This is a genomic window from Microbacterium sp. TWP3-1-2b2 (assembly GCF_049896145.1).
Taxonomy (GTDB): Bacteria; Actinomycetota; Actinomycetes; order Actinomycetales; family Microbacteriaceae; genus Microbacterium.
The window spans coordinates 1,562,741-1,619,531 of record NZ_JAFCTS010000001.1; the positions used below are offsets into that span (position 1 = coordinate 1,562,741).

51 protein-coding genes, 1 pseudogene and 1 riboswitch (2 of these 53 cut by a window edge) are annotated in these 56,791 nt (G+C 66.9%); of the genes and pseudogenes, 32 read left to right on the forward strand and 20 right to left on the reverse strand.

Annotated features, from left to right (window positions below; translation table 11 throughout):
- The 8 genes in view from phnH to phnN are tightly spaced (at most 5 nt apart) and all read left to right on the forward strand, a layout consistent with a single transcriptional unit that may run on beyond the window.
- A protein-coding gene (phnH, locus tag ACP7AR_RS07820) for a phosphonate C-P lyase system protein PhnH (RefSeq protein ID WP_426184435.1) crosses the window boundary here: on the forward strand, positions 1–87 show its 3' portion. The gene continues 552 nt to the left of window position 1, outside the view; the window shows 87 of its 639 coding nt (coding positions 553–639); its start codon lies off the left edge, out of view; its stop codon occupies positions 85–87.
- On the forward strand, positions 87–1,205 hold the full coding sequence (locus ACP7AR_RS07825) for a carbon-phosphorus lyase complex subunit PhnI (RefSeq protein ID WP_426184437.1): 1,119 nt from the start codon (positions 87–89) through the stop codon (positions 1,203–1,205). Before phnH ends, ACP7AR_RS07825 begins: the two co-directional genes overlap by 1 nt.
- On the forward strand, positions 1,202–2,098 hold the full coding sequence (locus ACP7AR_RS07830; protein ID WP_426184439.1) for an alpha-D-ribose 1-methylphosphonate 5-phosphate C-P-lyase PhnJ: 897 nt from the start codon (positions 1,202–1,204) through the stop codon (positions 2,096–2,098). The genes ACP7AR_RS07825 and ACP7AR_RS07830 overlap by 4 nt, the downstream gene beginning before the upstream one ends.
- Positions 2,095–2,907: a phosphonate C-P lyase system protein PhnK gene (phnK, locus tag ACP7AR_RS07835; RefSeq protein WP_426184441.1), complete on the forward strand. Its 813-nt coding sequence runs from the start codon at positions 2,095–2,097 to the stop codon at positions 2,905–2,907. Before ACP7AR_RS07830 ends, phnK begins: the two co-directional genes overlap by 4 nt.
- Before the next feature lie 5 nt (positions 2,908–2,912).
- Positions 2,913–3,656, forward strand: a complete 744-nt coding sequence (gene phnL / locus ACP7AR_RS07840; RefSeq protein ID WP_426184443.1) for a phosphonate C-P lyase system protein PhnL — start codon at positions 2,913–2,915, stop codon at positions 3,654–3,656.
- Positions 3,653–4,333 (forward strand): DUF1045 domain-containing protein, encoded by a 681-nt coding sequence (locus ACP7AR_RS07845; RefSeq protein WP_426184444.1) that lies wholly within the window; start codon positions 3,653–3,655, stop codon positions 4,331–4,333. Before phnL ends, ACP7AR_RS07845 begins: the two co-directional genes overlap by 4 nt.
- Positions 4,333–5,511 (forward strand): alpha-D-ribose 1-methylphosphonate 5-triphosphate diphosphatase, encoded by a 1,179-nt coding sequence (locus ACP7AR_RS07850; protein ID WP_426184446.1) that lies wholly within the window; start codon positions 4,333–4,335, stop codon positions 5,509–5,511. Before ACP7AR_RS07845 ends, ACP7AR_RS07850 begins: the two co-directional genes overlap by 1 nt.
- Positions 5,508–6,065: a phosphonate metabolism protein/1,5-bisphosphokinase (PRPP-forming) PhnN gene (phnN, locus tag ACP7AR_RS07855; RefSeq protein WP_426184448.1), complete on the forward strand. Its 558-nt coding sequence runs from the start codon at positions 5,508–5,510 to the stop codon at positions 6,063–6,065. The genes ACP7AR_RS07850 and phnN overlap by 4 nt, the downstream gene beginning before the upstream one ends.
- Before the next feature lie 10 nt (positions 6,066–6,075).
- Here phnN and ACP7AR_RS07860 read toward each other — a convergent pair whose 3' ends face one another.
- The 7 genes from ACP7AR_RS07860 to ACP7AR_RS07890 form a co-directional block, all read right to left on the reverse strand.
- Complete coding sequence (locus ACP7AR_RS07860; RefSeq protein ID WP_426184450.1) at positions 6,076–6,447, reverse strand: VOC family protein; 372 nt, start codon at positions 6,445–6,447, stop codon at positions 6,076–6,078.
- A gap of 83 nt (positions 6,448–6,530) precedes the next feature.
- Positions 6,531–7,151 (reverse strand): response regulator, encoded by a 621-nt coding sequence (locus ACP7AR_RS07865; protein WP_426184452.1) that lies wholly within the window; start codon positions 7,149–7,151, stop codon positions 6,531–6,533.
- A complete protein-coding gene (locus tag ACP7AR_RS07870; RefSeq protein WP_426184454.1) occupies positions 7,148–8,320 on the reverse strand; it encodes a sensor histidine kinase in 1,173 nt (390 codons plus the stop codon). The genes ACP7AR_RS07865 and ACP7AR_RS07870 overlap by 4 nt, the downstream gene beginning before the upstream one ends.
- Positions 8,321–8,330: 10 nt before the next feature.
- A complete protein-coding gene (locus ACP7AR_RS07875; RefSeq protein WP_426184456.1) occupies positions 8,331–9,092 on the reverse strand; it encodes an ABC transporter permease in 762 nt (253 codons plus the stop codon).
- A gap of 2 nt (positions 9,093–9,094) precedes the next feature.
- Positions 9,095–10,051 (reverse strand): ABC transporter ATP-binding protein, encoded by a 957-nt coding sequence (locus ACP7AR_RS07880; protein WP_426184458.1) that lies wholly within the window; start codon positions 10,049–10,051, stop codon positions 9,095–9,097.
- Between the two features lie 190 nt (positions 10,052–10,241).
- Positions 10,242–12,107, reverse strand: a complete 1,866-nt coding sequence (locus ACP7AR_RS07885; RefSeq protein ID WP_426184460.1) for an FAD-dependent monooxygenase — start codon at positions 12,105–12,107, stop codon at positions 10,242–10,244.
- A gap of 72 nt (positions 12,108–12,179) precedes the next feature.
- Positions 12,180–13,553 (reverse strand): MFS transporter, encoded by a 1,374-nt coding sequence (locus ACP7AR_RS07890; RefSeq protein WP_426184462.1) that lies wholly within the window; start codon positions 13,551–13,553, stop codon positions 12,180–12,182.
- 138 nt (positions 13,554–13,691) lie between these two features.
- On the opposite strand from ACP7AR_RS07890, the gene ACP7AR_RS07895 reads away from it, so the two are divergent.
- The 6 genes from ACP7AR_RS07895 to ACP7AR_RS07920 are packed head-to-tail and all read left to right on the forward strand — an operon-like array spanning position 13,692 to position 20,155.
- A complete protein-coding gene (locus tag ACP7AR_RS07895; RefSeq protein ID WP_426184464.1) occupies positions 13,692–15,209 on the forward strand; it encodes a fumarylacetoacetate hydrolase family protein in 1,518 nt (505 codons plus the stop codon).
- Positions 15,206–15,883: a GntR family transcriptional regulator gene (locus ACP7AR_RS07900; protein ID WP_426184466.1), complete on the forward strand. Its 678-nt coding sequence runs from the start codon at positions 15,206–15,208 to the stop codon at positions 15,881–15,883. Before ACP7AR_RS07895 ends, ACP7AR_RS07900 begins: the two co-directional genes overlap by 4 nt.
- Before the next feature lie 13 nt (positions 15,884–15,896).
- Entirely contained in the window at positions 15,897–17,393 is a 1,497-nt protein-coding gene (hpaE, locus tag ACP7AR_RS07905) for a 5-carboxymethyl-2-hydroxymuconate semialdehyde dehydrogenase (protein ID WP_426184468.1), read from the forward strand.
- A 10-nt stretch (positions 17,394–17,403) separates the two neighbouring features.
- Positions 17,404–18,567 (forward strand): 3,4-dihydroxyphenylacetate 2,3-dioxygenase, encoded by a 1,164-nt coding sequence (hpaD, locus tag ACP7AR_RS07910; protein ID WP_426184470.1) that lies wholly within the window; start codon positions 17,404–17,406, stop codon positions 18,565–18,567.
- 8 nt (positions 18,568–18,575) lie between these two features.
- Positions 18,576–19,361, forward strand: coding sequence for a 2-keto-4-pentenoate hydratase (locus ACP7AR_RS07915; protein WP_426184472.1), 786 nt, complete (start codon positions 18,576–18,578; stop codon positions 19,359–19,361).
- The gene (locus ACP7AR_RS07920) at positions 19,346–20,155 is read left to right on the forward strand and encodes an HpcH/HpaI aldolase family protein (RefSeq protein ID WP_426184474.1); all 810 of its coding nucleotides are present in this window, start codon (positions 19,346–19,348) and stop codon (positions 20,153–20,155) included. Before ACP7AR_RS07915 ends, ACP7AR_RS07920 begins: the two co-directional genes overlap by 16 nt.
- A gap of 19 nt (positions 20,156–20,174) precedes the next feature.
- Here the strand turns inward: ACP7AR_RS07920 and ACP7AR_RS07925 are convergent, their stop codons facing one another.
- The 6 genes from ACP7AR_RS07925 to ACP7AR_RS07950 all read right to left on the reverse strand — a co-directional run bounded on the left by ACP7AR_RS07925 (position 20,175) and on the right by ACP7AR_RS07950 (position 28,502).
- Entirely contained in the window at positions 20,175–21,500 is a 1,326-nt protein-coding gene (locus ACP7AR_RS07925) for a short-chain fatty acid transporter (protein WP_426187690.1), read from the reverse strand.
- 138 nt (positions 21,501–21,638) lie between these two features.
- The gene (locus tag ACP7AR_RS07930; RefSeq protein ID WP_426184476.1) at positions 21,639–22,823 is read right to left on the reverse strand and encodes an ROK family transcriptional regulator; all 1,185 of its coding nucleotides are present in this window, start codon (positions 22,821–22,823) and stop codon (positions 21,639–21,641) included.
- A gap of 63 nt (positions 22,824–22,886) precedes the next feature.
- Complete coding sequence (locus ACP7AR_RS07935; protein ID WP_426184478.1) at positions 22,887–25,265, reverse strand: beta-glucosidase; 2,379 nt, start codon at positions 25,263–25,265, stop codon at positions 22,887–22,889.
- A gap of 26 nt (positions 25,266–25,291) precedes the next feature.
- Positions 25,292–26,182: a carbohydrate ABC transporter permease gene (locus ACP7AR_RS07940; RefSeq protein ID WP_426184480.1), complete on the reverse strand. Its 891-nt coding sequence runs from the start codon at positions 26,180–26,182 to the stop codon at positions 25,292–25,294.
- Complete coding sequence (locus ACP7AR_RS07945) at positions 26,179–27,195, reverse strand: carbohydrate ABC transporter permease (protein WP_426184482.1); 1,017 nt, start codon at positions 27,193–27,195, stop codon at positions 26,179–26,181. The genes ACP7AR_RS07940 and ACP7AR_RS07945 overlap by 4 nt, the downstream gene beginning before the upstream one ends.
- Before the next feature lie 8 nt (positions 27,196–27,203).
- Positions 27,204–28,502: an extracellular solute-binding protein gene (locus ACP7AR_RS07950; protein ID WP_426184484.1), complete on the reverse strand. Its 1,299-nt coding sequence runs from the start codon at positions 28,500–28,502 to the stop codon at positions 27,204–27,206.
- Between the two features lie 152 nt (positions 28,503–28,654).
- Here ACP7AR_RS07950 and ACP7AR_RS07955 point away from each other — a divergent pair, with 152 nt between their 5' ends.
- The 7 genes from ACP7AR_RS07955 (at position 28,655) to ACP7AR_RS07985 (ending at position 34,718) form a co-directional block, all read left to right on the forward strand.
- A complete protein-coding gene (locus tag ACP7AR_RS07955) occupies positions 28,655–29,653 on the forward strand; it encodes a LacI family DNA-binding transcriptional regulator (RefSeq protein ID WP_426184486.1) in 999 nt (332 codons plus the stop codon).
- Positions 29,654–29,742: 89 nt separating this feature from the next.
- Complete coding sequence (gene xylA / locus ACP7AR_RS07960; RefSeq protein WP_426184488.1) at positions 29,743–30,933, forward strand: xylose isomerase; 1,191 nt, start codon at positions 29,743–29,745, stop codon at positions 30,931–30,933.
- 3 nt (positions 30,934–30,936) lie between these two features.
- Positions 30,937–32,370: a xylulokinase gene (gene xylB, locus ACP7AR_RS07965; RefSeq protein WP_426184490.1), complete on the forward strand. Its 1,434-nt coding sequence runs from the start codon at positions 30,937–30,939 to the stop codon at positions 32,368–32,370.
- 112 nt (positions 32,371–32,482) lie between these two features.
- Complete coding sequence (locus ACP7AR_RS07970; RefSeq protein WP_426184492.1) at positions 32,483–32,803, forward strand: hypothetical protein; 321 nt, start codon at positions 32,483–32,485, stop codon at positions 32,801–32,803.
- Complete coding sequence (locus ACP7AR_RS07975; RefSeq protein ID WP_426184494.1) at positions 32,758–33,360, forward strand: hypothetical protein; 603 nt, start codon at positions 32,758–32,760, stop codon at positions 33,358–33,360. Before ACP7AR_RS07970 ends, ACP7AR_RS07975 begins: the two co-directional genes overlap by 46 nt.
- A 22-nt stretch (positions 33,361–33,382) precedes the next feature.
- The gene (locus ACP7AR_RS07980; protein WP_426184496.1) at positions 33,383–34,105 is read left to right on the forward strand and encodes a DUF6882 domain-containing protein; all 723 of its coding nucleotides are present in this window, start codon (positions 33,383–33,385) and stop codon (positions 34,103–34,105) included.
- 46 nt (positions 34,106–34,151) lie between these two features.
- On the forward strand, positions 34,152–34,718 hold the full coding sequence (locus ACP7AR_RS07985; RefSeq protein ID WP_426184498.1) for a hypothetical protein: 567 nt from the start codon (positions 34,152–34,154) through the stop codon (positions 34,716–34,718).
- Between the two features lie 33 nt (positions 34,719–34,751).
- Here ACP7AR_RS07985 and ACP7AR_RS07990 read toward each other — a convergent pair whose 3' ends face one another.
- On the reverse strand, positions 34,752–35,639 hold the full coding sequence (locus tag ACP7AR_RS07990; RefSeq protein WP_426184500.1) for a bifunctional methylenetetrahydrofolate dehydrogenase/methenyltetrahydrofolate cyclohydrolase: 888 nt from the start codon (positions 35,637–35,639) through the stop codon (positions 34,752–34,754).
- Positions 35,636–36,910: a serine hydroxymethyltransferase gene (gene glyA, locus ACP7AR_RS07995; protein WP_426184502.1), complete on the reverse strand. Its 1,275-nt coding sequence runs from the start codon at positions 36,908–36,910 to the stop codon at positions 35,636–35,638. Before glyA ends, ACP7AR_RS07990 begins: the two co-directional genes overlap by 4 nt.
- 44 nt (positions 36,911–36,954) lie before the next feature.
- Positions 36,955–37,038: riboswitch (ZMP/ZTP riboswitch) on the reverse strand.
- Positions 37,039–37,113: 75 nt separating this feature from the next.
- Here glyA and ACP7AR_RS08000 point away from each other — a divergent pair.
- The 6 genes and pseudogenes from ACP7AR_RS08000 (at position 37,114) to ACP7AR_RS08025 (ending at position 43,744) form a co-directional block, all read left to right on the forward strand.
- Positions 37,114–38,613 (forward strand): family 20 glycosylhydrolase, encoded by a 1,500-nt coding sequence (locus ACP7AR_RS08000; RefSeq protein ID WP_426184504.1) that lies wholly within the window; start codon positions 37,114–37,116, stop codon positions 38,611–38,613.
- Complete coding sequence (nagA, locus tag ACP7AR_RS08005) at positions 38,610–39,758, forward strand: N-acetylglucosamine-6-phosphate deacetylase (RefSeq protein WP_426184506.1); 1,149 nt, start codon at positions 38,610–38,612, stop codon at positions 39,756–39,758. Before ACP7AR_RS08000 ends, nagA begins: the two co-directional genes overlap by 4 nt.
- Positions 39,759–40,124: 366 nt before the next feature.
- Entirely contained in the window at positions 40,125–42,305 is a 2,181-nt protein-coding gene (locus ACP7AR_RS08010) for a sigma-70 family RNA polymerase sigma factor (protein WP_426184508.1), read from the forward strand.
- Positions 42,306–42,314: 9 nt separating this feature from the next.
- A complete protein-coding gene (locus ACP7AR_RS08015) occupies positions 42,315–42,686 on the forward strand; it encodes a YrdB family protein (RefSeq protein WP_426184510.1) in 372 nt (123 codons plus the stop codon).
- Positions 42,687–42,906: 220 nt separating this feature from the next.
- Positions 42,907–43,332: pseudogene (locus tag ACP7AR_RS08020) on the forward strand (FAD-linked oxidase C-terminal domain-containing protein); the annotation flags it as partial.
- Positions 43,325–43,744, forward strand: a complete 420-nt coding sequence (locus ACP7AR_RS08025) for an NUDIX hydrolase (protein WP_426184512.1) — start codon at positions 43,325–43,327, stop codon at positions 43,742–43,744. The pseudogene ACP7AR_RS08020 and the gene ACP7AR_RS08025, both read left to right, overlap by 8 nt.
- A 3-nt stretch (positions 43,745–43,747) precedes the next feature.
- On the opposite strand, the gene nagB is transcribed toward ACP7AR_RS08025, so the two are convergent.
- The 4 genes from nagB to ACP7AR_RS08045 form a co-directional block, all read right to left on the reverse strand.
- Positions 43,748–44,527, reverse strand: coding sequence for a glucosamine-6-phosphate deaminase (gene nagB / locus ACP7AR_RS08030; RefSeq protein ID WP_426184514.1), 780 nt, complete (start codon positions 44,525–44,527; stop codon positions 43,748–43,750).
- Complete coding sequence (locus tag ACP7AR_RS08035) at positions 44,520–45,473, reverse strand: ROK family protein (protein ID WP_426184516.1); 954 nt, start codon at positions 45,471–45,473, stop codon at positions 44,520–44,522. Before ACP7AR_RS08035 ends, nagB begins: the two co-directional genes overlap by 8 nt.
- 11 nt (positions 45,474–45,484) lie before the next feature.
- On the reverse strand, positions 45,485–46,672 hold the full coding sequence (locus tag ACP7AR_RS08040; RefSeq protein WP_426184518.1) for an ROK family transcriptional regulator: 1,188 nt from the start codon (positions 46,670–46,672) through the stop codon (positions 45,485–45,487).
- A 101-nt stretch (positions 46,673–46,773) separates the two neighbouring features.
- Entirely contained in the window at positions 46,774–50,103 is a 3,330-nt protein-coding gene (locus tag ACP7AR_RS08045) for a family 20 glycosylhydrolase (RefSeq protein WP_426184520.1), read from the reverse strand.
- 25 nt (positions 50,104–50,128) lie between these two features.
- Here ACP7AR_RS08045 and ACP7AR_RS08050 point away from each other — a divergent pair, with 25 nt between their 5' ends.
- From ACP7AR_RS08050 to ACP7AR_RS08060, 3 genes are all read left to right on the forward strand, one after another.
- The gene (locus ACP7AR_RS08050; RefSeq protein WP_426184522.1) at positions 50,129–50,536 is read left to right on the forward strand and encodes a RidA family protein; all 408 of its coding nucleotides are present in this window, start codon (positions 50,129–50,131) and stop codon (positions 50,534–50,536) included.
- A 125-nt stretch (positions 50,537–50,661) separates the two neighbouring features.
- Positions 50,662–51,135 carry a hypothetical protein gene (locus tag ACP7AR_RS08055; protein ID WP_426184524.1) on the forward strand — a complete coding sequence of 158 codons (474 nt, stop codon included), beginning with the start codon at positions 50,662–50,664 and terminating at the stop codon, positions 51,133–51,135.
- Positions 51,136–51,279: 144 nt separating this feature from the next.
- Positions 51,280–52,713: a L,D-transpeptidase family protein gene (locus tag ACP7AR_RS08060; protein ID WP_426184526.1), complete on the forward strand. Its 1,434-nt coding sequence runs from the start codon at positions 51,280–51,282 to the stop codon at positions 52,711–52,713.
- A 72-nt stretch (positions 52,714–52,785) separates the two neighbouring features.
- Here the strand turns inward: ACP7AR_RS08060 and ACP7AR_RS08065 are convergent, their stop codons facing one another.
- Positions 52,786–55,005: an NADP-dependent isocitrate dehydrogenase gene (locus ACP7AR_RS08065; RefSeq protein ID WP_426184528.1), complete on the reverse strand. Its 2,220-nt coding sequence runs from the start codon at positions 55,003–55,005 to the stop codon at positions 52,786–52,788.
- 119 nt (positions 55,006–55,124) lie between these two features.
- On the opposite strand from ACP7AR_RS08065, the gene ACP7AR_RS08070 reads away from it, so the two are divergent.
- Positions 55,125–55,583: a GNAT family N-acetyltransferase gene (locus ACP7AR_RS08070; protein ID WP_426184530.1), complete on the forward strand. Its 459-nt coding sequence runs from the start codon at positions 55,125–55,127 to the stop codon at positions 55,581–55,583.
- Between the two features lie 223 nt (positions 55,584–55,806).
- Positions 55,807–56,791 carry the 5' portion of a LacI family DNA-binding transcriptional regulator gene (locus tag ACP7AR_RS08075; RefSeq protein WP_426184532.1) on the forward strand. Its footprint extends 29 nt past the window's final position, so the window shows 985 of its 1,014 coding nt (coding positions 1–985); the start codon lies at positions 55,807–55,809; the stop codon falls past the right edge of the window.

Genomic DNA, 56,791 nt, shown 5'->3' on the forward strand with positions numbered 1-56,791 from the left:
GCCGAGCAGTCAACGGTGCGCGGCCTGCCGAGAACGACCGTCCTCACCGGCGGATCCCACCACGACCTCGATCGAAGGAGCGCCTGATGTACGTTGCCGTCAAGGGAGGCGAGAAGGCGATCGCCAATGCGCACGCACTTCTCGCCAAGCGCGGTCGCGGCGCGTCGGATGCAGCACGCATCGATCACACGCAGATGCGCGATCAGATGGGGGTCCTCGTCGCCCGGGTCATGACCGAAGGCTCGCTCTACGACCCCGATCTGGCCGCGAAAGCGCTGCTTCAAGCGCAGGGCGATGTTCTCGAGGCCGTCACGCTGCTGCGTTCCTACCGCACCACGCTGCCCCGTTTCGGCCACACGCTCGCGATCGACACCGCAGGGCTGCCCTCAGAGCGACGGGTGTCGGCGACGTTCAAGGACCTGCCCGGCGGCCAGCAGCTCGGCGCGACGTTCGACTACACGCACCGGCTGCTCGCCGACGAGCTCGAGACGCCAGACATCCCCACCGCGGAATCTGTCGCCGAGGAGCCGATGCCGCGCGTCACCGATCTGCTCGGCATCGACGCACTGATCGAACCGGATCGCCCTGCCGAGGGCTGGACCGATCCCGACCCGGGGGATCTGACCAGAGAGCCGACCGTCTTCCCGATGAGCCGGGCACTGCGGCTGCAGGCCCTCAGCCGGGGCGACGAGGGGTTCCTGCTGTCACTCGGATACTCGACCCAGCGCGGCTTCGGCAACAACCACCCCTTCGTCGGCGAGGTGCGCGTCGGCGAGGTCGAGATAGAGCTCGACGTGCCCGAGATCGGTCATGCCGTGCCGATCGGACGGATCGAGGTGACCGAATGCCAGATGGTCAACCAGTTCGTCGGCAGCGCCGAGCAGGCGCCGCAGTTCACCCGAGGCTACGGCCTCGCGTTCGGTCGCGCTGAGCGCAAGGCCATGTCCATGTCGCTCGTGGACCGCGCGTTGCGTCGCGAGGAGTTCGATGAGCGCGTCGTATCGCCCGCACAGGACGAGGAGTTCGTGATCTCGCACGCCGACAACGTGCAGGCCACCGGATTCGTCGAACATCTCAAACTCCCGCACTACGTCGACTTCCAGGCGGAGCTCGGGCTCATCCGGCGCCTCCGCGCCGAGTTCGAGGAACGTCACGCCGAGTCGTCTGATGTCACGTCCGACGCCGATCAGGGAGCCCGAGCATGAACGCCGGCACAGCCCCGCGCATCGTCTACAACGAGGGATACCTCGACGAGCAGACCAAGCGGGTCGTCCGCAGGGCGTTGCTCAAAGGGATCGCCATCCCCGGCTTCCAGGTGCCGTTCGCGTCACGTGAGGTGCCCATGCCGCGCGGCTGGGGAACCGGGGGCGTGCAGGTCACCGCCTCGGTGATCGGATCCGCAGACACACTGAAGGTGATCGACCAGGGCGCCGACGACACCACCAACGCCGTGTCGATCCGACAGTTCTTCGAACGTGTCGCCGGCGCTGCCAGCACGACACGCACGGATGAGGCGACCATCATTCAGACACGGCACCGCATTCCCGAGACGCCCCTGGCCGAACGGCAGATCCTCGTGTACCAGGTGCCGATCCCTGAGCCGCTGCGCTTCCTGGAGCCGCGCGAGACGGAGACGCGCCGGATGCATGCGCTCGAGGAGTACGGCCTCATGTACGTCAAGCTCTACGAGGACATCGCCCGGTACGGGCACATCGCCAAGACCTACGACTATCCGGTGCTGGTGCACGGGCGCTATGTGATGGCCCCGTCACCCATTCCGAGCTTCGACAACCCGAAGATGCACCAGAGCCCCGCCATGCAGCTGTTCGGTGCGGGCCGTGAGAAGCGCATCTACGCGATCCCGCCGTACACCGATGTGGTGAGCCTCGGATTCGAGGACTTTCCCTTCGAACCGCAGCGCTTCGAACAGCCGTGTGAGATCTGCGGCTCCCGAGGGGTGTACCTGGACGAGGTCATCATGGACGACAGCGGCGGAGCGATGTACGTGTGCTCAGACACGGATCATTGCGAGCGCACAGCTGCCGCGAACACGCACATCGAGAACGCCGAGCGCAACGACACGGAGATGAACGCATGACCGACGAGACTCCGCTGCTGAGCGTCGACTCCGCCGGCCATCGCTATGGCGACCGGTTCGGATGCCGTGACGTCAGCTTCGATCTGTGGCCGGGCGAGGTGCTCGCGGTCGTCGGAGAATCAGGATCCGGCAAGTCGACGCTGCTGGGGATGCTGTCGCAGCGGCTCAGGGCGGATGAGGGCCGGATCAGCTATCTGACCGCACCGGAAGGCGTCGCTGCGCGCCCGGACGGCGCCGAACACGAACTGCTCGATCTCGCGACGCTGAGTGAGCGCGAGGTGCGCCGGTTGTGGCGCACCGAGTGGGGGTTCGTGCACCAGAACGCCGCCGACGGGCTTCGGATGCATGTCAGCGCAGGCGGCAACGTCGGCGAACCGTTGATGGCGAACGGCTGGCGGAACTACGGGAGCATCCGGGCCGAGGCGGAGACGTGGCTCGGACGCGTGGAGATCCCGGCCGAGCGCATCGACGACTCTCCGTCGAGGTTCTCGGGCGGGATGCGGCAACGGGTGCAGATCGCGCGAAACCTCGTCTTCGGACCGCGGCTCGTGTTCATGGACGAGCCGACCAGCGGACTGGACGTCTCCGTCCAGGCTCGCCTGCTCGACCTGATCCGCTCGCTCGTCACCGAACTCGGTCTCGCCGTCGTGATCGTCACGCACGACCTCGCCGTCGCGCGCCTCATCTCCCATCGCACACTGGTCATGAAGGACGGCGCCGTCGTCGAGTCCGGCCTGACAGACCGCGTGCTCGACGATCCGCAGGCCGCGTACACCCAACTGCTCGTCTCCTCGATCCTCCAGGGATGAAACACATGACACAGAACGAACCGCACGAACTGCCCGGGCGCACGGTGCTCTCCGTGATCGACGTCGCGAAGACGTTCACCCTTCACCTGCAGGATTCGCTGCGACTCCCGGTTCTGAACGGCCTGACCTTCGATGTGCCGCAGGGGGCGTGTGTGGTGCTCGGGGGTGAATCCGGCGCAGGCAAGAGCACCGTGATGAAGATGATCTACGGCAGCTACAGCGCAGACTCGGGGCGCATACTGCTCGGCCACGACGGTGACGTGCTGGATCTCGTCACGGCGCAGCCCCGGCAGGTGCTCGCTGCACGTCGCAAGACGCTCGGATACGTCAGTCAGTTCCTGCGCGCGGTACCCCGTGTACCCGCACTCGACGTCGTCGCCGAACCGCTCCTCGAGCGCGGCGTCGATCGCGAGGCGGCGCGCGATCGTGCCGGCGCGCTCCTGACGCGGCTGAGCATCCCCGAACGACTGTGGAAACTGCCGCCGGCGACGTTCTCCGGTGGCGAGCAGCAGCGCGTCAACATCGCGCGTGGGTTCATCATCGATCGACCGCTGCTCCTCCTCGATGAGCCGACCGCATCGCTCGACGCCCGCAACCGCGCGGTCGTGATCGAGCTGATCCGCGAGAGTCTCGACAGAGGGTCAGGGATGCTCGCGATCTTCCACGACGCCGATGTGCGCGACGCCGTCGCGGACTCCATGGTCGACGTGCAGGCGTTCACGCCGACGCGCGAGGGTGTGGCGGCGTGACGAGGTACGCCGTTTATGCGGTGCCGGGGGCTCAGGACTGCGACGCCGCGGAGGCCGTCCGGTTGCGCGCCACCGCCGAAGCGTGGTTCGCCCGACGGGAAGTGCAGGATCTCACGACGGATGCCCGCCGGTACGGGTTCCACGCCACGCTCAAGGCGCCGATGCATCTGGCGGACGGCCGCACAGAGGCAGAGCTGTCCGCGGCGGCCGATGCGTTCGCCGCGGCGCGCAGGTCGCTCGTCATACCGGCACCCCATGCCACCACGATCGGCGCGTTCCGTGCGCTCGTGCCGAGCCCTGGACGCGAGGCGGAGCTCACGATGCTCGCCGCCGAAACTGTCCAGGCTTTCGACGATTTCCGCGCGCCGCTGAGCGGCGCCGACATCGCCCGGCGCCGACCCGAGCAGCTCACGCCGCGACAGCATGAGCTGTTCGAGCGCTGGGGCTATCCCTACGTGCTCGATGAGTTCCGCTTCCACCTGACGCTCACGGATGCCGTGCCCGACGACCGCGTTGCAGAGATCGACGCCGCGCTCGAGGCGCATTTCACGCAGGTCAGCGGTGTCGACGTGCCGCTCACCGCGATCGCGATCTGCGTCGAGCCGGCGCCTGGGGCGTCGTTCGAACTGCTCTCCGTCCACCCCTTCGCCCTCCGATCCCCACGGGAGAATGTCTGATGTCACACACTCTGGCCAATGCGCGCATGGTTCTCGAGCGGGAGATCGTGCACGGATCCGTGCGTTTCGAGAACGGCAGGATCGTCGAGATCTCGACGGATCCACACCCACCTCTCGGCAGCGCATCCGGTGAGGACCTCGGTGAGGACTACCTGCTGCCCGGGCTCGTCGAACTGCACACGGACCAGATCGAAGGGCACTACCAGCCGCGACCCAAGCGGTTCTGGGATCCGATCCCGGCCGTGATCTCGCACGATGCGCAGATGGCGGCCTCGGGCATGACGACCGTGCTCGACGCACTGAGGATCGGCAGCGGTCCCGGCGAGAACCGGCTGTCGGGCAAGGCGCGCACCCTCATGGACGCCGTCGTGCATGCCGCCGAGGCGGGTCTGCTGCGCGCCGATCACTACGTGCACCTGCGTTGCGAGGTCGCGACTCCTGACGTCGTCGAGGTCTTCGACGACATCGGCGGCCACGAGCGCGTGCGCTTGATCTCGCTCATGGACCACACCCCTGGTCAACGCCAGTACGCCGACGTCGAGGCGTTCCGCACGTACATGGTCGGAAAGCACAGCCTGTCGAACGAGCAGTTCGACGAGCACGTCGCGGCGCTGCACGGCTACTCGGCACAGTTCTCCGACGGCAACCGGCGCCTGATGGTCGAGCGTGCCACCGGCCGCGGCATCACGATCGCCGCGCACGACGACGCCACCCAAGCCCACATCGATGAGTCGGCTGCTGCCGGCGTGCGCATCTCGGAGTTCCCCACGACGATCGAGGCTGCGCGCGCCGCCCGCGCCGCCGGTCAGCTCGTCGTCATGGGCGCTCCGAACATCATCCGCGGCGGCTCGCACTCGGGCAACGTCGCAGCCACCGATCTGCTCAGGCTCGGACTGCTCGACATCCTCTCCAGCGATTATGTGCCCTCGAGCCTGCTGCACGCGGTCTTCCATCTGTTCGACGGTGGCGACGTGAGCCTGCCGCAGGGCGTCGCGCTCGTGAGCGCCAACCCCGCGCGCGCGGCCGGATTCGACGATCGCGGCAGCATCGCCACCGGCATGCGCGCTGATCTCGTCCGCGTGCACGCATACGCCGGGGCATCCACGGAGCAGCATCCACTCGGCTCGGCCTTGCCGATCGTGCGCGGCGTGTGGCGTGAAGGGACGCGAGTCGCGTGAGCGGCGTATTCGTCGCCATCGTCGGCCCGAGCGGGGCGGGCAAGGACACCATCATCGAGCGCGCCAAGGCCGCATTGGCCGATCGTGACGACATCGTCTTCCCCCGCCGCCTCATCACCCGGCCGACGGGTGAGGGCGAAGAGTGCATCTCCGTCACCGACGACGACTTCGCGGATGCCGAGGCTCACGGTGCCCTGTCGCTGTCGTGGCGTGCGCATGGGCTCTCTTACGGCATCCCGGCGTCAGCAGGTGAGACCGTCGCTGCAGGAGGCGTGGTGGTGGCCAACGTCTCACGCGGGGTGATCGCGCAACTGCCCGCTCTGTTCGGCGACTCGCGTGTCGTGCGCATCACGGTGTCGGACGAGATCCGCCTGGCCCGCATCATCGCGCGCGGCCGTGAGAACCGCGCCGACGCCGCAGCGCGCGTCGCCAGAGCCGATCCCGCACCCGAGCACCCTGTCGACCTCGAGATCGTCAACGACGGCACCCTCGACGAGGCCTGCGTGCAACTCGTCGAGTTCCTCCGCGACGTGCGCGACGTCGTGCCGCGCTGATCGACCGGAGTCAGCTCCTGTCAGGAATCTGCTGCAGCGTCCAGGTGTTCCCGTCCGGGTCATCGAACGTGACGAACCGGCCCCACGCCTGTTCATCGACGCCGTTCGCCTCGACACCGACCTCGCGAAGGTGAGCCAGCGCCTCGTCGGCATCCGGCACCACGACCTGGATGGTGTTCTGCATGCCCGGCTCGAGGTCGCCGCCGAGGCCATTGCCGAAAGCGATCGAGCACGCTGATCCCGGCGGCGTCATCTGCACGAAGCGCAGACCCTCGTACGGGACGTGATCATGATCGGCGTTGAAGCCGATCTTCACGTAGAAGTCCTTCGCGCGGTCGACATCGGTCACCGGCACGAAGATGAGTTCGATCTTCCAGTCCATGACGTGCTCCTCCTGACGGGCATCGGCGCCCTGCCAGCGTCAAAGTTACGCCCAGGCTCCGACATCGCGCACCCTCCAGGAGGTCAGATCCATCCCTTGTCCTGAGCGATCCGCACGGCCTGGGCCCGATTCGTCGCGCCGACCTTGCCGATCGCCGCCGACAGGTTGTTGCGCACCGTCCCCGCCGACAGGAATATCTCCGACGCGACGGCCGCGGCGCTGCGACCGTCGGCCGCGAGTCGCAGCACCTGCTGCTCGCGTTCGCTGAGCGGATTCGCGCCTTCGAAGACGCTGGCCTCGGCGAGCGCGGAATCGACGACCCGCAACCCGGCGTGCACGCGGCGCACTGCGTCAGCGAGTTGCTCCGCCGGCGCGTCCTTCACAACGAAGCCGCTCGCCCCGGCATCCAGCGCCGCGCGCAGATAGCCGGGCCTCGCGAACGTCGTCACGATGAGAACCCGCGTGCCCGCGTTCGCCGACCGCACCGCCCTGGTCGCGGCGATGCCGTCCATGCCCGGCATCTGGATATCCATGAGGCACACATCAGGCGACGTCTGCGTCACCACCTGAATCGCTTCCGCACCATCTCCGGCGACGCCGACGACCGTGAGATCCTCCTCGAGCTCGAGCAGAGCAGTGAGCGCGCCTCGCAGCATCGCCTGATCATCGACGACCACCAGGCGGATCGGGCCGTCTTCGGTCACCAGGTCACCTCCACGCGCGTTCCGCCGTTCTCCCCCGCGCGCACATCGAACGTGGCCCCGCCTGTCGTGGCGCGTTCGCGCATTCCCCGCACTCCGTTGCCTTCGCCGCCGTCATAACCCGCGCCGTCGTCGACCACCGTGAAGATCCCCGGCGCGATGCCCACCGTGACTGATCGGGCTCGGGCGTGGCGCAGCACATTGGTCGTCGCCTCGCGGAGGATCCAGCTCGCCGTCAGTGACTGCGCAGGCGAGAGTGCCCCGGCGTCTCCCTCCACGTGCATCACCACATCGGCTGACTGCAGCGCATCACGGCATGACGCCAGCTGCTCGATGAGTGCGGCGCTGCGCACACCGGCCACGGTCGCCCGCACACCGGCGATGGCCTCGGTCGTCAGCGACTCGATGTCAGCGAGTTCGGCCTTTGCGCGCTCGGGATCGCTGTCGATGAGCCGGCGCACGAGCTGCGCCTTCAGGCTCACCACGGTCAGCGAGTGTCCGACCAGATCGTGGACATCGCGAGCGACAGCCTCGCGTCCCTCGCTCGTCGCGAGCTCCAAGCCCAATACCTCCGCCTCGGCAGAGCGGATTATCAGCGTCGTCGAGACGGTGTTGACCACGCCGAGGAGCACGATGATCGCGAGGATCGGCAGGTACGCCACACCGAGCGGCGTGAAAACGACCACGATGGCCGTGACCGCGACGCACGCAACCAACGTGATCCAGTGCGCGATTCGGGTGAGTCCGTACGACGCGAACGACATGATGAACGGCAGAAAGCTCAAAGCGGATCCGGCGACGGCAGGCACAGTCAGCGCGGCGCACGCGATCATCGCAGCGAACGCCGCCCACTGGATCGGCTTGGGTGGCGTGGTGAGTCCTCCGCCGCCGAAGCTCATGCCGTTCATGAATCCGGCGACATAGATGACGACGAAGGCCCCGAGTGCGATCCAGCCGGTGGTGACCCAGATCTGCGCGGCTTCGGAGCGAAGCAGTGCCATCAGAGGGTAACCGAGGAACACGAGCCATACCGCCGCCATGACCCAACCGAACCGCTCCCAGGGTGAGCCGGCGCCGCCTCGGCGGTGTCGGCTCCCCGGTGCCGCCCAGGCCGCCGGAACGGCGCCGGCCGCCGACGCCGCCGCGGCGTCTCTGGTCACGTCATCCGCCATGCTGTCGACCTTATCGGCGCGACCGCGAACGTTTGACCCCGGCGGCGACGAGCACCGCGAACACCGCGAGCCACGCGACGATGTTCAACGCGATCATCCACAGCGGGTCGGCCTGCCCCGTCGTGAGCACGCCGTCGGTGAGCGGCCAGCGGCTCAGCGCGACGAAACCGTAGAGCGGAGTGAACCGGGCGATGTCCAGCATCACCCCGTCAAGAGGCATGAAGACGTTTCCGAAGAACGCGAAGAAGGTCATCGAGATGGATGCCAGCGCCGCTGCCGTGTCCGAGTTGAAGAACAGCCCGACCCCGAGGCCGTAGAGACCGTAGATGAGGCCGACGGTGAGGATGATCCCCGCCGACGCCCACCACCGCCAGGAATCCGTCACCTCGGCTCCTGTCAGCATGCCAGCGGCGAAGACGGCGATCATCGCGAGAGCGGCGAAGGCGACAGCCGTGAGGAGTTTCATCACCGCGTAGCCGGCGGTGCCCAGTGGCGTCATCGCGAGCTGGCGACCCCAGCCCTGCTTCGCCTCGGTGGCGGCGAGCGACGTGATCGAGCTCATCGCGACAGCGGTGCCGTAGGCAGCCATGGACACCATGACGTAGAACTTGACGTTGCCGTGCCCCGCTGGGCCGGAGCCGTAGCCCATGCTCGCGCCGAACAGAAGGTACATCGCCACCGGCATCCCGAGGGTGAACGCGAGGGTGTAGGGGTTGCGGATCTGGCGCATCGCCTCGACGCGCATCATCGTGGGTGAGATCGACATGGTCATGATCAGTCCTCCGTCAGGGCCGTGAAGGCGGTTTCGAGTGTGGGCGCGGCGATCTCCAGATCGTGCGCCCCTGCGTTCAGAAGGGCGGATGCCGCGGCATCCGAATCCAGCGCTCGTATGCTCACCCGTTCCGCATCCACTCGCACGTCGGTGATTCCGTCGGTCGCCGTCAACTCCCGGACGAGGTCGTCCGCGCCCGACGCCGGCAACGTGGCAGCGAGCGTGCGCCCGCCGAGGTTGGCGCGCAGCTGAGCGGTCGGTGCATCCGCGACGAGTCGTCCACGGTGCATCACGACCGTGCGGCGTGCGAACTGCTCGGCCTCCTCGAGGTAGTGCGTGGCGAACACGATGGTGCGTCCGGCATCCGCGTCAGCGCGCATGACGTCCCAGAAGTGTCGGCGGGCGGTGACGTCCATGCCTGCGGTCGGCTCGTCGAGCACGAGGATGTCGGGGTCGGCCACCAGAGCGAGGGCGAACTTCACGCGCTGCTGCTCGCCGCCTGAACACTTGGCGATCCGGCGACGCGCGATCGATTCGAGGTCGGTACGGGCGAGCACATCCGGCACGCGCGAGAGCGCTTCACGACCGTGCAGGGAGGCGATCACCTCGACCGTCTCGCGGACGGTGAGGTCGGACAGGAGTCCGCCGGTCTGCAGCACAGCGGCGATCACGCCGGCCTTGGCCGCCTTGGCCGGCTTCTCGCCGTATACCGAGACGGTGCCCTCGCTGGGATCGGTGAGTCCGAGGAGCATGTCGAGTGTGGTCGTCTTACCCGCGCCGTTCGGGCCGAGAAGGGCGACGATCTCGCCCCGACTGATGCTGAGGTCCACGCCGTCGACGGCCTTCACCGTGCGGTCGCCCAGGCCGTAGTGCCTGCGCAGTCCCGAGATGGCGACGGCCGTGTCGGATGCTGTGTCAGTCGCCCTCGTCGGCGTCAATGTGCCTGCTGCTGTGCTCATGCCTCCAGCCTGGCCGCTGCAGGGTGCGGAATCCGGAGGCCGCTGTCACGTCATTCGCATGACACGTGTCATGTCAGCCTGATCGGAGAACACAGACGTGTCCGCGTGTCGCCGGCGCGCCGAGGTGCGACACGCCGGCGACACGCCAGATGGTCCTGGTTTTCCGACCAGCCGACGAAGGTTCGAGCACTCAGGCAGGCAGGAACGCGCCGGACAGGAACTCGTCGAGCTCGGACACGGCATCCAACGGCAGCACCGCGGCCACGTACTGGTCGGGGCGCACCACAACGACCACGCCGTCGCGTGAAAGCTCGCGCTCGGCGAAGATGTCGGTCTTCGACCAGGCGTTGGGGGCAGCGGTGTACACCTTCTCCCAGTCGGTCAGGCCCAGCGGGCCGGTCTTCGGCAGGAACAGCGACGGCACCGACATGATGTCGATGTCTTCGAAGGCCTGCTGGTGGATCGCCTTCACGTCGATCACGGCATCCACATCGGCATCCACCGGAGTGAAGCGCTCGACGACAGGCGCGACACCCGCCGCCCACTCGGAAAGTCGCGCGCCGGAGGCGTCCGCGAAGGCATACACACGCCAGCGCCCATCGGCCTTGGCGTGATGCCCGAGATGCACGACATTGCCGTCGCACACACGCACGACCTCGGCCGATTTGAAGCGCCTCCCGATGGGGAAGCCGGCCGCGAGTGCCTGATGCTCATCCGCCCCGGTGATCGCCGACTGCGTGTACTGCGTCATGAAACCGGACGGGAACTCGGCCGTCGCCAGGTAGTAGTTCGACAGCTCCTGCGGGTCGGAGATCTCCTCGGGCTTCCGCGCCATCAGAGAGGACCACTCCCTGTCGAAGTCGATCAGCTGCTGCGCGACCGGCTGCCGCTCAGCCGAGTACGTCGAGAGCAGCGATTCGGGGCTTCGCCCGGTGAGCACTGCTCCGAGCTTCCAACCCAGGTTGAATCCGTCCTGCATCGAGACGTTCATGCCCTGTCCGGCCTTCGCGCTGTGCGTGTGGCAGGCGTCGCCCGTGAGGAACACGCGCGGGGCGCGCTCGACGTCCAAGGCGTCGTCGAATCCGTCGGTGACACGATGACCGACCTCGTACACGCTCGACCATGCGACCTCTTTCACATCCAGCGAGTACGGATGCAGGATCTCGTTGGCCTTCGCGATGATGGCTTCGATCGGGGTCCTGCGCACCTGGTGGTTGTCGTTCTCGGCGACTTCGCCGAGGTCGACGTACACGCGGCTGAGGTAGCCGCCTTCACGCGGGATATGCAGGATGTTGCCCGCCTCAGCGTTGATGGCGCACTTGGTGCGCCAATCGGGGAAGTCGGTGTTCACGAGCACATCCATGACGCCCCATGCATGAGCGGAGAACGCCCCGACGTGGGCGCGACCGATCGCCTCGCGCACACCGCTGCGCGCGCCGTCGCTGCCGATCACGTACTTCGCACGGATGGTGCGTTCCTCGCCCTGCCGCGGTCCTGCGGTGTATCGCACGCGCACCTCGATCGGATGGTCCCCGTCGTCCTGCACTGTGAGGCCGACGAAGCCGACGCCGTAGTCGGGAACGATGCGCGCCGGTCCGTCGGCGGCAGCCTCGGCGAAGTAGTCCAGGACGCGGGCCTGGTTCACGATGAGGTGCGGGAATTCGCTGATCTTGAGCCCGTAGTCCTCAGTGCGTGTGGTGCGGATGATCTCGCTCGGATTCTCCGGGTCCGGCCCCCAGAAGTTCATGTACGCGATGTTGTACGCCTCGGCCGTGATGCGCTCGGCGAATCCGAAGGCTTGGAACGTCTCGACGCTGCGCGGCTGGATGCCGTCGGCCTGCCCGAGTACGAGCCGTCCATCACGCTGCTCGATGATCCGCGTGGTGACGCCGGGGAACTGTGACATCTGCGCCGCCAGCAGCATGCCTGCGGGACCGGAGCCCACGATGAGCACGTCCATCTCGTCCGGCAGCTCGGCAGGGCGATCGACACCGGTGCCCGCCGGCGCGACGATGCGCGGGTCCTGCGAGACATAGCCGTGGTGATGGAACTGCATCGGAACTCCTTCTTCTTGATCCCTGGGCGGATGCGGCGGCATCCGCCCCAGGAGGATGTATCAGGCGATGTATCAGGCCTTGGCGAGTCCGCGGATCGGGCTGACCGACTGCGCTTCCTCGTGATCCGGCCCCAGCGGGATCCCGCTGCGGTCGCGGAGCAGGAGCGTCGCGATCAGGCCGATCAGTGTCATGCCGGCGAGATACCAGGTGACCATCTCGGTCGAACCGGTGGCGTCCACGATCGCTGCGGCGATGGTCGGGGCGAACGCGCCGCCGAGGATCGCGCCGATCGCGTAAGAGATCGAGACACCGGAGAACCGGATGGATGCCGGGAACAGCTCGGTGTACAGCGCCGCCTGCGGCCCGTATGTGAAGCCGAGACCGATCGTGAGGATCGCGAGGGCCGCGAAGATCGAGCCGATGCTGCCGGTGTTGACGAGAGGGAAGAGCAGGATCACACCGCCCAGCTGCAGGATCCATCCGATGATGTAGGTGTTGCGACGACCGATCCGGTCGGAGATCCACCCCGCGAGGAGAGTGGTGAGGAGCCAGGTGACGGCAGACCCCGTCACCGCCCAGAGCACTGGACCGCGCTCGAGGCCGATCGGCCCCTCGGGGTCGGTCGTGTAGCCCTGGATGTAGCCACCAGTGGTCATGTATCCGATCGCGTTGTTGCCCGCGAACACCAGGGCGGCGACGAGGACGAGCAGCGCGTGCTTGCGGAACAGCTGCACGATCGGCATCTGCGCCTTCTCCTTGCGTGCGGCGAGCTCGGCGAACACCGGGCTCTCCTCGACGTTGCGGCGCACGTAGTAGCCGATCAGGATGAGCACGACGCTGAGCAGGAACGGGATGCGCCAGCCCCACGCGAGGAACTGGTCACCGGGTGCGATCGCGGTCATGATCGCCATGACACCGGATGCCAGCAGCAGACCGAGCGGCACACCGATCTGCGGAGAAGCGCCGAAGATGCCGCGCTTCTTCTTGGGCGCGTGCTCGACAGCCATCAGCACGGCGCCGCCCCACTCGCCACCGGCCGAGATGCCCTGCAGGATACGCAGCAGGACGAGCAGGATGGGAGCGCCGACTCCGATGACCTCTGCGGTGGGCAGCAGGCCGATGAGTGCGGTGGCGGCCCCCATCAGGATCAGGGTCCACATCAGCACGCGCTTGCGGCCGAGCTTGTCTCCGAAGTGGCCAGCGAGGAAGGCGCCGAGCGGGCGGAACAGGAAGCTGATGCCCACTGTCGCGAATCCGAGGATCACGGTGTTCGTGCCGAGCGCGGAGAAGAACAGCTGTCCGAAGACCAGGCCGACGGCCGTAGCGTAGATGAAGAAGTCGTACCACTCGACGGTGGTGCCGACCACCGTCGCGAACACGACGCGCCGTCGATCCGCGGCGCTGGCGATGGTGCCTGTCGGCGTGAAGCCGGGCTGATCAGTCATTGAAGCTCCTTGTGTGACGTCGTTGTCCGGGTGGCCGCTTTCGAGTCGAAGCGATGCTTGCCACCCGCTGTCGGGATGATATACGATTTCAAATACATCGCACAAGAGCGATGCTCACGACGCAAGGAGGCGCCTCACGTGACGGACTCGAATGCCCGCCCCGGCAAGATCATCGCGGTCCACCTCAGCTACGCGTCCCGTGCCGAGCAGCGCGGCCGGCGCCCCGCGCATCCCTCCTACTTCTTCAAGGTCGCAAGCTCCGTCGCAGCCCCTGGCGGCATCGTCGAACGTCCGGCCGGCACCGAGTTGCTGGCCTTCGAGGGCGAGATCGCCCTCGTGATCGGCGCACCCGCCCGCCACGTCAGCATCGAGGACGCCTGGTCGCACGTGGCATCCATCACCGCCGCGAACGACCTCGGCCTCTACGACCTGCGGGCGAACGACAAGGGCTCGAACGTGCGCTCGAAGGGCGGCGACGGGTACACCCCGCTCGGCCCTGACCTGATCGATGCTCGATCCGTCGACCCCACTGACATCCGGGTGCGCACGTGGGTCAACGGCGAGCTGCGCCAGGACGACAACTCATCGGGGCTCATCTTCCCTCTCGCGCAGTTCGTCGCCGACCTGTCACAGCACTTCACGCTCGATACGGGCGACATCATCCTCACCGGAACGCCAGCGGGATCCTCGGTCATCGTCCCAGGCGATGTCGTCGAGGTCGAGGTCGACGCCCCGTCCGCTCCTGGCGCCCCGTCTTCAGGGCGTCTGGTCACCACGGTCACGCAGGGCGACGCGCCGTTCGATGAGACGCTCGGGTCCATGCCGTCGGTCGATGACACGCAGCGCACCGAAGCATGGGGTTCGGCAGAAGCGGCGGGTCTTTCGACAGGTGACGCACCAGACGCGTCTTCGCTCGCTGAGCCTGTCGAAGCGTCGAAGACTCACCCCGGCCTCTCTCCCGAACTGCGCGCCAAGCTCGAGAAGGCGCCGACCGCAGGACTCTCCTCCCAGCTGCGCAAGCGCGGGCTCCACTCGTGCTTCATCGACGGAGTCGCCTCGAACCTGCCCGGAGTGAAGATCGTGGGCACCGCGCGCACGCTGCGCTTCATCCCGGCCCGCGAGGACCTGTTCACCAGCCACGGCGGCGGTTACAACGCGCAGAAGCGTCTGTTCGACGCCGTCGACCAAGGCGAGATCATCGTGATCGAGGCCAGAGGGGATGCCACCACCGGCACACTCGGCGACATCCTCGCACTGCGCGCCACGGCCCGCGGCGCGGCTGGTGTCGTCACCGACGGCGGCGTGCGCGACTTCGACGAGGTCGCCCGCATCGGTCTGCCGGTGTTCTCCCGGGGCGCGCACCCGTCGGTGCTCGGGCGCAAGCATGTGCCGTGGGAGCTGGACGTCACGATCGGCTGCGGCGGCGCAGCAGTGCAGCCCGGCGACATCATCGTCGGAGACGGAGACGGAGTGATCGTGATCCCGCCGTCCATCGTTTCCGAGGTCGTCGACGCGGCACTCGCCCAGGAGGACGAGGATGCCTGGATCGCCGTGCAGGTGCAGGCGGGACATCCGGTCGACGGACTGTTTCCGATGAATGCGCAGTGGCGAACGACGTACGAGGCCTCGCGCGGGACCGAAGGTGATCGCGCATGACGAAGATGCTCAGCAAGTCGCAGCAGGCATACCGCTGGATCAAGGAGCGCATCGCCGGCCAGACCTACACTCCCGGCTACCGACTGGTGCTCGGAACCATCGCCGGCGAGCTCGACATGAGTGTCGTGCCGGTGCGGGAGGCGATCCGCCAGTTGGAGGCTGAGGGGCTCGTGCACTTCGAGCACAACGTCGGCGCGAGGGTCGCCATGGTCGACGACTCCCAGTACCGGCACAGCATGGAGGCGCTCAGCATCCTCGAGGGCAGCGCGACCGCGATGTCGGCTCGCCATCTGAACGCCGACGATCTACGACTGGCGCGTGCGATCAATGCGCGGATGATCGAGACCCTCGATCACTTCGACCCGCCGGCTTTCACCCAGCTCAACCAGCAGTTCCATGCCGCGCTGATTGCTCCCTGCCCGAATCCGCGTCTGCACGAGCTGGTGACCCTCGAGATGGCGAGGCTGAACCGGTTGCGCGATTCGACGTTCAGCTTCGTTCCCGGCCGTGCGCACGAATCAGTGCGCGAGCACGAGCACATCGTCGCACTGATCGAGAACGGCGCTCCCGTGATCGAGATCGAGCGTGCCGCGCGCGATCATCACGCGGCCACGCTCGACGCGTACCTCACGAAAGAACACCCCGACGAAGCCGTCGGCACGCACGTCCACTGACACCGGAGGAACCATGACCGATTCACGCATCCCCGCTGACCTGCCCGATCAGATCCAGCACTACATCGACGGCGCGTTCAGAGACTCAGTGGACGGAGACACCTTCGACGTGCTCGATCCGGTCACGAACGAGAACTACACCACGGCGTCTGCCGGCAAGAAGGCGGACATCGACCTCGCCGTCGCGGCTGCCAAGCGCGCGTTCGAAGAAGGACCATGGCCGAAGATGCTCCCGCGCGAGCGCTCGCGCGTGCTGCACCGCATCGCCGACATCGTCGAGTCGCGCGATCAGCGTCTCGCCGAGCTGGAGAGCTTCGACTCCGGCCTTCCCATCACGCAGGCCCTGGGCCAGGCACGTCGCGCCGCGGAGAACTTCCGTTTCTTCGCCGACCTGATCGTCGCGCAGGCGGACGACACCTACACGGTGCCTGGCCGCCAGATCAACTACGTCAACCGCAAGCCGATCGGCGTGGCCGGCCTCATCACTCCGTGGAACACGCCGTTCATGCTGGAGTCGTGGAAGCTCGGCCCCGCGCTGGCCACGGGAAACACCGTCGTGTTGAAGCCTGCCGAGTTCACACCGCTGTCGGCGTCGCTGTGGGCCGGGATCTTCGAGGAGGCCGGCCTGCCCAAGGGGGTCTTCAACCTCGTCAACGGTCTCGGCGAGGATGCCGGTGATGCGCTGGTCAAGCATCCGGATGTGCCGCTCATCTCGTTCACGGGCGAGAGCTCGACCGGCCAGCTGATCTTCGCCAACGCCGCCCCGCACCTCAAGGGGCTGTCGATGGAACTCGGCGGCAAGTCGCCGGCCGTGGTCTTCGCCGACGCAGATCTGGATGCGGCTGTCAACGCCACGATCTTCGGGGTGTTCTCCCTCAACGGCGAGCGCTGCACCGCCGGAAGCCGCATCCTCGTCGAGCAGTCCATCTACGACGAGTTCGTCGAGAAGTACGCCGCACAGGCGAAGCGCGTCAAGGTCGGCCTGCCGAACGATCCTGAGACCGAGGTGGGCGCGCTCGTGCACCCGGAGCACTACGACAAGGTCATGAGCTACGTCGAGATCGGTAAGACCGAGGGCCGACTCGTCGCCGGAGGTGGACGACCGGAGGGCTTCGACACGGGCAACTACGTCGCCCCGACCGTGTTCGCGGACGTCTACCCCGACGCGCGGATCTTCCAGGAGGAGATCTTCGGACCCGTGGTCGCGATCACGCCGTTCGCGAATGATGCCGAGGCTCTCGCCCTGGCGAACAACACCAAGTACGGCCTCGCCGCATACATCTGGACGAACGACCTCAAGCGCGCGCACAATTTCGCCGGCGAGGTCGAGGCGGGCATGGTGTGGCTGAACAGCAACAACGTGCGGGACCTGCGCACCCCCTTCGGCGGCGTGAAGGCCTCAGGACTCGGACACGAGGGCGGCTACCGCTCGATCGATTTCTACACCGACCAGCAGGCCGTGCACATCAACCTCGGCGAGGTCCACAACCCCGTCTTCGGAAAGCAGTGAGGACGCTGACATGACCAATCGTGAAGACATGACCCTGACCTCCTCGGGCTATTACGTGAGCCAGGAGGCGCCGATCCACTCGGACGACCCCGTCGCGACGCCGACGAGCACCCCGCCCGACATCCTCCGCTGCGCGTACATGGAACTCGTGGTCACGGATCTCGCGGCATCCCGCCAGTTCTACGTCGACATCCTCGGTCTGTACGTCACGGAAGAGGACGACCAGGCGATCTACCTGCGCTCCACCGAGGAGTTCATCCATCACAACCTGGTGCTGCGAAAGGGTCCGGTCGCCGCGGTGGCCGCATTCTCGTACCGCGTGCGCAGCCCGGAGGACCTCGACCGTGCCGTCGACTTCTACACCGAGCTCGGTTGCCGTGTCGAGCGCCGCCCTGACGGCTTCGTCATGGGCATCGGCGACGCGGTGCGCGTGGAGGATCCGCTCGGGTTCCCCTACGAGTTCTTCTTCCAGGCCGACCACGTCGAGCGGATGTCGTGGCGTTACGACCTGCACACACCGGGCGAGCTCGTGCGCCTCGACCACTTCAACCAGGTCACCCCCGATGTGCCGCGCGCCGTGAAGTTCATGCAGGATCTCGGCTTCCGCGTCACCGAGGACATCCAGGACGAGGATGGCACGGTGTACGCGGCATGGATGCGCCGGAAGCCCACCGTGCACGACACCGCGATGACGGGCGGCGACGGTCCGCGGATGCATCACGTGTGCTTCGCCACGCATGAGAAGCACAACATCCTCGCGATCTGCGACAAGCTCGGAGCCCTCCGCCGATCCGATGCGATCGAACGCGGTCCCGGCCGCCATGGCGTCAGCAACGCCTTCTATCTCTACCTGCGCGACCCCGACGGGCACCGGGTCGAGATCTACACCCAGGATTACTACACCGGCGATCCGGACAACCCGGTCATCACCTGGGATGTGCATGACAACCAGCGCCGCGACTGGTGGGGCAACCCCGTAGTGCCCTCCTGGTACACCGACGCGTCGCTCGTGCTCGACCTGGACGGCAACCCGCAGCCGGTTCAGGCGCGCACCGACGACAGCGAGATGGCGGTCACGATCGGCGCCGACGGGTTCTCGTACACTCGTCCCGACGACGACGCCGCGATGCCCGAGTACAAACAGGGCGAATACAAGCTCGGCCACCAGCTGTAGGAGGACGGATGCTGTCACCGGATGCGATCGAGCAGATCGCAGATGAGCTCGCCGCGGCCGAGCAGAACAGGACGGTGATCCCGAAGATCACCTCGCGGTTCCCGGATGCCACGATCGAGGACTCCTATGCCATTCAGGGCATATGGCGCGATAAGAACGTCGCTGCGGGGCGCCGGCTGGTCGGCAGGAAGATCGGTCTGACGTCGAAGGCGATGCAGCAGGCGACGGGGATCACCGAGCCCGACTACGGGGTGATGTTCGACGACACGGTGTACGCGTCCGGTTCGGACATCCCGTTCGACCACTTCTCGAATGTGCGCATCGAGGTCGAACTCGCGTTCGTGCTGAAGGCACCGCTGGAGGGACCGGACTGCACCCTCGACGACGCTCTCGCTGCGATCGACTACGCCGTCCCTGCGCTCGAGGTGCTGAACTCGCACATCGAGCTCGAGGGACGCACGATCGTCGACACGATCAGTGACAACGCCGCCTACGGTGCGATGGTGCTCGGCGATGTGCACAAGCGCCCGGATGAGATCGACCTGCGCTGGGTGCCGGGCGTGCTCTCCCGCAACGGCGAGATCGAGGAGACCGGGGTCGCCCAGGGAGTGCTCGGCCACCCTGCCACCGGGGTCGCGTGGCTCGCGAACAAGTTCCACCAGCACGGCGCCAGACTGGAGGCGGGAGAGATCATCCTCGCCGGCTCATTCACCCGCCCGATGTGGATCTCCAAGGGCGATCAGGTGCTGTGCGATTACGGACCGATGGGAACAATCACATGCCGCTTCGTCTAGAGCCCGCCCCTTCCTTCCGGGATCGTCTGGGCGAGGCCACCCGCCCGCTCGTCGGCGCATGGATCTGCTCCGGCAGTCCGATCGCCGCCGAGATCGTCGCGGGCTCCGGGCTCGACTGGACACTGATCGACGGGGAGCACAGTCCGATCGGGTTGGAGTCGACCCTCTCGCTGCTGCAGGCCGTCGCGCCGTACCCGATCACACCAGTGGTCCGGGTGCCCTCGGCTGAGGCGACGCTGATCAAGCAGGTCCTCGACGTCGGCGCCCAGAACCTGCTCGTGCCGATGGTGAACACAGCAGAAGAAGCCGCTGCCGCCGTCGCGGCCACCCGCTACCCTCCGCGCGGCATCCGTGGGGTCGGCAGTGCGCTCGCGCGCGCCGCGCAGTTCAACAGGATCGAGGACTATCTGCACCGGGCGCACGAGATCACCTCCCTGACGGTGCAGATCGAGACGGATGCCGCGGTCGGCAATGCCCGTGCGATCGCGGAGGTCGACGGTGTCGACGCGGTCTTCATCGGTCCCAGCGACCTCGCGGCATCCATGGGTCTACTCGGACAGCAGGAGCATCCTGACGTCATCGCGGCCGTCGAACGGACGATCGCGACCGTGCGGGCGGCGGGAAAGCCCGTCGGCGTCAACGCGTTCGCCCCTGCGATCGCCCGTCGCTACCTCGACGCCGGAGCATCTTTCGCGCTGGTCGCCGCCGACGTGTCGATCCTGGCCCGCGCTACTGAGAAGCTCGCGGCGGAGTGGATCCCCGACGCAGGTTCCGCTGAGCACGCGAGCTACTGAGCTACACGACCACATCGGCTCACAGGCTGACGAAGAGCAACGCCGCAGCCATCACGATGCCGGAGCCCAGCAACGTGATGAAGGTGTAGCCGAGGATGTCACGCATCTTCAGCCCGGCGATCGCGAGCACAGGCAGCGCCCAGAACGGCTGGATCATGTTGGTCCATTGGTCACCGTAGGCGACCGCCATCACGGCGATCGACGGGTCGACGCCGAGCTGGTTCGCGGCGTCCAGCATGATCGGCCCCTGCACTGCGAACTGTCCGCCGCCTGAGGGAACGAAGAAGTTCACGATGCCGGCAGACAGCAGTGCCAGCACGCCGAAGGTGGTCGGCGTCGCGATGGACACGAACGCGTCAGAGAACAGCGCGATGAGGCCCGATGTCGACATGATCCCGAGGATTCCGGCGTACAGGGGGAACTGCACGAGGATCTCGCCGACGTTCGACGCGGCCTTCTTGGTGAGATGGATCAGTTCGAACGGGCTGCGCACCAGCAGCAGGATGAGCGCCAGGAACGACCAGTTGACGATGTCGAGCGTGAGGGTTCCGCCCTGGACGAAGTGCACGATGAGATAGATCACCAGCCCGATGCCGACGATCGTGGTCAGGATGCGAGAGGCGTCGATGCGATCGGCCGGCGTGACGACCTGGTCGTCATACTCGTCTGTCGCCTCGGATCCGACCGTTTCCGGCAATTCGTAGATCGGGTCGTTCTTCTTGGGGCGGATGAGATACATCAGGAAGCCGACGACGATGATCACACCCAGTGCCGCCAGCATGTTCCATGTCGAGAAGGTCGTCTCGGTGATGGGCAGCACCTCGCCGCCCAGGCTCGGCGCGAGGAACGAGTCAGGTGTGGCCGCCGTCAGCGGCCCAGAGCCCGAGTACCCCATGTGCCAGACGACGAATCCTGAATAGCCGGCCGCGACCAGGAGGGGAAAGTGCACCTTGAGTCCGCGCTTGCGCGCCTCGACGGCGATCTCACGCGCGAGCAGCGTGCCGACGATGAGTCCGAGTCCCCAGGTGATGAGACTGGCGACCGCCGCGATCACGAACACGAACACATACGCGAAGCCGGCGTTGCCCGGCACTCGCGCAAGCCACCGCAGCAGCTTCTGCACGGGGCGCGTGTTCGCGAGCATGTACCCGAGAAGCAGGATCAAGCACATCTGCGTCATGAAGGCGAGGAGCCCGGCCAGCCCATCGCCCCAGCCTTTGACGACGTCGATCGGGCTCGTCTGCGTGAGCGTCATGGCGAGGATCGCAACGATCAGCGTCAGCACGATCGCGAACGTCAGGGCGGAAGGGATCCACCTCTCGAGGAACCGGTTGATCGGGCGCATCACGCCGCGCGACCCCTGCTTCTGCGTGGTCTGAGACACGTTGAACTCCTTCGTCCGGTGGCTGAGTTGGCTTCACCATAGCAACGGCCCATGCAACTCGAGGGAGCCAGCGCGGCCGCCGCGTGGACGGCCTGCTGATCACGCCCTGAGTGCGTCCAGAGTGCGAGCGGGATCATTGAGAAGCGCAGCGAAAGCGGCTTCCGCCGCGCCGATCAGGAGGCGATCAGCGCCCAGAGCGGCCGGACGGATCTCCACCTGCTCGCCGGGTGCCGCGAGTGCGTTGGCTCGTACGTCGGCGGTGAAGCCGTCAGGATCACTGTCGTTGAGCATGCCGAGGAACCCGCCGAGCACGATCATCGAGGGGTTGAGCACATTCACCGCGTTGGCGAGCGTCGCGGCCAGAATCCGTCGCTGACGGGCGATCTCTTCGGCGACCTGCGGACGATCGACGTCGGACAGCGCAGCGGCCAACGCAGGATCATCGACCGCTCCCAGACCCGCGACCTGCAGCAGCCTCGCCCTGTTGACCTCATCCTCCAGGACTCCGCCCCTGGTGCGCCGGTCGGCCTCGGCCGGGATGCTCGGACGTGTCTGGCCCCACTCTCCTGCGTATCCACCGGCGCCGCCGATCAGCACGCCCTGCAGGATGAGACCGCCGCCGATGCCGCTGGCGCCGCCGTTGAGGTAGACGACGTTCCTGTGCTCGCGCGCTGCGCCGAAGAGTCGTTCGGCACGCGCACCGAGCGAGGCGTCGTTGTCGATCGCCGCCGGCAGTCCGAGCCGCTGAGAGAGGGGTGAGCGGATGTCGCCGTCGAGCCAGCCCAGGTGCGGAGCCAGCCGGACGACGCCGTCCTCGACGCGGACGAGGCCTGGAACCGCCACACCGATTCCGACGAACCGGCTCGCTGCCAGCGCGCCTGCTCTCCAGCCCTCGACGACATTCGCGACCACGCGGACGACGTCGTCGATGCTCGGGGCCTCTGCGCATTCGATGCGCGCGCGCTCGCAGACCCGCCCTGAGAGCGTGACGGCGCCGACCTCGATCGCGTCGACTTCGGGGTTCACTGCGATCGCGATCACATCGTCGCCGGCCGCGACGATCGGCGAGGGTCTGCCGACACGTCGAGTGGGGTCCGGTTCCTGCTCCACGACGAGCCCGCGCGAGGCGAGTTCCGCGACCAGGTCCGCAACGGTGGAGCGATTCAGCCCCGTCTCGGCGGTGATGACGGCGCGCGAACGAGGACCGTGCTGATGCACCAGTCGCAGCACCTCGCCGAGGTTCGCCGCGCGCACGCGCTCGACGCTCGATGCCCGCTCAGCCATCGTGTCCCCCGCCGTTCTCCCATTGAGTTGCTCATGACACGATATCCGGTCGTCGGCGATGGATCAGCGCGGCACGTGCTCCAATGCCCTCACGTCAGCGGTCGCGAGACGCGGGTCGGCGGTCGTGAGGACGTGCACGTCACCGGTGATGGCCAGCTTCGAGCGCGGCGTCGCAGTGCCCGCGGCTTCGGTCGCAGCGGCATCGGCTCCGACCCACACCTCGACATCACCCGGCTCCACCACACGCGTCATCGATCGATCACTGAATGCGAACCGCTGGGTGGGCACCGAGAAGGTCACCGTCGCGGACTGACCGGGCTCGAGCGTCACACGCTGGAAAGCGAGCAGTTGGGCCAGCGGACGCGTCACCGAGGCGACGACATCACGACCATAGAGCTGCACGACGTCATCCACCGTGCGCGTTCCGGTGTTGGTCACCTCGACGGCTGCGGAGAAAGCTGCACCGGCTGACGCTTCCGCGTCAACCACGAGGTCCCCGTACACGACCGGCGAGTACGAGAGCCCGAAACCGAACGGACGCACCGGGGTGGGGTCGGTGGCCGTGACGTCCGACGCCCCGCCGAGGCGCGGATGCAGGTACGTGTACGGCTGAGCTCCTGCCGCGCGGGGCAGCGAGACCGGCATTCTTCCCGAGGGATTGACCCGACCGGAGATCACGCCGGAGAGGGCTGCAGCGCCCTCCTCCCCGGGGAAGAACGTCTGCAGCACCGCGGCCGGCCGATGTTCGCCGTCCAGCGCCCAGCCGATCGCGTACGGCCGACCGGTCAGCGCGATCATGACGACCGGCGTCCCCGTCGCGACGACGGCATCGACCAGCTCACGCTGCACACCGGGCAGCTCCAGCGTCTCGGAGTCGTTCCCCTCGCCGACGGTGCCTCGGCCGAACAGACCCGCCTGGTCACCCACGACGACGATCGCCACGTCCGCACCGGCAGCCGCCGCAACAGCTTCGTCGAATCCGGTGCGATCGTCGCCCTCCACGTCGGCGCCCTTGGCGTACACGACATCCGTGTCCTGTCCTGCCTCGGATTCGAACGCCTCCAGGAACGTGGGAATCTCGAATCCGATCGGAAACTCCGGATGATGCGCGAGCACGTGGTTGGCGAAGGAATAGCACCCCATCAGCGCTTCGGCACGGTGCGCGTTCGGACCGATCACGGCGACGCGTGAGGGTGCGGCGGCCGCATCCGCGAGGGGCAGGATGCCGTCATTGGACAGCAGCACGATCGATTCCTCGGCGATGCGTCGCGCGATGTCGCGGTGACGCGGCGAATCCAGGTCGACGTGAGCGGGTGGTTCATCCTCGAACGCATCGGGCTCGAGCAGCCCGAGCTCCTCCTTCTGAGCGAGCGCACGCAGCACCGCCCGATCGACGAAGGCCTCGTCGAACTCGCCGGCGCGGATCCGCTCGGCAAGCGGTGCGAGGTATGCGTCACCGGTCGGCAACTCGACATCGATCCCCGCGGTCAGTGCTGCGGCTGCGGCGCCTCCTCGGTCAGCAGCGATCGCGTGCATAACCTCGAGGAACGCCACCGCGAAGTAGTCGGCGACGACGACGCCGTCGAATCCCCAGCGGCCCCGCAGCAGATCGGTCAGGTACTCCTCGCTGGAGCCGAGCGGCACGCCGTCGATCTCGGCGTAGGAGTTCATGACGGAACGGGCCCCGCCATCGAACAGCGCCATCTCGAACGGCGGGAGGAACACGTCGGCGATCTCCCGCGGACCTGCGGAGACCGGTGCATGGTTGCGCCCTGCGCGCGAGCCCGAGTATCCGACGAAGTGCTTCAGAGTCGCGTGCACCCCCGCGGACTGCAGGCCGGTCACATACGAGCTGCCGAGCACGCCGACGACGTACGGATCCTCCGCGATGCATTCGTCCACTCGCCCCCAGCGGGGATCGCGGATGACATCGAGCACCGGCGCGAGACCCTGATGGATCCCGAGCTCCCGCATCGACTCCCCGATGGATGCAGCCATCTCCTGCACGAGATCCGGGTCGAACGTCGCCCCCCAGGCGAGCGGGGTGGGAAACGCCGCAGCCTTCCACGCCGCCAGTCCGGTGAGGCACTCTTCATGCACGAGCGCAGGAATCCCCAGTCGCGTCTCGCGCTTGAGTCGACGCTGCTCTGCCCAGAGCCAGGCGGCGCGCTCGGTCGGCTCCACCGGCCTCGTACCGTACACGCGCGTGTACTGGCCGAGTCCGTTCTTCGTCACATCTTCCAGGTGCCCGCCATCCTGCTGGCCCGCCGCCATCTCCGACTGCATCGGGGCGACCACCCCGTTCTGGTCGAGCCAGTACCCGACGATCTGCGCGAGCTTCTCGTCGAGGGTCATCTGCGCGTGCAGCGCACGGACTCGTTCCGACACTGCGGGCATGGCGGGAACTCCCGCGTTGGTATCCGACACGGATCTCTCTTTCATCTCTTGCTCAGACCTTGGAGCGCTGCTCAGCCCTTGACGGCGCCGGTGAGCCCGCCGACGATTCGACGCTCGAACATGCTGAAGAAGATCAACGCCGGCAGCATGGACAGCGAGGTGTACGCCAGCACCTTCGCGGTGTCGACCGAGTACTGCGATGAGAAGTTCTGCACCCCGAGCGGAAGGGTGAACAGACTGGAGTCGTTGAGGATGAACAGCGGCAGCATGTACCCGTTCCACGACCCGATGAACGCGAGGATGCCGACGGTGATCACTCCGGGCAGGCTCAGCGGGATCACCATCCTCCAGAAGAAGCCGAGTCGCGAGGCACCGTCGATGGATGCCGCCTCCTCGAGTTCCTTCGGGATCGCCCGCAGGAACGGCACGAGGATGATGATCGTGGTCGGCAGGGCGAACGCGATCTGCGGCAGGATGATGCCCCCGAGGCTGTTGACCAGGCCGAGGTTGCGGATCAGCAGATAGAGAGGTGTGATCGCGACCGTGATCGGGAACATCAGCCCTGCGGCGAAGAACGCGTACATGATGCCCTTGCCGCCGAAGTCGTAGCGGGCGATCACATAACTGGCCATGATTCCGAGGATGACGGCGCCGAGCGTGGTGCCGACAGCGGAGATGGTCGAGTTGACCATCGCCGTCCAGAATTCGCTGCTGCCGAGGACGTTGGTGTAGTTCGCGATCTCCCACGGCGCCGGCCATCCCGACGGGTCGTTGGTGATCTGCGAGTTCGTGCGGAACCCACCGATGATGATGTAGAGGATCGGAGTGATGCAGATCGTGATCAGGATCACTGCGAGCAGGTAGACGCCCGGGCTCCCCCAGCGCACACCGGATGCCGGGCGTCGACGCCCTCGCGGCCCGATCGCCTGGATCGCCACCGAAGTCTTCAGAGTGTCGGTCATCGCCGGCCCCCCTTTCTGCTGTCCCCCGTCAATGCGCCTTCGGTGTCGCGGCGGAGAATGAACCGCTGGTATACGAGGGCGACGACGAGTGAGATGAGGAAGAGCATCACGGCGACCGCGTTGCCGTAGCCGTAGCTGCCTGCCAGATGCCCGTTCTGGTACATGTAGGTCGCCATGGTCGACGTTCCGGCCGTGGCTGCGATGTACTGACCCCAGATGATGTTGACGAGGTCGAACAGCTGCAGCGATCCGATGATCGACAGGAATGCCCAGATGCGGATGGTCGGGCCGAGCAATGGGAGCGTGATGCTCCACTGCGCTTTCCAGAAGCCGGCGCCGTCGATGGCGGCGGCCTCGTAGAGCTCTTCGGGAATCGACTGCATCCCGGCGAGCATGAGGATCACGGCGAAGCCGATGTACTTCCACGTGATGATGATCATCAATGACCACATCGCGATCGCCGGATCCGCGATCCATGAGTTCTGCAGCGCTCCGAGGCCCACCTTCTCGAGCAGCGAGTTCAGCGCTCCCGCGTCCTGGAGCATCAGGCTCCAGCCCGTGCCGACGACCACCTCGGCGATCACGTACGGGGCGAAGATCAGCACACGGATCACCGATCGACCGCGAATCTTCTGGTTCAGCAGCAGCGCGAACAGGATCGCGATGGGCCCCTGCATCACGAGCGAGAGTACGACGATCGTGAAGTTGTGCCCTACAGCTGCGCGGAACGTGTCGTCCTGCAGCATGAGGGCGTAGTTGTCGAGTCCGACGAACTCGGTGGGCCAGCCGTAGCCGTTCCATTTGAAGAAGCCGTAGAACGCGGCCATCATCACCGGGAGGATGACGAAGCCGACGAAGACCAGCAGTGCAGGTCCTGCCAGGAGAATGATCTCGCCGCGCTTGCGCCAGTCAGGCCGCCGCGGCGCCCGTGTCGGGACCGATGCACTATCGGTCCCGACACGGTTTCTCCTCGCAGGCGCAGTGGGTGTCATCAGCGCCTGAGATTCGGTCATGTCGCCGTTCAGCCCCTTGCCGCTGCGTTCGCGATGCTGTCGACGAGCTTCTGCGGGTCACCCTGACCTGCGAGCATCTCGACGACACCGGTGTTCAGCGCGTTTCCGACGTTCTGTCCGAGTGCGGTGTCCAGCCAGAGCGACACGTACGGTGCCTTTCCGTACGCGTCCATCAGCGGAACGAGCGACGGATCGGTCACCGCTCCGGTGGCGTCCTGGTTGGCCGGGATGGTCTGGAAGGCGACGGCGTACTTCTCCTGCCATTCCTTCGATGCGATGAAGTTGAGGAACTCCTCGCAGGACTCCGGCGAATCTGTCGAGCAGGAGTAACCGTCGACGCCGCCCATCATGGCGCCGGGCTCTCCGTCGCCGCCGTCGACCTCCGGGAACGGGAACCAGCCGAGGTCGGCCAGCGGCTCTCCGTCAGGTGTGAGACCCGCGATCACGCCGACGTTCCAGGCGCCCATGAGCTCCATGGCAGCCTGGTGGTTGGCGACGAGTCCTGCGGACGAGTTGGCGCCCTGCTGGGCCGACGTGGTCAGGAAGCCGTCGTTGAACGGCTCGGTGGCGGCGAATTCGCTGAGGTTGTCAGCGGCGTCCAGCCAGCACTGATCAGTGAAGTCGGGGCTGGTGGCCAGGTTCTCGATGACGTCCTGGCCGCATGCCCGCACAGCGAAGAAGTAGTACCAGTGCGCGGCGGGCCAGGCATCCTTCGCGCCGAGCGCGATCGGGGCGATCCCCGCGTCCTTGAGCTTGTCCACGGCGTCTTCGAGCTCGGCGATGGACGTCGGCTCCGCGTCGATGCCTGCCTGGTCGAACAGGTCCTTGCTGTAGAAGATGCCACCGGGCAGCACAGCGCTCGGCACGCCGTAGACCTTGCCGTCGACCGTGAACGCGCTGAACGGTGCCTCGCCGAATGCGGTCTTCACGTCGTCATCGATGAGGTCGGTGAGGTCCTTCACCTTGCCCGCTTCGACGATGTCGGCGAGCTTGCCGCCACCGCGAGCCATGAAGATGTCCGGCATGTCGCCCGAGTTGACGGCGGTCTGCAGCTTGCCGTCCATGTCTTCGTTCTGGATGGAGGTGACCTTGATCGTCACTTCAGGGTTCGCCTCGTGGAATGCAGCCGCGGCGTCTTCCCAGTACTGCTTGCCGTCGCCTGTCGTCGAGTTGTGCCACATCGTGAGGGTGGTCTCGCCGCCCTCGCCTTCGCCGCCGCCACCGCTGCTGCCAGTGCAGCCGGTCAGGACAAGCGAACCAAGTGCGACGACCGCAGCACCCGCCGTCAATGCCTTTCGCATCTTCATGCTGTGTTCTCCTCTTCTTCGAGTTCTCGTGCAGCGCGACACGACTATTTGTTGTCAGCCACACCAATGTGTTCGTGTGCCCACTCTGACACCGCTCCCACGAGCATGTCAAACGATATCGATAACGTTTTCTATTCGGTTAGGCTGACTCCATGAATGCTCGGCCAACCATCACCGATGTCGCCCGCACCGCCGGGGTCTCGGTGGCCACAGTCTCCAAGGCGATCAATGGCCGCGACGGCGTGTCCGCGGCCACTCACGCCCGCGTACTCCGCGTCGTGGCCGAGCTCGGCTACGAGAGCTCACTCGTCGCCACGTCGATGCGGCGAGGCAGGACGAACGTGATCGGCGTACTGGTGGCGGAGTTCGAGCCGTTCGCGCTGCAACTGCTGCGCGGCGTCTCGACCGCGCTCCAAGACACTCCTTACGACGTGCTCGCATATGCCGGCACGGTCTCCGCCGGAGATCATCTCGGGTGGGAGCGCCGCTCCCTCTCGCGACTCGGCGGCACGCTCATCGACGGAGCGATCCTCGTCACCCCGACCACCACCCCGGCGAGATCGGCGGTCCCGATCGTCGCGGTCGACCCGCACACCGGGGCGGACGGCCCTGCGACAGTGGCAGTGCACAACGTCGACGGAGCGCGCGCCGCCATGGATCATCTGATCACGCTCGGACACCGCCGTATCGGACACCTGCGCGGTCGCACCGATCTGGAATCGGCGCATCAGCGCGAGCGCGGGTATCGCGCTGCACTGAAGAGCGCCGGCATCCCGTTCGACCCCGCGCTCGTCGAGGAAGGCGGATATCGCGCCGCGAGCGCCACCGCCGGTTCGCACGCACTGCTCGATCTCGACGACCGACCCACGGCCGTCTTCGCGGCCAACGATCTCTCCGCGATAGAGATGATCAGGGTCGCCGCTGAGCGCGGCCTGCGCGTGCCGGAGGATCTCTCCGTGGTCGGCTTCGACGACATCCCGGAGGCTGCATCGAACACGCCGCAGCTGACCACAGTGCGACAGCCTCTCGCCACGATGGGCGCGGTGGCCGTGCGCGTCCTGCTCAGCATGCTCGGCGGCGGCGAGCCGGAGCATGTCCGGATGCCTGCTGAACTCATCCCCCGTGGATCGACGTCGGCGCCGGCACGCTGAGACGCCTCCGGCGGCATTGCCCATGGCGCTGCGCACTGATATGTTTTTACTCACAACAATTCACCATCGATGTTGAAAGCGACTTTCTCATGTCTCTCACCCCCACCCGCGAAGACAAGTTCTCCTTCGGTCTCTGGACCGTCGACTACAACGGCACCGACCCGTTCGGCGGCCCCACCCGTCCGCGTCTGGACGTCGTTCACGCCGTGGAGAAGCTCTCCGAGCTCGGCGCGTACGGCCTGACGTTCCACGATGACGACCTGTTCGCGTTCGGCTCGACTGACGCCGAGCGTCAGAAGCAGATCGATCGGCTCAAGGGCGCCCTGTCCGACACCGGGCTCATCGTGCCCATGGTCACCACGAACCTCTTCAGCGCCCCGGTCTTCAAGGACGGCGGCTTCACCTCCAACGACCGCGATGTGCGTCGCTATGCCCTTCGCAAAGTGTTCCGTCAGCTCGACCTCGGGGCAGAGCTCGGTGCGAAGACCTTCGTGATGTGGGGCGGCCGCGAGGGCGCCGAGTACGACTCCGCCAAGGACGTGCGCCAGGCCCTCGAGCGCTACCGCGAGGCCGTGAACCTGCTCGCCGACTACGTCACGGACAAGGGCTACGACATCCGCTTCGCGATCGAGCCGAAGCCGAACGAGCCGCGCGGAGACATCCTGCTGCCGACCCTCGGACACGCGATCGCATTCATCGGCTCCCTCGCACGCCCGGAGCTGTTCGGCGTGAACCCCGAGGTCGGCCACGAGCAGATGGCCGGCCTCAACTTCGCGGCCGGCATCGCGCAGGCGCTCTTCCACGAGAAGTTGTTCCACATCGACCTCAACGGCCAGCGTGGCATCAAGTACGACCAGGACCTCGTGTTCGGTCACGGAGACCTGCACAACGCCTTCGCCCTCGTCGATCTGCTCGAGAACGGCGGCCCCGGCGGCATTCCGGCCTACGACGGACCGCGTCACTTCGACTACAAGCCGAGCCGCACCGAGGACGAGAACGGCGTCTGGGATTCTGCAGCCGCGAACATGCGCACGTACCTGCTCCTCAAGGAGCGCGCCGCTGCCTTCCGCGCAGACCCCGAGGTGCAGGAAGCGCTGGCCGCATCCAAGGTCGACGAACTCGCGACGCCGACGCTGAACCCCGGCGAGAGCTACGACGACTTCCTCGCCGACCGCAGTGCCTTCGAGGACTTCGACGCCGACGCCTACCTCGGTGGCAAGGGCTTCGGATTCGTCCGCCTGCAGCAGCTCGCCACCGAGCACCTGCTCGGCGCTCGCTGACCTGTGGCGACCAACGCCGCGGCGACCAGCGCGCAGACGCTCGTCGCCGGTGTCGATTCGTCGACGCAGAGCTGCAAGGTCGTCGTGCGTGACCTCTCGTCCGGAGCGGTGATCCGCTCCGGACGAGCAGGTCACCCTGACGGCACCGAAGTCGACCCCGCGGCGTGGTGGGAGGCGCTGCGCAGTGCCATCACCGCAGCAGGCGGGCTCGACGACGTCGCAGCCGTCGGCATCGGCGGGCAGCAGCACGGCCTGGTCGCTCTCGATGCCGAGGGGCGCGTCATCCGGCCCGCTCTGCTCTGGAACGACACCAGGTCAGCGGATGCGGCGACCGCGCTGACCGACGAGGTCGGCGCGGAGGAGTACGCCCGGCGCACCGGCGTCGTGCCGGTCGCCTCGTTCACGGCGAGCAAGGTGCGCTGGGTGGCGGATGCCGAGCCCGAGAACGCCGCACGGATCGCGGCGATCGCACTCCCCCATGACTGGCTCACGTGGCGCCTGCGCGGCTACGGGCCGGTCGACGAGTCTCCGCTGGGGCCCGTGCTCGACGAGCTCGTCACCGATCGCTCCGACGCCAGTGGCACCGCGTACTTCGACTCTGCTCGGGGCGAGTACGACCGGGAGCTGCTCTCTACCGCGCTGCGGCGGGATGCGAGTGATGTCGTGCTGCCCCGCGTACTCGGCCCTGCCGAGCACGTCACCGGACAGGGCGGAATGCTCGTCACTGCCGGGGCGGGCGACAACGCCGCAGCCGCGCTGGGAATGGGTGCGGGCAGCGGCGACATCGGCGTCTCGATCGGCACGAGCGGGACGGTCTTCGCGGTCACCGACGTGGCGGTCGCTGACTCGAGCGGCACGGTGGCCGGTTTCGCCGACGCCGCGGGAGGTTACCTTCCGCTGGTCGCGACGCTGAATGCCGCGCGCGTGCTGGATGCCACTGCATCCCTTCTCGGCGTCGACCACGAGGAGTTCTCCCGACTCGCGCTGGCCGCCGCGCCCGGCGCGGACGGCCTCGTGCTCCAGCCGTGGTTCGAGGGCGAGCGCACGCCCAACCTTCCGAATGCGACCGCATCACTGTTCGGCATGACGCTGACCTCGACGAGTCGTGAGAATCTCGCCCGAGCCGCGATCGAGGGCGTGCTGTGCGGCCTCGCCGACGGTCTCGATCGCATCCGTGCCCACGGAGTGACGGCCGAGCGCATCCTGCTCGTCGGCGGTGCCGCGCAGAGCGACGCTGTCGCGCGCATCGCGGCACAGGTGTTCGATGCGCCGGTCGTGGTGCCGGCCCCAGGAGAGTACGTCGCCCTCGGTGCATCGGTGCAGGCGGCCTGGGGACTGCGCGGCACGAAGCCGGAGTGGCCGGTGGAGATGACCTCCCGTCTCGAGACCGACACGAGACCGATCATCAGAGAGCAGTACGCCGCTCGCATGCCTTGATCACCCGGCCACTCGTCGTCGACACAAGCAATCCCGTTTCGTACCGGGTCGACCACGAGTGGCCGGGCTCATCGTGAGAAGATCGACGGATGCACGCGTTGAAGCCCCGCTCATGATCCGCGGCCTCGGGGCCATGCAGGATCAGGGCTTCCGCTGGTTCTTCATCGCACGCGCGATCACGCTGATCACCGGATCGATGTCGTCGATCGCTCTCGCCTTCGCCGTGTTGCAGGTCGACAACGACGCGCTGTCGCTCTCGTACGTCCTCAGTGCTTTCACCGTCGCGAACATCGTGTTCGTGCTCTTCGGCGGCGTCGTCGCCGATCGACTGCCGCGGGCGCTCATCATCCAGAGCTGCTACGTCATCGACATCCTGTCGATGGCACCATGGCGGCGCTGCTGTTCAGCGGCACTGCCGTGCTCGCCTTCATGATCATGAACGCGATACACGTCGGCGCCTGGGGCGTCGTCGGCCCGTACATCGCCAAGAACAACGATCTGCTCGGCATCACAGGGTGGGGTTGGGTGATCAGCGCCGAAGGCGTAGGCGTTCTGATCATGACGCTGGTGCTGATGTGGTTCCCACTGAAGCATCCGCTACGACTCGGCATGATCGGGATGGCGTTCTTCGCGATCCCGCTGACCATGCTCGGATTGCATCCGGCAGTCGTCCTGCTCGCCGTCGCAGCGCTGATCGCCGGCGCCGGCCTCGAGATCTTCAGCACGGGTTGGAACGTGGCGATGATGGAGAACATCCCCGGTGACAAGCTCTCTCGGGTCTCCAGTTACGACATGCTCGGCAGCTTCGTGGTGATGCCGATCGGCACGCTGATCTACGGGTGGATGATCACACGCGCCGATGTCGGGATCGTGCTCGTGGTGTCAGCGGTACTGTATGCCTGCTGCGCGCTGATCACGCTGGCGGTGCCGAGCATCTGGCGGATGGGTCGGGTGTCCGATGTCGACGCCGCGCGGGTGGCGGAAACATAGGAATCAAGGCCAGACTGGAGCCATGACCTTCGCAGCCTTGCAGCCTCTTGCCGATCGCGCAGCACTCTTCGCCTCTCTCCGTCAGGACGCATTGACCACTGCCGTCGACGCGCTCGGTGAGAACCGCTGGGACGCTGACATGGCCGCAGGCACCCTCACCTTCACCGCGAAGGAGAATCCCGCACATCAGCTGGTGACACGCCCGCACCTGGTCGCGACGATCGCACCGGGCCCGCGTTCCCTGCTCTGGGCCTGGGCACACCCCCAGGGCGACGCGCAGGGGGTTGCCGCGCAGCTGCGCGATTACGGCACCCAGTACGGCATCACCGAGCTCAGCCAGCCAGAGCTGCCGTTCCCGGAGGACACCGGCTCCGATCTCGACCAGTGGATCGCGCAGGTCGCGCACCAGATCGGCACCGTCGCGGTGGAGATCACCGGCCGCTCGCCGTACTACTCCGCTCCGATAGGGGGCGGCACCCGCGCTGTGTTCCTTCTGGACGCGCCTCTCGCACCGCTCACGGTGCGGGATGCCGTCATCTCCGTACCTCGGATCCTCTCCGGGCTCGCTCTGAGCGATGCGCGTTCCTCGGTGTGGGATGCCGCGCGTCTGGCCGGCTGGAACCTGCAGTGGACCGACGAGGCCTTCAGCGGCGCGATCGTCACCGACGCGTCCGGCTCCGCCACCTTCCGATTCGACGAGCACGCCCGCATCACGGGCATCGAGGCACCGGGCCTCACCGGCTGACCACGGGTTCTTCCACGGGAGTGCTCCACCCGCCTAGGCTGACGACATGAAGAACTGGATCGTCCGCGCCGTCTCCCTGTACGTGTTCAACGTCGTCGTACTGCTGCTGATCGGCCTGCTCATGTCGAGCGTCTCAGTCGGGTGGAACGCGCTCTGGGCCGCCGTGATCCTCACCGTGGCGACGCTCGCCCTGAAGCCGACGCTGCTGAAGGTGTTCCGCGGGGCTGCGTCGAAGTCGGCGCAGACGCGCACGAAGGTCGGTGAGAAGGTCGTCCAGTACGTGCTGGTGTTCATCGTCGAGCTGATCGCGTGGGTGCTCACCGTCTGGCTCAGCGGCGTCGACGTGCGCGGCTGGTTCTGGGGCTACGTTCTTCCGCCGCTGTACCTGCTGCTCGCGTGGGTCATCTACGACCAGGTTGACGACCGGATCGAGGCGAGGACCGGCGCCGTGTTCGACACGGTCCAGTCGAAGGTGAAGGGTGGTCGCGCCTCGACGGTCGGCGCGGCAGACGCCTCGGCATCCACCACTCAGAGCCGATCGACCGCCGCCGGCCGGGAGGAGCTCCATGACGGGCTCACCCCCGAGCAGCGACGGATGCTGGACGAGCTGTAGGTAGGTCAGCCGACCGTCCGCACTTCGACTCTCTTACGCTCGCTCAGCCGACCGCTCGGCAGCTTCGACGACGTTCGTCATGAGCAGTGCGACGGTCATCGGGCCGACACCTCCGGGATTCGGTGACAGGAAGCCTGCGACTGAGGCGACGTCGGGGTGGACATCGCCGTAGACCTTCGACTTGCCGGTCTCAGGATCATCCTCACGCGTGACTCCCACGTCGAGCACTGCAGCGCCCGGCTTGACGTCCTCGGCGCGGACGAGGTGCTTGACGCCCGCAGCAGCGACGATGACGTCAGCCTCGCGAAGGTACTTCGGCATGTCGACCGTGCCGGTGTGGGTGAGCGTCACGGTGGCGTTCAGCTCGCGGCGCGTCAGCATCAGCCCGATCGAGCGCCCGATCGTGACCCCGCGTCCGACGACCACGACATGCTTGCCCTTGAGGTCGTAGTCGTTGCGCAGCAGCAGCTCGATGACACCACGGGGCGTGCACGGCAGCGGCGTGTGGATCGGCGCGTTGACGTTCAGCACGAGCCGGCCGAGGTTGGTCGGGTGCAGCCCGTCGGCATCCTTGTCCGGGTCGATGCGCTCGAGGATAGCGTCGGTGTCGATGTGCTTGGGCAACGGCAGCTGCACGATGTAACCGTGGCAGCTGTCGTCAGCGTTGAGCTCGTCGATCAGCGCCTCGACCTGTGACTGGGTGGCGTCGGCGGGAAGCTCGCGCTGGATCGAGTTCATCCCGATCGCCTCGGACTGCCGGTGCTTCATTCCGACATACAGCTGGGATGCCGGATCCGCGCCGACGAGCACAGTCGCGATCCCCGGGACGATGCCCCGCGCGCGCAGCGCTGCGACCCGTTCGGTCAGCTCCGCCCTGATCTCTGCCGCTGCGGCCTTGCCATCGAGCGCGACAGCGGTCACTGCTGCAGCTCCGGGTAGAGCGGGAACGCGCCGGCGAGCGCGTCGACTCGTGCCTTCAGCGCAGCGACATCCGCACCGGGCTGCAGTGCCAGCGCGATGATGTCGGCCACCTCGGTGAACTCGACGTCGCCGAAGCCGCGCGTCGCCAGCGCGGAGGTGCCGATGCGCAGACCGGAGGTGACCATCGGCGGACGCGGGTCATTCGGGACGGCGTTGCGGTTCACCGTGATGTGGATGTCGTGCAGGAGGTCCTCGGCCTGCTTGCCGTCGATGGCCGCGTCACGCAGGTCGACCAGGACCAGGTGCACGTCGGTGCCGCCGGAGCGCACCTTGATCTGCGCATCCGCGACGTCCTGCTGGGTGAGGCGTTCGGCGAGGATCTGCGCCCCGCTGATCGTGCGCACCTGGCGGTCCTTGAACTCAGGTGTGCCTGCGAGCTTGAAAGCGGTCGCCTTGGCTGCGATCACGTGCATGAGCGGGCCGCCCTGCTGGCCGGGGAAGACGGCGGAGTTGATCTTCTTGGCGAGGTCGGCGTCGTTGGTGAGGATGAAGCCCGAACGCGGGCCGCCGATCGTCTTGTGCACGGTGGAGGAGACGACGTGCGCGTGCGGGACGGGGCTCGGGTGCACGCCTGCGGCGACCAGTCCGGCGAAGTGCGCCATGTCGACCCAGAGGAGCGCGCCGACCTCGTCGGCGATCTCACGGAACTTCGCGAAGTCGAGGTGTCGCGGGTATGCCGACCACCCGGCGATGATGACCTTCGGCTTGTGCTCGATCGCCAGTCGACGCACCTCGTCCATGTCGACGATCGAGGTCTCCGGGTTCACGCCGTAGGCGACGATGTTGTACAGACGGCCGGAGAAGTTGATCTTCATGCCGTGCGTGAGGTGGCCGCCATGGTCGAGCGAGAGACCGAGCAGCGTGTCGCCGGGGCGCGCGATGGCGTGCAGCACTGCCGCGTTGGCGGTTGCGCCGGAGTGCGGCTGGACGTTCGCGAACTCGGCGCCGAACAGCGCCTTGACCCGCTCGATCGCCAGCGATTCCGCGACGTCGACCTCTTCGCAGCCGCCGTAGTAACGGCGACCGGGGTAGCCCTCGGCGTACTTGTTCGTGAGCACGGAGCCCTGCGACTGCAGAACCGAGACGGGGACGAAGTTCTCGGAGGCGATCATCTCGAGGAACGTGCGCTGACGGGTCAGCTCGCGGTCGAGGACCTCGGCGATCTCCGGATCGACTTCGGAGAGCGGGGCGTTGAAGTACGGATCGGTCATGTCGTCCTCTTTCGTTGCGGAATGAAATGTCATCGGAGATGGATGTCATCGGCCCAGGCGCGCGGTCGAATTCCGTAACGGTCGCTCCCCGGTGGTGACCCACCCAGACGCCAGTCGCGACCGTTCGAGCATAGCGGAATTCCGAACACCCAGAGTAGCCGGGAGACCTGGCCGCAATCGCCCTCGCACGGTACGTTTTGTTCATGGTCTTACCTCTTGTTCCGCTGCCCTCGTCCGTCACGGAGTCGACCGGCGCGCTGTCACTGACGGCGGCCACCCGCATCGTCGTCGAGAACGAAGCGGATGCCGCGGCATCCGCTCTCGCCGACGGCATCGCCGAACGCACGGGGCTCCATCCCGCGATCACCGTCGATGCTGCCCGGCCGGGTGACATCGTCGTGCGCCGCACCGCGCGCCAGGGCGAGCACTACACGGTGCATGTCGGCGAGACGGCACAGCTCGAGGGCGCCGAGGCCGGCCTCTTCTACGCGGTCCAGACCGTGCGCCAGCTGCTCACTGCTGACGGCGAGGCTTGGGTGCTCCCCCACGTCGAGATCGACGATGCCCCGCGTTTCGCGTATCGCGGCGTCATGCTCGACGTCGCCCGCACATTCTTCGATGTCGACACGGTGAAGGCGTTCATCGACCGGGCGTCGTCGCTCAAGTTCAATCACCTGCACCTGCATCTTTCCGACGATCAGGGGTGGCGACTGCAGATCGACAGCCGCCCGCTGCTCGCCGAGCGCAGCTCGACGACGGCGGTGCTGGGTCGTCCAGGCGGGTTCTACACCAAGGATGACTTCCGCGAGATCGTGCGGTACGCGACGGCTCACCACATGATCGTCGTCCCCGAGATCGATCTGCCTGGCCACACGCACGCGATCGGTCTCGCCTATCCCGAGATCGTCGAAGCGCCGGTCATGAACGACGGCCTCCTCGCGCAGTCGACGGCGCTCGATCAGCCGCTTCCTGCAGCAGGCGAGCCGTACCTCGGCTGGGGTGTCGGTCACTCCTCCGTGAAGATCCACGCGGATGAGACGTGGGAATTCCTGCGCGATGTCCTCACCGAGGTCGCCGAGATCACTCCCGGTCCTTACCTCCACGTCGGTGGAGACGAATGCCTCGGCACGACGCAGGCCGACTTCGATGCGTTCATCGAACGTGTCACGGCTCTGACCGTCGAGCTAGGGAAGACGCCGATCGCCTGGCACGAGGCCGGCTCCGCTCAGGTCGCCGAGGGCACGATCGGCCAGTACTGGGGCGACACCTCCCCGGCCGGGGCGCATGCCGATCACGCGCGCCGATTCGCTGAGCGCGGCGGTTCCGTCATCATGTCGCCGTCGAACACCGCGTATCTCGATCAGAAGTACGACGCCGACTTCCCGCTCGGACTCGACTGGGCGGCGTTGATCGACCTGCAGACGGCGTACGAGTGGGAGCCGACGGCGATCGTCGACGCCTTGCCCGCCGAGGCGGTCCTCGGCGTCGAGGGTCCGCTGTGGTCGGAGACCGTCGAGTCGCTGAACGACGTCGATCAGCTCATCTTCCCGCGCGTAGCTGCGATCGCCGAGGTCGCGTGGTCGCCTGCTGAGACACGCGAGTGGGCGTCGTTCCGCGAGCGCATCGGCCGTCTCGGAGCCGCCTGGGAGGCCGCAGGATGGGCCGGGCACCGCCCCGCCGAGATCGTCTGGAGCAGCCGATGACCACGACCTTGATCCATTCTGCTCGTCTTGTCACCGACGGCGTTGAGACCACCGATGCATGGGTGAGATTCGAAGACGGCCGCGTGACCGCTACCGGGGTCGGCGCCGGCTGGGTTGACGCCGACACGGTGATCGACGCGATCGAAGTGGCGGGCGAGGGAGCCATCCTCACGCCGGGGTTCGTCGACATTCACGGTCACGGCGGCGCAGGATCATCCTTCGACGACGGCGTCGACGCCATCCGCACCGCACGCGCGCTGCACCGCGCACACGGCACGACGCGCGCGGTCGTCTCGCTCGTGACCGCTCCGCTCGATGACCTCGCGCGTCGCGTCGGCGAGATCGCCGAACTGATGGCGACGGATGCCGACATCCTCGGCTCGCACCTGGAGGGTCCGTTCCTCGACCCTGCGCATCACGGTGCGCATGAGCCTTCGTTGCTCCGCGAGCCCGCCGCGGCGGATGTGAAGCGTCTGCTCGAGGCAGGTCGTGGCACGGTGCGCCAGGTGACGATCGCTCCAGAGCTGCCCGGCGGACTCGAGGCGATCAGGCTGATCGTCGAATCCGGAGCGGCCGCGGCGGTCGGTCACACGAGCGCGGATGCCGCGACGGCTGTCGCCGCATTCGAGGCCGGCGCGACGATCCTCACGCACGCCTTCAATGCGATGCCAGGGATCCATCACCGTGCGCCCGGTCCGGTGCTCGCCGCTGCGGCCGACCACCGCGTCGTGCTCGAGGCCATCGCCGACAACGTGCACCTCGACCCGCACGTGATCAAGTTGATCTTCGACGCTGCTCCCGGCAGGGTCGCCCTCGTGACGGACGCCATGGCGGCTGCAGGAAGCGCCGACGGCCGCTACGACCTCGGCGCGGTCAAGGTCACGGTGGCCGACGGCATCGCTCGCGCCGACGACACCGGATCGATCGCGGGCTCCACGCTCACGCAGGATGTCGCGCTGCAACGCGCCGTGCACGCCGGTGCCCCGCTGGTGGATGCGGTCCGCGCTCTCACGCAGACTCCGGCGGCGGCGATCGGCTTGGATGCGCAGCTCGGGCGGCTCGCGCCCGGTCATGTCGGCGACGCCGTGCTGCTGGATGCGCAGCTGCAGGTGCGGCACGTATTGACCGGCGCCCCCGTCGACTGAGGCAGGGATTGGGAGGTCGCCGCTCGTCAGCGGCGACCTCGTCACTCCCTCCGAGCGAGAGCAGGTGGGCCCAGGACTCCTCCCCCGAGGTTCCGAGCCCACCTGACCGGTGCACAGCCCCCGCACCGGTGCCGAACTCCGCCCCCCGGAGGAGTTCTGATGGCTGTCTCTGGTTGATGAGACGACGACTCCCCCGGATCATCACGCGATTCCGGAGAAAAACTTTTGAGAGTTCTCTCCGAGTTGTCCACAAGGCTGGCCCCACCGGGAGTTTCGAGGGAGAATAGTCCGGGCGCGTGAGCATCGACCTGATCACGCGTTTCTTCATGTGAGGGCTCATCCGACTCTCACGACAGATGGAAGCCAGTGCAGAACCACGACCAGACCGCAACCGGGGCGTCAGCCGACGCCGACCTGATCCTGCGCACCCGCTCCGGTGACGCGGACGCGTACGCGGAACTCTGGCGACGTCACTATCCTTCCGGAATGTCGGTCGCCCGTTCGATCACGTCGAGCATCGACCCCGACGACCTGGTGCAAGAGGCGTACACGCGCATCTACCAGGCGATCATCAAGGGCGGCGGCCCGAACGGATCATTCCGCGCCTACCTCTTCACCAGCATCCGCAACACCGCCGCGGCCTGGGGTCGCTCACGCCGCGAGACCGCGATGGACGAGCTCGACACCGTGGCAGACCCGGACAGCACGGAACAGGCGGCCGACGAAGCGCTCGATCGCAGCCTGACAGCGCAGGCCTTCCGCGGCCTGCCCACCCGGTGGCAGGAAGTGCTCTGGTACACCGAGATCGAGCAGATGAAGCCGGCCGAAGTGGCTCCGCTGCTCGGTATGAAGTCCGGGGCCGTCTCGCAGCTCGCATTCCGCGCTCGCGAGGGTCTGCGTGAGGCATGGATCCAGGCGCATCTGCGCAGCGCCGAGCCCGGGTCGGAATGCCAGTGGGCCATCGAGCACCTCGGCGCCTTCTCCCGTGGAAACCTCAGCGCACGCGATCAGAAGCGTCTCGATCAGCACATCGAGGGCTGCGCTCGTTGCATGATCGTCGTCGCCGAGGCGAAGGATGTCTCCAACCGCCTCGCTCTCGTATTGCTTCCCCTCGTTCTCGGAATCGCCGGCGCAGCGGGATACACCGCCACTCTGCAAGCAGGCGGAGCGCCCATCGTGGCGTTGGCAGCGATGCCCTCCAGCGTGGTCGAAGGCGGAATCGTCGTCGGTGGCGCTGGCACGAGCGGCACGGTTGGTGTCCTCGCAGGCAATGGCGGCGGTAGCGGCGCGGCTGGTGGCGGTAGCGGCGCGGCTGGTGGCGGCGGTGCGGCGGGGACCACCGCTGCGGCCGGAGGTTCCGCAACCGGAGCCATGACCGGCATCGGCGCTCTCGTCGGCGCGGGCTCCGCAGCACTGGTGGTAGCCGGCGTCGTGGCTGCGACGACGATCGTGCCTGGGCTGCTCGAGGCGAGCCCCTTCACCTCGATGCCCAGCGCGAGCGAGGTCGGCGATTCGTCGATCTCCTCAGAACTCGCGCCGGGTACCGAGATGAACGACGAGAAGTTCATTCTCGAGATCCCGGAAGAGGATCCCAAGACTCCTGACGACGTCGATCAGACGCCAGAGGTCAAGGCGCCGCTGAACGACGACGCGCCCGAGGTCGAAGCAGCGCCACCGGCGGCGCCCGTGGCGCCGGCATCGCCGGCCGTCCCCGGTGACGGCAGCGCTGGAGACGGCGACGAGGGCACGACCGAGCCCGTAGATCCGGCGAATCCGGGAACCGGCCCAGGCAGCGATCCCGGTGCTGATCCAGGCGACGGCGAACAGCCCGTACCAGGCGATGGTGGGGATGATGGAGATCAGGGTGGCGACGACGGCGACCCGCCCGTTCCAGTGCTTCCAGATGGTCTACCCGAAGTCGGAACAGCCGCAGTCCGTGTCGATCCGGGCACATGGGTAACGTACTACACGGTCCCGCTGACCGGGGTCGCTGACGCGACCGTTCGCTCAACTTATAGCGGCTCAGACAGCGGGACCGATACCGTCCTGCTCGCTGACGACTTCGCTGCTCTCGCGACAGAAGAGCGACCCGGTTCCGGCACACTTGAGCTCCGGCCGACACTAGACCAGCTTTGCGATGATGCGACGGTCGAATTCTCTTATGTCCTAGATGACGAGATCGGTGAAGTCGTCACGATAAAGCTGAGTGAACTCGGCAAGTTCCCTTACCCCGTGCTCCTTCAGATTGCGTGTGCGCTCAACATCGACCTCGCCTCAGCGGCGGGCATGGATCAATCAGAGACACTGTCAGGCGATACGTCGACTGACAGTGAGACTGTTCCTGAGCCAGGCGCCCTCACTGCTGATTCGACAACCGCCGACCGCACTGCCGACTCGATTGCTTCCGGACCCGCCGAAGAAATGCTCCCAGCTGAAACCGGACAGGTGACGAGCGAAGCCGCCGTTGATGACCTAGTCGCAGTCAATCGGGCCGAGGAAGCTCCGCCCCTGCCAGCCCCGACAGAGGCCCCCGCGCCCGCCGAATAGACTGGGAGCATGCCCGAAGCTCCCGATGCCGTTCCCGGCGTCAACCGTCCGAACATCACCCCGCTCGACATCATCAGGGCCGTCATCCTCGTCGCCGCGATCGCATCGCTCGCGCTCTGGGGCTTCGCGATGTGGACGTTCCCGTGGAACGTCGTCCTCGGCATCGGCGCTCCATTGCTCGTTCTGCTCGTGTGGGCGCTCTTCCTGTCGCCGCGTCCGGTGCTGAATCTGCACCCGTTCGTTCGTGCGGCCGTCGAACTGCTGATCTATGCCGGAGTGACGCTCGCCTGGTGGTCGATGGATCAGGCCTGGGTCGGCCTCGGCTTCGCCGTCGTCGCTGTCACCTCCGGCCTCTTCGCCGGTCGGAGAAGCTTGCGATGACCGTCGCCGCTGCCCTGCGGAACGCTCTCGGTGACATCGTCGATGTCGCCGGAGACTCCCTGGAGGCAGCGCGCGCAGACCGCTCAGGACATTCCTCCGTCGGCCGCCCTCTCGCCGTCGTGCATGCGGAGTCGATCGAGCACGTCCAGATCACCATGCGGATCGCGACAGAGACCCGCACCCCCGTCGTCGTGCGCGGTGCCGGCACAGGACTCGCCGACGGCTGCTCGCCATCCGACGTTCGATGCATGCCGCGATGGCCGCTCTCGGCACGACGCTCATCGAAGACGTGTCAGTGCCCCGCAGCGCTCTACCGGCGATGTACGACGAGATCGCGCGCATCGAGAAGACCTACTCCCTCGTGATTCCCACGGTCGCGCACGCCGGAGACGGCAACCTGCATCCGAACTTCATCTTCGAAGGCGATGTGGTGCCGGAGCACGTGTGGGCAGCGGCCGATGAACTGTTCCGGTCCGCGATCCGCCTCGGTGGCACGCTCACGGGCGAGCACGGCATCGGCATGCTCAAGAGTCGTTGGCTGGCCGAAGAGCTCGGCGAGGACCAATGGCAGCTGCAGCGCCAGATCAAGGCCGTGTTCGACCCGCTCGGCATCCTCAATCCCGGAAAGGTGTTCGCCAGTGCCTGACATCCACGTGAGCGCCGCGATCATCCACGATGCTGACGGTCGTGTGCTCGTGGTGCGCAAGCACGGCACGACGAAGTTCATGCAGCCGGGCGGCAAGCCGGAGGTCGGTGAGAACGCCGCGCAGACCCTGGCTCGCGAGCTCGACGAGGAACTGGGCCTCAAGGTAGACGAGTCGGGGCTGCGCCCGCTCGGCCGGTTCATCTCCGCCGCCGCGAACGAGCCGGGTCACCGCGTGGTCGCCGACGCGTTCGCTCTCACGATCGACGCCGACGCGGTCGCTGTCCAGGCCGAGCTCGCTGAGCTGCGCTGGATCACGCCCGCCGATCTGGGCACACTGCCGTTGGCCCCGCTCAGCGTGGAGCACCTGCTCCCGCTGGCGTGGCCAGAGGAGACGGTGCCCTCGACGGGTTGAGCGTCAGAGTCCCTGCCAGGTCGGCTTGTTGTCGAACGTGTAGCGGTAGTAGTCGGCGAGCTTGAGCTTCGACGCCGCCGCCTCGTCCACGACGACCGTCGTGTGCGGGTGCAGCTGGATCGCCGAGCCGGGAAGCATGGCGGTGACCGGCCCCTCGACGGCATCGGCTACGGCCTGCGCCTTGCCCTCGCCGAAGGCGAGCAGCACCAGATGACGCGCCTCCAGGATCGTGCCGAGTCCCTGAGTCATGCAGTGCATGGGAACCTGGTCGATGGAGTCGAAGAAGCGCGCGTTGTCCTCGCGGGTCTGCACGGTGAGGGTCTTCACGCGAGTGCGTGAGGCGAACGACGACCCCGGCTCGTTGAACCCGATGTGTCCGTCGGTGCCGATTCCGAGAATCTGCAGGTCGACACCTCCCGCGGCCTCGATCGCAGCCTCGTAGTCCGCGCCGGCATGTTCGATGCCCGAGGTCGCACCGTTCGGCACGTGGATCTGGTCGGGGTTCAGGCCGAGCGGCTCGACGACCTCACGCGCGATGACCGAGCGGTAGCTCTCCGGATGCTTCGGGTCGATGCCCACATATTCGTCCAGCGCGAAACCACGCACCTGCGAGACGTCAGTGCCGGCGAGTCGACCGTGCAGCGCCTCGTACACCGGCAGCGGTGTGGACCCTGTCGCAAGCCCCAGCACGGCATCGGGACGGCCGACGATCAGCCGGACGATCTCGTCGGCGACCAGGGCACCGGCGGCGGCGGCGTTCTCGACGATGACGACTTCAGCCATGTGTGGCGATCTCCTCTTGAGGGGCATGCACTCCGACCAGCGCGGCGCCGAGCGCGGCCGCAGGGGAACCGGGAGGGAGTAGTTCGATTCTTTCATCCAGGTGCAGGGATCGCAGAAACGGCGAATCCGTCGCGTCGGCGATGAGAGCGGAGCGGATGCTGTCGCCCAGGCGATCGCCGAGAGATGTGAGACCGCCACCGATGACGACCGTCTCGATGTCGACGCTGAGCACGAGAACACGCACTGCGGCAGCAGCACCGCGGGCGAGATCGGCGCGGAGCCGGAGCGCCTCGGAGTCGCCCTGGTCCGCGGCGTCGAAGATGTCGCGGACGGGCAACGCACCGGGGCGACCCCACGCGCGTGCGAGCGCACCCCCGCCGCAGAGAGTCTCGATGCAGCCCCGCTGCCCGCAGCTGCAGACGCGCCCGTTCGGGTCGACGGAGATGTGTCCGACCTCGCCGGCGGTGCCGCGTGACCCACGCCAGATCACACCGTCGATCACGATCCCGGCAGCGACGCCGGTGCCCAGGTTCAGGTAGGCCATCGACACGGCATCGCCACGGAGTGCCGCAGCACCAAGCGCCGCAGCCTTCACATCGTTCTCGACGATGACGGGCGTGCCGAGGAGTGCTGAGGACCGGCCTGCGAGGTCGAGAGACTCGACGCCCAGATTCACCGCATGCAGCACGCGGCCGCTCACCGTGTCGACGAGACCGGGGATTCCGACGCCGACGCTCGTCACGTCGGAGACCGAGATGCCCAACTCCGCGCACAACTCCTGCACGCTCTCCACGACGTCGGCCACCACGGCCTCGTCCCCATAACCGCTCATGCGGCGGGATCGAGCGATGATCTCTCCGCCCTCGGTCACAGCCACGGCATCCGTCTTCGTGCCACCGATGTCCAGCCCAACGCGAACGGACCGGCCGACACGACCGGTCTGCACTGCCGATTCCACTATGAGACTCCCAGCTGCCCGGAGAGAACCATGACTGCAGCGCCGCGCAGCACGATGTCGTCCTGACCGGTGAGCCTGATCACGACGTCGTCGAAGACGCCCTCGAGTGTGCGCTCACGCAGGGTCGAGGTGGCGGCATCGATGAGCGTGCCGTCGAGCAGATCGGCCGGCCCGGACAGCACGACCTCCGAGAGGTCGAGTGCGGTGACGATCGGCGCGATCGCGATGGCCATGCGCGTGCCGGCATCGCGCAGGATCTCCTCGCGGGATCCGGGCTGCGCTTCGACGGCATCCCGAAGTCGGGTGACGCTCAGCCAGGCTTCCAGACAGCCGTCGCGGCCGCACACGCAGCGCGGGCCACCGTCCGTTCCGACGACGACGTGACCGATCTCACCCGCCGCGAAACGGCTGCCGAGAAGCGGCTGGCTTCCGGCGATGAGTCCGGCGCCGACGCCGACGCCGATCTTGATGAGCATGAAGTCGGCGCGCGCATCGCCGAAGGTGTACTCCGCGAGCACGGCGGCATTGGCATCGTTGCGGGCGAGGACGGGGAGATCGAGGTCATGACCGAGCTGCGCCTCGAGTCGGAAGTCTGTCCACCCGAGGTTCGGCGAGCTCAGTACGACGCCGTCAGGGCGCACCACGCCGGGCGTTCCGACACCGACGCCGAGCAGCGGCGCGGTTGCGGCGGTGACCAGATCGCGCGCGAGTTCGAGCAGCGCGGCGTAAGCGACGTCGCCGTCCGGCTGGTCCGGTCGGGCGATCTCGCGCCGCTCGAGCACGTCTCCGTCGAGGCTCAGTACGGCTCCTCGGAAGACCTCGGCGTCGGAGAGGTCGAGGCCGATGATCTGGTGCCCGAGACGATTGATGTCGATGAGGATAGGAGGCTTGCCAGGGCCGGCCGTCTCGCGCACGCCCAGTTCGACGACGATGCCGTCGGCGATGAACTCCGCCACGAGGTCGGAGATCGTCACCCTGGTGAGGCCGGTCTCCCGCGAGAGGTCCGCACGGCTCATCGCACCGGAGTGGTACAGCGTCTGCAGCACAAGGGCACGGTTGTGACCGCGGGCGTGCTCCGGGAGCACTTTGGTGCGCGATCGCAGGTGGCGGGAGGGTCCGAAGGCATGCGAACTGGCGCCGGTGTGATCGGCCGGCGCCGGTTGACTCAACTCATCCGATTCGGACATATTTGTTAGTAGACCTTACGAACAAAAATTCTGCAACCCACGACCCGCCGCGTGCGGGCGAGGGTTACCGAAACGTTATTTTTATTTGTTGCCATACCTGACTAGCCCAGGGATCTCGTCTGCAGCCCGGCGACAAGATCGGCGACGATCTGTTCGCGTGCGGCGACGGTCATCGGCTTTCCCGGAGTGCCCGGTCGCCGCTGATCGAGTGTCGGCCCGTCGAGAGGACGATATCGCACCCCCGCCCTCTGCAGTCGCCGCAGGTGCACGGCGAGGCGACGCACGAACGCGTCGACGTCTCCTGCGTCACCTCCTGCCCACAGCCGCTCAGCGATCGCACTGAGCCTGGGGAACATGGCGAAGTCGACACGGTCGCGGGTCGGCAGATGTTCAGTCCAGACGTTGGTCTGGCCGCCGACGACGCCGTCAGGCAGACGAAGCGTGTACGCGTGCTCGAGGGTCAACGGCGGACCGACCGGCACCGGCTCATCGGCCGAGTCGGACTGCCTGTAGTCCAGATAGGTCTCAAGATCCGGGCAGCCGACGACGGGGATGCCGCGGCGAAGGGCCTCCTCGAGCGCCACGGGGCCGCGCCACGCGAGGATCTGCACCCCCTCAGGGACATCGCCTTCCAGCACTTCGTCCCAGGCCAGTGCCGTTCGGCCGTGCGCACGCACGTGGTCGACGAATTGCGCAGTGAACCACGGCTGAACGTCGTGGGGCGATGCGAGCCCGAGCTGTTGCATCCGCTGTGCGGCCGCACTGCTCTGTGCCCACTCGGTGACCGGTACCTCGTCGCCACCGATGCCGATCCAGGGAGAGTCGAAGATGTCGCACAGCGCGTCGATCGCCGCGCGTCCGAACGCCAACGACTTCTCGGTCGGTGCGAGCGTGCGGGGATTCACACCGAAGCGCTCCCATGGGCCAGTGACCGGACCGTCCTCCCCCGGGGCGTCTGTGTTCCCGAGGTCGGGATATGCGGCGAGCGCGGCCTGCACATGCCCCGGCAACTCGACCTCCGGCACGATCGTTATGAAGCGCTCGGCGGCGTACTCGACCAGTTCACGCAGCTCTGCGGTCGAGTAGAACCCTTGGTGCACACCGGGTTCGACCGTCGCGAGCGGCCCGTGACCGCGCTGGGTCGCCTCGCGGCGGGACCCGATCTCGGTGAGACGAGGGAACCCAGGGACCTCGAACCGCCAACCCTGATCGTCGGTGAGATGCAGGTGCAGGATGTTCAGCTGGTGCATCGCCAGCAGATCGATCAGACGGCGGATGTCTTCGGCCGGCCGGAAGTGGCGTGCGACGTCGAGCATCGCGCCGCGCCAGGTGTAGGCGGGCGAGCCCTCCCATCCGCCGGCAGGAATGCGCGCGAGGTCTTCTTCCGGTGCACGAAGTTGGCGCAGCGCAGTGACGCCGCGGAAGACGCCCTCGGCAGTCGCGCCGCTCACTTCGATGCCGTCGGTGTCCACGGTGATGCGGAACGCCTCCGCTCCGACTCGGCCTGCTGCGTTCGCGCTCTCCCCCACTGCAGGGTCCAAAGTCAGGGTGATGGCCGGGAGGTCTTCCGCGACCGCGTCGACGGCAGAGCCGGCAAGAGCGTGGTGCGTCGTCAGAACTTCAGCGATGACCGCGAGCTCGCCCTGAGCACGCACCGGCGTGTCCGTCGTCCACACGAACGGCGACGCTGCGGAGTCGATCACAGCGTCGATCAGCGGCACCGTCGCGCGGTGCGCGGGCGGCGGCATCCGCAGTGCGCGTCCAGGGGTGTCTCCGGTGACTGCGCCGTCTGCGACGACGGGGATGCCGCCGACCAGCACTTCGACGATTCCGACAGGGGGCGTGCGCGGGGCGTCGAACGTCGCACCGGCCGCGACTGCGTCGGGATCGAACAGCACGAGGTCTGCGGTCGCACCCTCGCGGATCACGCCGCGCGGGGCGTCACCGCGCTGCAGACCGAGCCTGGATGCCGGCGTGCCGGAGAGGTGGCGAACCGCCTCCTCCAACGTCAGGACTCCGAGCTCGCGCACATAGTGTCCGAGGTAACGGGCGAAAGCGCCGAACCCCCGGGGATGCGGCTTCGCACCGATCAGGATGCCGTCGCTTCCGCCGGTGTGACGGTCGTGCTGCATGATCGCCCGCACGTTGTCCTCGTCACCGATGTGCATCAGAATGCCGGTGGCACCGGCATCCGCCACGATCGTGTCGAGCACCACATCCACTGCGCGCTTCGCGTCTTCCTCGGCGATCTGCGCGATCGTCCTGCCGACGAGCGGAGCCAGTTCGGAGTTCGCGGTGCCGATGATCTCGATGCTCGACCAGTCGGCGCGTTCGCCGTGGAATCCGTCGCAGCCGATCTCCTCAAGTTCGACGCGAACCCGCTCACGACCCTCGGCATCCAACGTCCTTATCGCGGCGATGAGGTCGCCGCCCTCCGCGAGCCGACTCGGCAACAGGGCAGTCAAGGTGGTCGCGCCGGGAAGATACGGGTAGGTGTCGAGCGTGACGTCGACGCCGTCCGCGATGGCCTCATCGATCAGCGCCAGAAGCTCGTCGGCGCGGCCCCGGTTGGGGACGAAGTTCATCGTCGCGTGCGTGAGGTGGATGGGGCATCCGGTGCGTCGCCCGATGTCGAGCGCTTCACGATAGGCATCCAATGCGGTGGCACCGTAGCTGCGGGTGTGCGGCGCCCAGTAGCCGCCGCGCTCGGCGACGACTCGGCAGAGCGCCTCGAGCTCAGCCGTGGAGGCATACATCCCAGGTGTGTAGGTGAGTCCGCTCGACATTCCGAACGCGCCCGCGTCGAGAGCCGCGCCGAGCATCTCAGTCATCTGCCGCAGTTCGGCGCGGGTCGCGGGTCGATTCTCGTGGCCGACCGACATCATGCGGAGATTGCCCTGCGGCACCAGCACGGCGACGTTCGCGGCCGTCGCCGCGTCGATCGCCGTGAGCAGATCGTCCATGCGCCGCCAGGGAACAGACGACGGCAGTGCGTTCCACCCGGCTATCTGCGCAGGGATGACGGATGCTGTGGCGTCGTCGAGCGGCGCATAGCCGAGGCCGTCCTGCCCGATGACCTCGGTCGTGACGCCCTGCAGGATCTTTGCGCGATGATCCGCGCCCGACAGCACTGCCAGGTCGCTGTGCGCGTGCATGTCGATGAAGCCGGGGGCGAGCACCAGCCCGGTGGCGTCGATCTCGCAGGCCTCGAGGTCGACACTCCCGTCCTCGAGCTCGATCGTCCGCGCCTCCTCCGGACGCACGATGGCGACGACCCGTTCACTCTCGACGGCGACATCGGCCACATAACGCGACGCGCCCGATCCGTCCACCACTGTCGCGGCCCGGTATACGCGCACGTGCCCGGCGGCGGCGCGCGCTGCGCTCAGCATCACGCGCCCTGGTGTCGCATCCGGCATTTGTTGAGGCATCTAACAAGGCTACTAGGCTGGTCGGATGAGCACGAAGACGCGAATCACGACCACTTCCGCCCCCGCACCGGCGCACACCTTCTCGCAGGGCGTTCGCAAGGGTGGTTTCGTCCAGGTGTCAGGGCAAGGCCCGGTCGACCCTGTCACGAACGAGTACCTCTTTCCCGGTGACGTCGCTGCGCAGACCACCCGCACCCTCGAGAACGTCAAGGCCATCGTCGAAGCATCCGGGGCGACGTTCGACGATGTCGTGATGCTGCGCGTCTATCTCACCAAGCGTGAGGATTTCTCGATCATGAACGACGCCTACGGCGAGTTCGTGGGCGCGCACACACCCAGCGGAGTGCTGCCCTCGCGCACCACCGTGTTCACCGGACTGCCGCGTGAGGAGATGCTCGTCGAGATCGACGGCATCGCCATCGTCGCCGACTGACAGCGACAGAACGCGCGGACGGTGGGGTCTTCTCCCCATCGTCCGAGAGTGCGACTTGTGTTTGACTGGTCACACGACCGGAGAATCGCACCGCAGTTCGCGGTGCCGTGATTGAGGGGAAACCTATGAACCGCCGTATCGCCGCATGGACCATCGCCGCCGTCGCCGTGCTCGGCCTGACCGCCTGCTCTGGCTCGCCCGCCGCTGAGGACGACAAGTCCAACGAGGCCGGCGATTCCGCCCCGGTCGAGGAGACGAACACCGACCAGTCCGTCGAGGATGCCTGTGGCATCGTCCTCCCGAAGCTGCAGGAGGCCAGCAGCGCTGCCGGCGAGATCGACACGACCGGCGCCACTGACCCGCAGACCACGGTCGACCAGTTCAGCACCGTCGTCGATGCATTCGGCGAGGCTGCGGACAGCGTTTCCAACACCGAGGTGAAGGACGCGACGACCGCTGTTCACGAGGACTTCGTCGCTCTCGGCGACGTGCTCTCCAAGGTCCTCATCGACCAGGACCTCGACGCTGCAGCCGACATCACCACCATCACGAGCGACGTGACGGAATCCGCCACGGCGCTCCAGGAGCTCTGCAGCTGACCCTCTGAGCATCAGCGAAAGCCCCGTGACCTCATCGATCACGGGGCTTTCGCCGTTTCCGGTGCGACAACCGTTGCCTTGTCGTTATCTGGCGCCCGGTATGATATGGGAGTTGGTCACACGTGAATCACGGGGGGTGAGTAGGTGACTGGTCTAATCGAAGCACCTGACGCGAACACCGCGCAGACTGCTGTCGTTCCGCCTGTCGACGGCGAGCGACCGTTGGAATGGGCCCCGCACGAGCCCGCTCCCAAGAAGCACCGCGTCGGACTCTGGGTCGGTGTGGCGGTCGGCGTACTTGTCCTCGGCGCCGCAGCGGCGTCGACGATCCTCATCGCGCCCGGTACGACGATCGCCGGTGTTCCTGTCGGCGGTCTCACTCCTGGTGCCGCGGCCGACGTCGTCAACGCTCACCTCGCCGACACCGAGATCACGCTGACGGGCGCGGGCGAAGATCAGGTCGTGACCGCTGCCGACCTCGGCGCGTCCCTCGACGCACGCGCACTGGCAGACGAGGCGTATGCGTCGCACCCCATGTGGAACCTCGGCGCCTGGATGCCCGAGCCCATCGCCGGCGACATCACGCTCGACACAGATCTCGCACATGACACGTTGCGTGAACTCGTCCCCGCCAGCTACGTGGATGCCGTCGATGCGGGCGTCGTCTTCGAAGCCACCGCGTATGTGACCACGCCTGCCGAGGCCGGCTCAGGGATCGACCTCGATCAGCTCACCGCCGCCATCACGACTGCGCTCGCAGACGGCGGCAATGCCCTGGAGTATTCGGGCAGCCCCGCCGAGGCACCTGCCGCAGTCAGCGATGAAGAGGCAGCGGCCACCGCCGACGCTCTGAACGCGATGCTCGGCAAGATCGGCTTCTACGTCGGCGAAGAGCGCACTGTCCCGGTTGCCCCTGCGGTTGCCGGCACCTGGTTGTCCGTCGTCGACGAGAACGGCGAGCTGCGCATCAGCGCGGATGAGGATGCCATTCAGTCGGTCATCGACACCCTCCCTGGGCTCGTCAACCGCGCCCCCGTCGATGCACGAGTCGTCGTGAACTCGAGCGGGGATGTGCTGAGCGAGCTGAACGCCGGAGTCAGCGGGCGTGAAGTCGGCGACGTCACCGACGCCGCTTCCCGTTTCGCCGATCAGCTCGAGTCCGGCGATGCCGTGTTCGCGCTCGATGTCTCGGAGACGGCGTTCGAGACCACCACGCTGCTCCGCCGCATCGACGTCGACCTCGGCGCACAGCACGCCTACCTGTACGAGAACGACGTCCTGGTGAACTCCTGGGCGATCTCCTCGGGTCTTTCCGCGACGCCGACTCCGACCGGCAACTTCGCAGTGTTCGCGCACACCGAGTTCCAGGACATGGGCTGCTTCGAAGGTGCGTCGTATTGCACCGAAGACGTCCCCTGGAACACCTGGTTCGCTCCTGACATCGCTTTCCATGGCGCCTACTGGCACAACAACTTCGGCCAGCAGATGAGCCACGGTTGCGTCAACATGCCCGTCGACGTCGCGAAGTTCGTGTACGACTGGGCACCGGTCGGCACCGCGGTCGCCGTCCACTGGTGATCAGAAGCCACTGACTCCCACGCGGATACGAAGAGGGGCGGATGCCGTAGCATCCGCCCCTCTTCCTATCGATCACGCGATGGCGTCGATGATCCCATTCAGCGTCGCCGACGGGCGCATGACCTTCTCGACCTTTGCGACATCTGGGCGGTAATAGCCTCCGATGTCGACTGCCGTGCCCTGGGCGCCGTTGAGCTCGGAGACGATCTCCTGCTCCTTGACGGCGAGCTCCGCTGCCACGGACGAGAACGCCGACGCGAGCTCGGAATCCTTCGTCTGCGCGGCGAGCTCCTGCGCCCAGTACAGGCCGAGGTAGAAGTGGCTGCCTCGGTTGTCGATCGTGCCGAGCTTGCGCCCGGGCGAACGGTCCTCTTCCAGGAAGGTCCCTGTCGCGGCATCCAGCGTCTCGGCGAGCACGCGGGCCTTCTCGTTGCCGTTGCGGTCGGCGAAGTGCTCGAGCGACGCGGCCAGTGCGAAGAACTCGCCCAGCGAGTCCCACCGCAGGTAGTTCTCCTCGACGAGCTGCTGCACGTGCTTCGGGGCGGATCCACCCGCACCCGTCTCGAAGAGGCCGCCACCCGCGAGCAGGGGAACGATCGAGAGCATCTTCGCGCTCGTTCCCACCTCGAGGATCGGGAACAGATCGGTCAGGTAGTCGCGCAGCACGTTGCCGGTGACGGAGATGGTGTCCTCACCGCGGCGCAGTCGCTCCAGCGAGTAGCGGGTGGCGTCTTCCGGGGTGAGGATCTCGATCGTCAGACCGTCGGTGTCGTGGTCCTTCAGGTACTCGTTCACCTTCGCGATGAGCGCAGCATCGTGCGCCCGCGCTTCGTTGAGCCAGAACACTGCAGGCGTCGCGCTCGCACGGGCACGGGTCACGGCGAGCTTGACCCAGTCGCGCACGGCGATGTCCTTGGTCTGCGTGGCTCGCCAGATGTCGCCCGGCTGCACGCTGTGCTCCAGCACGACCTCACCGGCGGAGTTCACCACCTGGATCAGTCCGGCCGCGGCGACCTCGAAGGTCTTGTCGTGGCTGCCGTACTCCTCGGCCGCCTGGGCCATCAGGCCCACGTTCGGGACCGTGCCGATCGTCGCGGGATCCAGTGGGCCGTTCGCGATGACATCCTCGATGGTCGCCTCGTAGACACCGGCGTACGAGGAATCGGGGATCACGGCGAGTGTGTCGCCCTCACCGCCGTCGGCGCCCCAGAGCTTCCCACCGTTTCGGACGAGCGCAGGCATCGACGCGTCCACGATGACATCGCTCGGCACGTGCAGGTTCGTGATGCCCTTGTCGGAGTTGACGTAGGACAGACGAGGGCCGCTCTCGATGGCGCGGAAGAAGCTCTCCGCGATCGCTTCGCCGCCTTCGACGTCGGCGAGCCCCGAGAGGATCGAGCCGAGCCCGTCGTTGGCGCTGAGCCCGGCGGCGGCGAGAGCCGCCCCGTGCTGCGCGAACACGTCTGCGAAGTAGGCCTTCACGACGTGACCGAAGATGATCGGGTCGGAGACCTTCATCATCGTGGCCTTGAGGTGCACCGAGTACAGCACGTCATCAGCCTTGGCCGTGGCGAGGGTCTCGGCGAGGAACGCGTCGAGGGCTGCGGCGGAGAGGAACGTGGCATCCACGATCTCACCGGGGAGTACCTTCAGGTTCTCTTTGAGCGCGGTGGTGGTGCCGTCCTCTGCGACGTGCTGAATCGTGAGCACGTCGTCACCCGGTGACAGCCAGCTCTTCTCGTTCGACTTGAAGTCGTCGTGGCCCATCGTGGCGACGCGAGTCTTGGAGCCATCTGCGAATGCCTTGTTGCGGTGCGGGTGCTTCTTCGCGTAGTTCTTCACCGCGAGCGGGGCGCGACGGTCGCTGTTGCCCTCGCGCAGCACGGGGTTCACCGCGGAGCCCTTGATGCGGTCGTAGCGGGCGCGGATGTCCTTCTCCTCGAGGGAAGAGGGCTCATCCGGGAAGCTCGGGATGTCGTATCCCTGGCTCTGCAGCTCGGCGATGGCGGCCTTGAGCTGAGGGATGGATGCCGAGATGTTCGGCAGCTTGATGATGTTGGCCTCGGGGAGCGTTGCGAGTCCACCGAGCTCAGCGAGTGCGTCTGACACTTCTTCATCGGCGCTGAGTCGCTGCGGGAAGGCCGCGAGGATGCGTCCTGCCAGCGAGATGTCGCGGATCTCGATCTCGACCCCGGCCTTGCCTGCATAGGCCTGAACGATCGGGAGGAGCGATGCGGTGGCCAGAGCCGGTGCCTCGTCCGTGTAGGTGTAGATGATGGCGTCGTCGGTCACCGGGGGTATCTCCGTTCACGAGTCAAAACTGTCTCGACACCAAGATACCTGAGTGACCAGCGCGGCGTTCGCAGTCATCTTTCGGCGCACGCGGCGCCCGGAGAGGTTACCCTGGGCGTATGACGGAACTGCGAGTGGTCGAACTCTCCGCTGCGACGATCGTCGCCGTGAACAACCTGTCGCTCAAGCCAGGGCAGGAGCAGTATCTTGCCCCGGTCTCGTACGGGATCGCGGCCACCGTGATCAACCCCCAGACGTCCTGGCAGCGGGTGATCCTCGATCGCAACGAGGTCGTCGGGTTCGTGAGCGCGAGCTTCGATCCCGAGGCGCCCGAAGAGCACTTCCGCTCCGTGCTCTGGCGCATCAACGTCGACGCCGACGACCAGGGCCGCGGCGTCGGCCGCTTCGCTGTCGAGCACCTTCTCGATGAGGCTCGCGAACGCGGAATGGATCACGTCAACGTGATCTACGAAGCCGGCGACGACGGCCCGGAGGCGTTCTTCAAACGGGTCGGTTTCACGCCTGTCGGCGAAACCGAGTACGCAGAAGTGATCGCAGAGATCCGACTGACTTCCTGAAACGGCGGCGGGGCCTCGGATCCCCTCCCCCACCGGGGCCTCGTCGCCTTCAGATCTCCACCACCCGATTTCGTCGCGCCGTCGAGCGCCCGCGATTTGTTCGACGAAACCACAAAACACTTGCATTCGTCGGCGCGCTTGTCTACCATCGCTGGAGAAGCGCCATCGAAACGCTTCGACAATCCGTAGCAGCAATGCCTGCAACAGCAACGATGGAGTGCACATGTCGACGATCCACGAGGTGGCCAAGGCCGCCGGTGTATCGATCAGCACCGTCTCATACGCACTCAGCGGCAAACGGCCCGTCTCGGAGAAGACGCGTCTGCGCATCGAAGACGCCGTCACCGCCCTCGGCTACCAGCCGGAAGCGGGCGCACGGATGCTGGCGGGTCGCCGAACCCACATCTTCGCGCTCACCGAACCGCTGCGAGCAGACACGCACGCTCCGACGCACATGGCTTTCGTCCTGGCGACGGCCGTGGCGGCTCGCCGGCGCGGCTACGACATCCTTCTCCTGACGGATGAGCAGGCCTCGGAGGGGATGAACCGCGTGGCCGCGAGCAAGCTCGTCGACGCCATCCTCGTCCTGGACGTCGCACCAGACGACGAGCGCGTCGCGATCGCCCGCTCGATGCGCACCCCCACGGTGTTCATCGGCGTACCGGACGATCACAGCGATCTCACCTGCGTCGACCTCGACTTCGACGCCGTGGGTCGCCTTGCCGTCGATCGCCTCGCCGACGCCGGGCACAGCCGCATCGTGCTTCTCGGCCAGACCGAGGTCTCGTATCGCAGATCCAACTTCCCCCGCCGACTTCTGCACGGCGTCCAGCAGCGCGCGACCGAACGCGCGGTCGACGTCGACTGGGTGACCACGGGCGAGATCGCGACGGACGTCGCGATCGTCCGCTCCGCCGTCGAGTCCGCCCTTGATCAGGGCCACCGCGCTTTCATCGTCCATGCCGTCGACGACACCCATGAGGCGCTGCTCTCGGTGCTCACCGAGCGTGGACTGCGCATCGGCGTCGACGTCTCCGTGATCTCCGCAGCCGCATCCTTCGATACTGCGGCGCTTGCGGTGCAGATCGATACGATCCCGCTCGTCCCGCAGCGATCCTGCGAGTTCGCCGTCGACCTTGCGGTGCGTCAACTCGACGGCGAACGACTTCCCCCCGAGATTCATCTCCTTCCGCCCGAATACCTCTCGG

What these genes read in the sequence shown, in the direction of transcription:
- phnL (WP_426184443.1), top strand. Translation starts at nt 2,913, where the DNA reads ATGACACAGAACGAACCGCACGAACTGCCCGGGCGCACGGTGCTCTCC.
- ACP7AR_RS07875 (WP_426184456.1), bottom strand. Translation starts at nt 9,092, where the DNA reads ATGACCATGTCGATCTCACCCACGATGATGCGCGTCGAGGCGATGCGC.
- ACP7AR_RS08055 (WP_426184524.1), top strand. Translation starts at nt 50,662, where the DNA reads ATGAACCGCCGTATCGCCGCATGGACCATCGCCGCCGTCGCCGTGCTC.
- ACP7AR_RS07935 (WP_426184478.1), bottom strand. Translation starts at nt 25,265, where the DNA reads ATGAAAGAGAGATCCGTGTCGGATACCAACGCGGGAGTTCCCGCCATG.
- ACP7AR_RS08045 (WP_426184520.1), bottom strand. Translation starts at nt 50,103, where the DNA reads ATGCCTCAACAAATGCCGGATGCGACACCAGGGCGCGTGATGCTGAGC.
- ACP7AR_RS08050 (WP_426184522.1), top strand. Translation starts at nt 50,129, where the DNA reads ATGAGCACGAAGACGCGAATCACGACCACTTCCGCCCCCGCACCGGCG.
- ACP7AR_RS07955 (WP_426184486.1), top strand. Translation starts at nt 28,655, where the DNA reads ATGAATGCTCGGCCAACCATCACCGATGTCGCCCGCACCGCCGGGGTC.
- ACP7AR_RS07830 (WP_426184439.1), top strand. Translation starts at nt 1,202, where the DNA reads ATGAACGCCGGCACAGCCCCGCGCATCGTCTACAACGAGGGATACCTC.
- ACP7AR_RS07920 (WP_426184474.1), top strand. Translation starts at nt 19,346, where the DNA reads ATGCCGCTTCGTCTAGAGCCCGCCCCTTCCTTCCGGGATCGTCTGGGC.
- ACP7AR_RS07980 (WP_426184496.1), top strand. Translation starts at nt 33,383, where the DNA reads ATGACCTTCGCAGCCTTGCAGCCTCTTGCCGATCGCGCAGCACTCTTC.
- ACP7AR_RS07945 (WP_426184482.1), bottom strand. Translation starts at nt 27,195, where the DNA reads ATGACCGAATCTCAGGCGCTGATGACACCCACTGCGCCTGCGAGGAGA.
- ACP7AR_RS07975 (WP_426184494.1), top strand. Translation starts at nt 32,758, where the DNA reads ATGGCGGCGCTGCTGTTCAGCGGCACTGCCGTGCTCGCCTTCATGATC.
- ACP7AR_RS08000 (WP_426184504.1), top strand. Translation starts at nt 37,114, where the DNA reads ATGGTCTTACCTCTTGTTCCGCTGCCCTCGTCCGTCACGGAGTCGACC.
- ACP7AR_RS07870 (WP_426184454.1), bottom strand. Translation starts at nt 8,320, where the DNA reads ATGGCGGATGACGTGACCAGAGACGCCGCGGCGGCGTCGGCGGCCGGC.
- ACP7AR_RS08015 (WP_426184510.1), top strand. Translation starts at nt 42,315, where the DNA reads ATGCCCGAAGCTCCCGATGCCGTTCCCGGCGTCAACCGTCCGAACATC.
- ACP7AR_RS07825 (WP_426184437.1), top strand. Translation starts at nt 87, where the DNA reads ATGTACGTTGCCGTCAAGGGAGGCGAGAAGGCGATCGCCAATGCGCAC.
- ACP7AR_RS07880 (WP_426184458.1), bottom strand. Translation starts at nt 10,051, where the DNA reads ATGAGCACAGCAGCAGGCACATTGACGCCGACGAGGGCGACTGACACA.
- phnK (WP_426184441.1), top strand. Translation starts at nt 2,095, where the DNA reads ATGACCGACGAGACTCCGCTGCTGAGCGTCGACTCCGCCGGCCATCGC.
- ACP7AR_RS07860 (WP_426184450.1), bottom strand. Translation starts at nt 6,447, where the DNA reads ATGGACTGGAAGATCGAACTCATCTTCGTGCCGGTGACCGATGTCGAC.
- ACP7AR_RS07915 (WP_426184472.1), top strand. Translation starts at nt 18,576, where the DNA reads ATGCTGTCACCGGATGCGATCGAGCAGATCGCAGATGAGCTCGCCGCG.
- hpaD (WP_426184470.1), top strand. Translation starts at nt 17,404, where the DNA reads ATGACCAATCGTGAAGACATGACCCTGACCTCCTCGGGCTATTACGTG.
- xylA (WP_426184488.1), top strand. Translation starts at nt 29,743, where the DNA reads ATGTCTCTCACCCCCACCCGCGAAGACAAGTTCTCCTTCGGTCTCTGG.
- hpaE (WP_426184468.1), top strand. Translation starts at nt 15,897, where the DNA reads ATGACCGATTCACGCATCCCCGCTGACCTGCCCGATCAGATCCAGCAC.
- ACP7AR_RS07925 (WP_426187690.1), bottom strand. Translation starts at nt 21,500, where the DNA reads ATGCGCCCGATCAACCGGTTCCTCGAGAGGTGGATCCCTTCCGCCCTG.
- ACP7AR_RS07940 (WP_426184480.1), bottom strand. Translation starts at nt 26,182, where the DNA reads ATGACCGACACTCTGAAGACTTCGGTGGCGATCCAGGCGATCGGGCCG.
- ACP7AR_RS07890 (WP_426184462.1), bottom strand. Translation starts at nt 13,553, where the DNA reads ATGACTGATCAGCCCGGCTTCACGCCGACAGGCACCATCGCCAGCGCC.
- nagB (WP_426184514.1), bottom strand. Translation starts at nt 44,527, where the DNA reads ATGGCTGAAGTCGTCATCGTCGAGAACGCCGCCGCCGCCGGTGCCCTG.
- ACP7AR_RS07950 (WP_426184484.1), bottom strand. Translation starts at nt 28,502, where the DNA reads ATGAAGATGCGAAAGGCATTGACGGCGGGTGCTGCGGTCGTCGCACTT.
- ACP7AR_RS07885 (WP_426184460.1), bottom strand. Translation starts at nt 12,107, where the DNA reads ATGCAGTTCCATCACCACGGCTATGTCTCGCAGGACCCGCGCATCGTC.
- ACP7AR_RS07900 (WP_426184466.1), top strand. Translation starts at nt 15,206, where the DNA reads ATGACGAAGATGCTCAGCAAGTCGCAGCAGGCATACCGCTGGATCAAG.
- ACP7AR_RS08040 (WP_426184518.1), bottom strand. Translation starts at nt 46,672, where the DNA reads ATGTCCGAATCGGATGAGTTGAGTCAACCGGCGCCGGCCGATCACACC.
- ACP7AR_RS07850 (WP_426184446.1), top strand. Translation starts at nt 4,333, where the DNA reads ATGTCACACACTCTGGCCAATGCGCGCATGGTTCTCGAGCGGGAGATC.
- ACP7AR_RS07930 (WP_426184476.1), bottom strand. Translation starts at nt 22,823, where the DNA reads ATGGCTGAGCGGGCATCGAGCGTCGAGCGCGTGCGCGCGGCGAACCTC.
- ACP7AR_RS07985 (WP_426184498.1), top strand. Translation starts at nt 34,152, where the DNA reads ATGAAGAACTGGATCGTCCGCGCCGTCTCCCTGTACGTGTTCAACGTC.
- nagA (WP_426184506.1), top strand. Translation starts at nt 38,610, where the DNA reads ATGACCACGACCTTGATCCATTCTGCTCGTCTTGTCACCGACGGCGTT.
- ACP7AR_RS07970 (WP_426184492.1), top strand. Translation starts at nt 32,483, where the DNA reads ATGATCCGCGGCCTCGGGGCCATGCAGGATCAGGGCTTCCGCTGGTTC.
- ACP7AR_RS08070 (WP_426184530.1), top strand. Translation starts at nt 55,125, where the DNA reads ATGACGGAACTGCGAGTGGTCGAACTCTCCGCTGCGACGATCGTCGCC.
- glyA (WP_426184502.1), bottom strand. Translation starts at nt 36,910, where the DNA reads ATGACCGATCCGTACTTCAACGCCCCGCTCTCCGAAGTCGATCCGGAG.